The sequence below is a fragment of the Caldovatus aquaticus genome (genome assembly GCF_019458025.1).
Classification (GTDB): Bacteria; Pseudomonadota; Alphaproteobacteria; order Acetobacterales; family Acetobacteraceae; genus Caldovatus; species Caldovatus aquaticus.
On sequence record NZ_JAHZUY010000011.1, the window covers coordinates 1 to 54,729 of the forward strand.

52 protein-coding genes and 1 pseudogene (1 of these 53 only partly in view) are annotated in these 54,729 nt (G+C 76.3%); 21 read left to right on the forward strand and 32 right to left on the reverse strand.

What is annotated here, in order from left to right; translation table 11 throughout:
- A partial coding sequence (locus K1J50_RS06415; RefSeq protein ID WP_456304552.1) for a hypothetical protein occupies positions 1 to 254 on the forward strand: 254 nt, incomplete at its 5' end.
- Positions 251 to 592, forward strand: coding sequence for an RNA-binding S4 domain-containing protein (locus K1J50_RS06420; RefSeq protein ID WP_220116864.1), 342 nt, complete (start codon positions 251 to 253; stop codon positions 590 to 592). The genes K1J50_RS06415 and K1J50_RS06420, both read left to right, overlap by 4 nt.
- 400 nt (positions 593 to 992) lie before the next feature.
- On the opposite strand, the gene K1J50_RS06425 is transcribed toward K1J50_RS06420, so the two are convergent.
- The 5 genes from K1J50_RS06425 to K1J50_RS06445 form a co-directional block, all read right to left on the reverse strand.
- Positions 993 to 1,535, reverse strand: a complete 543-nt coding sequence (locus K1J50_RS06425; protein ID WP_220116866.1) for an NADH-quinone oxidoreductase subunit B family protein — start codon at positions 1,533 to 1,535, stop codon at positions 993 to 995.
- Between the two features lie 17 nt (positions 1,536 to 1,552).
- Complete coding sequence (locus K1J50_RS06430; protein ID WP_220116870.1) at positions 1,553 to 3,187, reverse strand: NADH-quinone oxidoreductase subunit D-related protein; 1,635 nt, start codon at positions 3,185 to 3,187, stop codon at positions 1,553 to 1,555.
- 79 nt (positions 3,188 to 3,266) lie between these two features.
- Complete coding sequence (locus tag K1J50_RS06435) at positions 3,267 to 4,670, reverse strand: hypothetical protein (protein ID WP_220116872.1); 1,404 nt, start codon at positions 4,668 to 4,670, stop codon at positions 3,267 to 3,269.
- 52 nt (positions 4,671 to 4,722) lie between these two features.
- Positions 4,723 to 5,715, reverse strand: coding sequence for an NADH-quinone oxidoreductase subunit H (locus K1J50_RS06440; protein WP_220116874.1), 993 nt, complete (start codon positions 5,713 to 5,715; stop codon positions 4,723 to 4,725).
- Between the two features lie 267 nt (positions 5,716 to 5,982).
- On the reverse strand, positions 5,983 to 8,064 hold the full coding sequence (locus tag K1J50_RS06445) for a proton-conducting transporter transmembrane domain-containing protein (RefSeq protein ID WP_220116876.1): 2,082 nt from the start codon (positions 8,062 to 8,064) through the stop codon (positions 5,983 to 5,985).
- Between the two features lie 278 nt (positions 8,065 to 8,342).
- Here K1J50_RS06445 and K1J50_RS06450 point away from each other — a divergent pair, with 278 nt between their 5' ends.
- Positions 8,343 to 8,894, forward strand: a complete 552-nt coding sequence (locus tag K1J50_RS06450) for a TRAP transporter small permease subunit (RefSeq protein WP_220116878.1) — start codon at positions 8,343 to 8,345, stop codon at positions 8,892 to 8,894.
- A gap of 33 nt (positions 8,895 to 8,927) precedes the next feature.
- Positions 8,928 to 10,346 (forward strand): TRAP transporter large permease, encoded by a 1,419-nt coding sequence (locus tag K1J50_RS06455; protein ID WP_220116880.1) that lies wholly within the window; start codon positions 8,928 to 8,930, stop codon positions 10,344 to 10,346.
- 60 nt (positions 10,347 to 10,406) lie between these two features.
- Here the strand turns inward: K1J50_RS06455 and K1J50_RS06460 are convergent, their stop codons facing one another.
- Positions 10,407 to 11,243: an aldo/keto reductase gene (locus tag K1J50_RS06460; protein ID WP_220116882.1), complete on the reverse strand. Its 837-nt coding sequence runs from the start codon at positions 11,241 to 11,243 to the stop codon at positions 10,407 to 10,409.
- Between the two features lie 35 nt (positions 11,244 to 11,278).
- On the opposite strand from K1J50_RS06460, the gene K1J50_RS06465 reads away from it, so the two are divergent.
- Positions 11,279 to 11,932, forward strand: a complete 654-nt coding sequence (locus K1J50_RS06465; RefSeq protein ID WP_220116884.1) for a hypothetical protein — start codon at positions 11,279 to 11,281, stop codon at positions 11,930 to 11,932.
- Positions 11,933 to 12,036: 104 nt separating this feature from the next.
- Here the strand turns inward: K1J50_RS06465 and K1J50_RS06470 are convergent, their stop codons facing one another.
- The gene (locus K1J50_RS06470; protein ID WP_220116886.1) at positions 12,037 to 12,963 is read right to left on the reverse strand and encodes a BKACE family enzyme; all 927 of its coding nucleotides are present in this window, start codon (positions 12,961 to 12,963) and stop codon (positions 12,037 to 12,039) included.
- A gap of 179 nt (positions 12,964 to 13,142) precedes the next feature.
- Between K1J50_RS06470 and K1J50_RS06475 the strand changes: the two genes are divergently transcribed.
- Positions 13,143 to 13,976: an EamA family transporter gene (locus K1J50_RS06475; protein ID WP_220116888.1), complete on the forward strand. Its 834-nt coding sequence runs from the start codon at positions 13,143 to 13,145 to the stop codon at positions 13,974 to 13,976.
- Positions 13,977 to 14,082: 106 nt separating this feature from the next.
- On the opposite strand, the gene K1J50_RS06480 is transcribed toward K1J50_RS06475, so the two are convergent.
- From K1J50_RS06480 to K1J50_RS06495, 4 genes are read right to left on the reverse strand one after another with little or no spacing between them, the layout of a single operon-like run.
- Positions 14,083 to 15,546 carry an AMP-binding protein gene (locus K1J50_RS06480; protein ID WP_220116890.1) on the reverse strand — a complete coding sequence of 488 codons (1,464 nt, stop codon included), beginning with the start codon at positions 15,544 to 15,546 and terminating at the stop codon, positions 14,083 to 14,085.
- Positions 15,543 to 16,811, reverse strand: a complete 1,269-nt coding sequence (locus K1J50_RS06485) for an acyl-CoA dehydrogenase family protein (protein ID WP_220116893.1) — start codon at positions 16,809 to 16,811, stop codon at positions 15,543 to 15,545. Before K1J50_RS06485 ends, K1J50_RS06480 begins: the two co-directional genes overlap by 4 nt.
- Before the next feature lie 4 nt (positions 16,812 to 16,815).
- Positions 16,816 to 17,586, reverse strand: a complete 771-nt coding sequence (locus tag K1J50_RS06490; protein ID WP_220116895.1) for an alpha/beta fold hydrolase — start codon at positions 17,584 to 17,586, stop codon at positions 16,816 to 16,818.
- Positions 17,583 to 18,623 (reverse strand): M29 family metallopeptidase, encoded by a 1,041-nt coding sequence (locus K1J50_RS06495; protein WP_220116896.1) that lies wholly within the window; start codon positions 18,621 to 18,623, stop codon positions 17,583 to 17,585. Before K1J50_RS06495 ends, K1J50_RS06490 begins: the two co-directional genes overlap by 4 nt.
- A gap of 104 nt (positions 18,624 to 18,727) precedes the next feature.
- Here K1J50_RS06495 and K1J50_RS06500 point away from each other — a divergent pair, with 104 nt between their 5' ends.
- A complete protein-coding gene (locus K1J50_RS06500) occupies positions 18,728 to 19,252 on the forward strand; it encodes a MarR family winged helix-turn-helix transcriptional regulator (protein WP_220116897.1) in 525 nt (174 codons plus the stop codon).
- A gap of 191 nt (positions 19,253 to 19,443) precedes the next feature.
- On the forward strand, positions 19,444 to 20,349 hold the full coding sequence (gene ltnD / locus K1J50_RS06505) for an L-threonate dehydrogenase (protein ID WP_220116898.1): 906 nt from the start codon (positions 19,444 to 19,446) through the stop codon (positions 20,347 to 20,349).
- A gap of 9 nt (positions 20,350 to 20,358) precedes the next feature.
- Here the strand turns inward: ltnD and K1J50_RS06510 are convergent, their stop codons facing one another.
- On the reverse strand, positions 20,359 to 21,261 hold the full coding sequence (locus tag K1J50_RS06510) for an MBL fold metallo-hydrolase (RefSeq protein ID WP_220116899.1): 903 nt from the start codon (positions 21,259 to 21,261) through the stop codon (positions 20,359 to 20,361).
- A 212-nt stretch (positions 21,262 to 21,473) separates the two neighbouring features.
- On the reverse strand, positions 21,474 to 22,850 hold the full coding sequence (locus K1J50_RS06515) for an amidase (protein WP_220116900.1): 1,377 nt from the start codon (positions 22,848 to 22,850) through the stop codon (positions 21,474 to 21,476).
- A 134-nt stretch (positions 22,851 to 22,984) separates the two neighbouring features.
- Between K1J50_RS06515 and K1J50_RS06520 the strand changes: the two genes are divergently transcribed.
- From K1J50_RS06520 to K1J50_RS19035, 6 genes and pseudogenes are all read left to right on the forward strand, one after another.
- Positions 22,985 to 23,782 carry an NUDIX hydrolase gene (locus K1J50_RS06520; protein WP_220116901.1) on the forward strand — a complete coding sequence of 266 codons (798 nt, stop codon included), beginning with the start codon at positions 22,985 to 22,987 and terminating at the stop codon, positions 23,780 to 23,782.
- A 53-nt stretch (positions 23,783 to 23,835) separates the two neighbouring features.
- Positions 23,836 to 24,543 carry an SDR family oxidoreductase gene (locus K1J50_RS06525; RefSeq protein ID WP_220116902.1) on the forward strand — a complete coding sequence of 236 codons (708 nt, stop codon included), beginning with the start codon at positions 23,836 to 23,838 and terminating at the stop codon, positions 24,541 to 24,543.
- An 85-nt stretch (positions 24,544 to 24,628) separates the two neighbouring features.
- Positions 24,629 to 24,937 carry a hypothetical protein gene (locus tag K1J50_RS19025; protein ID WP_255575002.1) on the forward strand — a complete coding sequence of 103 codons (309 nt, stop codon included), beginning with the start codon at positions 24,629 to 24,631 and terminating at the stop codon, positions 24,935 to 24,937.
- Positions 24,934 to 25,956 carry a CobW family GTP-binding protein gene (locus K1J50_RS06530; RefSeq protein WP_369413532.1) on the forward strand — a complete coding sequence of 341 codons (1,023 nt, stop codon included), beginning with the start codon at positions 24,934 to 24,936 and terminating at the stop codon, positions 25,954 to 25,956. Before K1J50_RS19025 ends, K1J50_RS06530 begins: the two co-directional genes overlap by 4 nt.
- A pseudogene (locus K1J50_RS19030) lies at positions 25,953 to 26,495 on the forward strand (asparaginase); the annotation flags it as partial. The gene K1J50_RS06530 and the pseudogene K1J50_RS19030, both read left to right, overlap by 4 nt.
- Positions 26,496 to 26,614: 119 nt before the next feature.
- Complete coding sequence (locus K1J50_RS19035; protein ID WP_369413533.1) at positions 26,615 to 26,950, forward strand: hypothetical protein; 336 nt, start codon at positions 26,615 to 26,617, stop codon at positions 26,948 to 26,950.
- Positions 26,951 to 26,977: 27 nt separating this feature from the next.
- Here K1J50_RS19035 and K1J50_RS06540 read toward each other — a convergent pair whose 3' ends face one another.
- Positions 26,978 to 27,751, reverse strand: coding sequence for an SDR family NAD(P)-dependent oxidoreductase (locus K1J50_RS06540; RefSeq protein WP_220116904.1), 774 nt, complete (start codon positions 27,749 to 27,751; stop codon positions 26,978 to 26,980).
- A gap of 155 nt (positions 27,752 to 27,906) precedes the next feature.
- On the opposite strand from K1J50_RS06540, the gene K1J50_RS06545 reads away from it, so the two are divergent.
- Positions 27,907 to 28,689 (forward strand): enoyl-CoA hydratase, encoded by a 783-nt coding sequence (locus tag K1J50_RS06545; protein WP_220116905.1) that lies wholly within the window; start codon positions 27,907 to 27,909, stop codon positions 28,687 to 28,689.
- A gap of 127 nt (positions 28,690 to 28,816) precedes the next feature.
- Here the strand turns inward: K1J50_RS06545 and K1J50_RS06550 are convergent, their stop codons facing one another.
- The 7 genes from K1J50_RS06550 to K1J50_RS06580 all read right to left on the reverse strand — a co-directional run bounded on the left by K1J50_RS06550 (position 28,817) and on the right by K1J50_RS06580 (position 34,104).
- Positions 28,817 to 29,188 (reverse strand): gamma-butyrobetaine hydroxylase-like domain-containing protein, encoded by a 372-nt coding sequence (locus tag K1J50_RS06550; protein WP_220116906.1) that lies wholly within the window; start codon positions 29,186 to 29,188, stop codon positions 28,817 to 28,819.
- Positions 29,188 to 29,400: a Trm112 family protein gene (locus K1J50_RS06555; protein ID WP_220116907.1), complete on the reverse strand. Its 213-nt coding sequence runs from the start codon at positions 29,398 to 29,400 to the stop codon at positions 29,188 to 29,190. The genes K1J50_RS06550 and K1J50_RS06555 overlap by 1 nt, the downstream gene beginning before the upstream one ends.
- A gap of 30 nt (positions 29,401 to 29,430) precedes the next feature.
- The gene (locus K1J50_RS06560; RefSeq protein ID WP_220116960.1) at positions 29,431 to 30,096 is read right to left on the reverse strand and encodes an LON peptidase substrate-binding domain-containing protein; all 666 of its coding nucleotides are present in this window, start codon (positions 30,094 to 30,096) and stop codon (positions 29,431 to 29,433) included.
- Positions 30,097 to 30,120: 24 nt separating this feature from the next.
- Positions 30,121 to 31,068 (reverse strand): thioredoxin family protein, encoded by a 948-nt coding sequence (locus K1J50_RS06565; RefSeq protein ID WP_220116908.1) that lies wholly within the window; start codon positions 31,066 to 31,068, stop codon positions 30,121 to 30,123.
- Positions 31,069 to 31,135: 67 nt separating this feature from the next.
- Positions 31,136 to 31,675, reverse strand: coding sequence for a prolyl-tRNA synthetase associated domain-containing protein (locus tag K1J50_RS06570; protein ID WP_220116909.1), 540 nt, complete (start codon positions 31,673 to 31,675; stop codon positions 31,136 to 31,138).
- Entirely contained in the window at positions 31,675 to 32,859 is a 1,185-nt protein-coding gene (locus K1J50_RS06575) for a mandelate racemase/muconate lactonizing enzyme family protein (protein WP_220116910.1), read from the reverse strand. The genes K1J50_RS06570 and K1J50_RS06575 overlap by 1 nt, the downstream gene beginning before the upstream one ends.
- A gap of 66 nt (positions 32,860 to 32,925) precedes the next feature.
- Complete coding sequence (locus K1J50_RS06580) at positions 32,926 to 34,104, reverse strand: CaiB/BaiF CoA transferase family protein (protein WP_369413534.1); 1,179 nt, start codon at positions 34,102 to 34,104, stop codon at positions 32,926 to 32,928.
- A 105-nt stretch (positions 34,105 to 34,209) separates the two neighbouring features.
- On the opposite strand from K1J50_RS06580, the gene K1J50_RS06585 reads away from it, so the two are divergent.
- The 4 genes from K1J50_RS06585 (at position 34,210) to K1J50_RS06600 (ending at position 38,331) form a co-directional block, all read left to right on the forward strand.
- Positions 34,210 to 34,986, forward strand: coding sequence for an enoyl-CoA hydratase (locus K1J50_RS06585; RefSeq protein WP_220116911.1), 777 nt, complete (start codon positions 34,210 to 34,212; stop codon positions 34,984 to 34,986).
- A 17-nt stretch (positions 34,987 to 35,003) separates the two neighbouring features.
- Positions 35,004 to 35,981 carry a Bug family tripartite tricarboxylate transporter substrate binding protein gene (locus tag K1J50_RS06590; RefSeq protein ID WP_220116912.1) on the forward strand — a complete coding sequence of 326 codons (978 nt, stop codon included), beginning with the start codon at positions 35,004 to 35,006 and terminating at the stop codon, positions 35,979 to 35,981.
- Between the two features lie 81 nt (positions 35,982 to 36,062).
- Positions 36,063 to 37,028, forward strand: coding sequence for a tripartite tricarboxylate transporter substrate-binding protein (locus K1J50_RS06595; protein ID WP_220116913.1), 966 nt, complete (start codon positions 36,063 to 36,065; stop codon positions 37,026 to 37,028).
- A 4-nt stretch (positions 37,029 to 37,032) separates the two neighbouring features.
- Entirely contained in the window at positions 37,033 to 38,331 is a 1,299-nt protein-coding gene (locus K1J50_RS06600) for a DUF4010 domain-containing protein (RefSeq protein ID WP_220116914.1), read from the forward strand.
- Between the two features lie 142 nt (positions 38,332 to 38,473).
- On the opposite strand, the gene K1J50_RS06605 is transcribed toward K1J50_RS06600, so the two are convergent.
- The 11 genes from K1J50_RS06605 to K1J50_RS06655 form a co-directional block, all read right to left on the reverse strand.
- Positions 38,474 to 39,844, reverse strand: a complete 1,371-nt coding sequence (locus K1J50_RS06605; protein WP_220116915.1) for an MmgE/PrpD family protein — start codon at positions 39,842 to 39,844, stop codon at positions 38,474 to 38,476.
- Between the two features lie 10 nt (positions 39,845 to 39,854).
- Positions 39,855 to 40,829, reverse strand: a complete 975-nt coding sequence (locus tag K1J50_RS06610) for a hydroxyacid dehydrogenase (protein ID WP_220116916.1) — start codon at positions 40,827 to 40,829, stop codon at positions 39,855 to 39,857.
- Positions 40,830 to 40,848: 19 nt separating this feature from the next.
- Positions 40,849 to 41,055 carry a hypothetical protein gene (locus tag K1J50_RS06615; RefSeq protein WP_220116917.1) on the reverse strand — a complete coding sequence of 69 codons (207 nt, stop codon included), beginning with the start codon at positions 41,053 to 41,055 and terminating at the stop codon, positions 40,849 to 40,851.
- 12 nt (positions 41,056 to 41,067) lie between these two features.
- A complete protein-coding gene (locus K1J50_RS06620) occupies positions 41,068 to 41,670 on the reverse strand; it encodes a thiamine pyrophosphate-dependent enzyme (RefSeq protein WP_220116918.1) in 603 nt (200 codons plus the stop codon).
- A 6-nt stretch (positions 41,671 to 41,676) separates the two neighbouring features.
- On the reverse strand, positions 41,677 to 42,228 hold the full coding sequence (locus K1J50_RS06625; RefSeq protein ID WP_220116919.1) for a phosphonopyruvate decarboxylase: 552 nt from the start codon (positions 42,226 to 42,228) through the stop codon (positions 41,677 to 41,679).
- A 78-nt stretch (positions 42,229 to 42,306) separates the two neighbouring features.
- Complete coding sequence (locus K1J50_RS06630; protein ID WP_220116920.1) at positions 42,307 to 43,059, reverse strand: SDR family NAD(P)-dependent oxidoreductase; 753 nt, start codon at positions 43,057 to 43,059, stop codon at positions 42,307 to 42,309.
- A gap of 73 nt (positions 43,060 to 43,132) precedes the next feature.
- Entirely contained in the window at positions 43,133 to 43,801 is a 669-nt protein-coding gene (gene fzlA, locus K1J50_RS06635) for an FtsZ-binding protein FzlA (protein WP_220116921.1), read from the reverse strand.
- Positions 43,802 to 43,872: 71 nt separating this feature from the next.
- Entirely contained in the window at positions 43,873 to 48,411 is a 4,539-nt protein-coding gene (gltB, locus tag K1J50_RS06640) for a glutamate synthase large subunit (protein WP_220116922.1), read from the reverse strand.
- 11 nt (positions 48,412 to 48,422) lie between these two features.
- Positions 48,423 to 49,874, reverse strand: coding sequence for an NAD(P)-dependent oxidoreductase (locus K1J50_RS06645; protein ID WP_220116923.1), 1,452 nt, complete (start codon positions 49,872 to 49,874; stop codon positions 48,423 to 48,425).
- Between the two features lie 213 nt (positions 49,875 to 50,087).
- Positions 50,088 to 51,056, reverse strand: a complete 969-nt coding sequence (locus tag K1J50_RS06650; protein ID WP_220116924.1) for a complex I NDUFA9 subunit family protein — start codon at positions 51,054 to 51,056, stop codon at positions 50,088 to 50,090.
- 93 nt (positions 51,057 to 51,149) lie between these two features.
- Positions 51,150 to 53,489, reverse strand: coding sequence for a xanthine dehydrogenase family protein molybdopterin-binding subunit (locus K1J50_RS06655; protein WP_220116925.1), 2,340 nt, complete (start codon positions 53,487 to 53,489; stop codon positions 51,150 to 51,152).
- Positions 53,490 to 53,802: 313 nt separating this feature from the next.
- On the opposite strand from K1J50_RS06655, the gene K1J50_RS06660 reads away from it, so the two are divergent.
- Together K1J50_RS06660 and K1J50_RS06665 are read left to right on the forward strand one after the other, a co-directional pair.
- Positions 53,803 to 54,132 (forward strand): carboxymuconolactone decarboxylase family protein, encoded by a 330-nt coding sequence (locus tag K1J50_RS06660; RefSeq protein ID WP_220116926.1) that lies wholly within the window; start codon positions 53,803 to 53,805, stop codon positions 54,130 to 54,132.
- 12 nt (positions 54,133 to 54,144) lie between these two features.
- Positions 54,145 to 54,729: the 5' portion of an NAD(P)-dependent oxidoreductase gene (locus tag K1J50_RS06665; RefSeq protein WP_220116927.1), read on the forward strand. Its footprint extends 348 nt past the window's final position; only the first 585 of its 933 coding nucleotides appear in the window; it begins with the start codon at positions 54,145 to 54,147; the stop codon falls past the right edge of the window.

Genomic DNA, 54,729 nt, shown 5'->3' on the forward strand with positions numbered 1-54,729 from the left:
CGGCGCAGGCCCCGGCCGAAACGCGGCCGGCCCCGGGCGGCGAGGCGGCGCGTCCGCCGCGCCCGCAGGACCGGCAGGGCCCGCGGCCGCCGCAGCGCGACCCGCGCGAACACCGTGGCGGCAAGGGCGGACCGCAGCGCGCGCCGCGGCCCGAGCGCCGGGGCGAGCCGGTGCCGGTGCCGCTGGTCGCGGCGCCGAAGCCCGAGTCGCCCTTCGCCATCCTCGCCACCCTGAAGCTGCGCAAGGCGCAGTGAGCGGCGGCCGCGACGCGGGCGAGCGGGAAGACCGCGACTGGCAGCGGCTGGACACGTGGCTCTGGTGCGCGCGGGTGGCGAAGACCCGCGCGCTCTGCGCCCGGCTCGTCGCGCAGGGCGGCGTGCGCATCAACCGCCAGCCGACGGACAAGCCGCACGCCCGGCTGCGCCCCGGCGACGTGCTGACCTTCGCGCCCGGGCCACGGGCGCCGGTGCGGATCTGGCGCGTCCTCGCCCTGGCGGAACGGCGCGGACCGGCAACGGAAGCGCGCGCGCTCTACGAGGACCTCACGGAGCCGGCCCCCGGCGGGCGGCCGCCGGGCGCATCCGGCAGCTGAGGCCGAGAGGGCACGCGGCGCGGCCGGCCCCGCCGCCTTCCTGCGCTTCCTGCCGCCCTCCGGATCCGGCAGGATCACGGGCGACGATGGCGCAGCACCGCCCCCCACCCGGCCGCACCGGCGCGAGCACCGGACGGCGAGAGCCACCCCCCGGCGGAAAGGCCGGCGGGATCCGGCCCGGCCGGCGGCATGCCGCGGGCAGGGGGCTGCTCGCCGCCGCAGCCCTTGCCGCGCTTGCGGCCTGCGCCGGGGCGAACGGCGGGCCGGAGCGGACTCCGGAGGAGGAGGGGCGGCCGAGCTGGCTGCCGCCGCCGCGCGGCCGCTATCCTGGTTATCGCCTCCCGGACGACGGGTTCCTCGACAACCTGGCGGCGCGGCCCGGCGACGGCGCCGTCACGGCTCACACCCCCGGTGAGGCCCTCCGTCCCCGGGGCGGCACGTCCTGGGCCTCGATCAGGGCCAGCAGGCCCTCCAGCAGCTGCGCCGGGGACGGCGGGCAGCCGCGGATCACCAGGTCCACCGGCAGGACGGCCTGCGCCCCCCCGGGCTCCACCGCGTAGCTGCCCTTGAACACGCCGCCGTCGAGCGCGCAGTCGCCGACGGCGACCACCCAGCGCGGCGCGGCCATCGCGCCGAAGGCGAACTCCGCCGCCTCGCGCAGGTTGCGGCAGACGGGGCCGGTGACGAGCAGCACGTCGGCCTGCCGCGGGCTCTCGACGAAGCAGAGGCCGAAGCGCTCGAGGTCGTGCACCGTCCCTTCCAGCGCGGCGATCTCCAGCTCGCATCCGCCGCAGGAGCCCGTGTCCACGACGCGCAGCGCGAGGCTGCGGCCGAGCCGCGCGCGCCCCGCCGCCTCCAGCCGCTGCGCGAGCGCCGCGACGGCCTCCGCCGGCACCGGCGGCGCCGCCTCGGACGGGGCCGGCGGGAGGAGGGCGCGCAGCATCCGGCCGATCCGGTCCCTCACAGGTCCACCCCGCTGGCGGAGCAGGAGAAGGAGCGCTCGCAGAGCGCGATGTCGGCGACGTCGCCCCGGGCGATCGCGGCCTCCAGCAGCGGCCAGTGCAGCCAGGAGGGATCGCGCAGGAAGGCGGCCGTGATCAGGCCGCCGTCGTCGAGGCGCAGCCAGTGCAGGCACGCGCCGCGGCAGCCCTCGACGAGACCGATGCCCTCGCCCGCGCGGCCGTCGCTGCCCTGCGGCAAGGGGCGCAGCAGCGTCTCGCCGCGGCCGGCGGCGGGCAGGTCCGCGAGCAGGGCGCGCGCGAGCCGGGCGGCGCCGGCCAGCTCCTCGATCCGCACCGCGAGCCGCGCCGCCGCATCGCCCGCCGCGCGGAGCGCAAGCGGCGGCAGGTCCAGCGCGTCGTAGGGCGCCGCCCGGGCCGCATGGCGCGCGTCGAAGCCGCGGCCGCTGGCGCGCCCGACCACGCCGCAGGCGGCGAAGCGGGCGGCGAGGGCCGGGTCCACGCGGCCGAGGCCGCCGAGCCGCGCGCCCAGCCCGCCGTGATCGCGGGCGAGCCGCATCAGCCCCGGCTGCTCCGCCTCCACCGCCGCGAGCGCGGCCTGGAGGGCGGCGGGCCCCGAGGGGGCGATGTCGATCGCCACGCCCCCGGGCACCACGTGGTCCATCATCAGCCGGTGCCCGAAAGCCCGCTCGGCGGCGCGCAGCACGCCTTCGCGCAGGGCGAGGCAGCGGGTGCGGGGACGGTCGAGCCCGGCCGCGGCGAACAGCGCCGCGGCATCGCGCAGGTGATTGTGGAGGCGCTCGAGCTCCAGCATGAGCGCGCGCAGGTGCCGCGCGCGCGGCGGCGGCTCGATGCCGGCCGCGGCCTCGGCGGCGGCGGCGAAGGCCGAGGCGTGGGCGACGGTGGAATCGCCCGCGAGACGCGCGGCGAAGCGGGCGGCGGCGCGCGGGCTCTTGCCCAGGATCAGCGACAGCGTGCCCTTGTGGGTGTAGCCGAGGCGGTGCTCGGCGCGCAGGACGGCCTCCCCCTGCACGTGCAGGCGCAGCTCGGCCGCCTGGGCGATGCGGCCGCGGATCGGGCCGAGCGGGATCTGCCGCACGCCCGCGCCGGACGCGGGAAGGAATTGCGGCTGCGGCGGCGGACCGGGCGGACGCGGGACCGCGCGCGGCGCGGCGAGCGGGGCGAGGACCGGCCATCGCCCGTGGTCCAGCCAGGGACGCGGATCGGTGCCGCCCTCGGCCTCCAGGCCCCAGAGGTCGCGCACCAGGCGCTCGAACCGCGCGGCGCCGGGACGGACGGGGGAGAGGGCGGGGTAGCGGGCGGCACCGTCGGCCGCGCCCGGCGGCGCACCGCGCGCCGCGGCCGAAGCGAGCATCAGCGCGCCGCCCGGGACGGCCCCCTCCGCGCCGGCGGCGCCGCGCCGGTCGAGAAACGCCGCATGCACCTGGCCCGGCTCGGCCCAGAGGGCGAGGAGCTCGAGCTCCGGCTCGGCCGCCAGCGCCGCGGGCAGGCGCGCCCAGGCCTCGGCGGGGAGGAGGTACCGCTCGGCCGGCAGGACGGGCGTGCCGCCGCGCAGGCCCTGCGGCGCGCCGCCGCGGATCAGCCGGCTGGCCGGCCGGTCGTCGGCGCCGGTCATGGCGGCGGGCAGCGGGCGCCGTCGCGGCGCGCCGCGCGAAGCAGGGGCTTGGGTGCGGTCCGGGGCGGGGGATGCGCCGTCATCCGATCAGCCTCGCGGCCTCTTCCAGGAACCGCGCCACGCCGACCGGCATCGCCATGCCGAGGAGCAGCGCGGCGAGAAGATGCAGGGCGAGCATCGCGCCGGCGGCGCGGCGCGCGACCGGGCCGGCGGCCGGGGCGCCGCCGCCCGGCGCCGGAAGACCCGCCGGGAAGCGGCGCAGCGCGGCGGCGAGCAGCGCCGCCAGCGCGACCATCATCGCCCCGCCGAGCATGGGCGCAAGCCAGGGAGCGCGCGCGGCGATCTCCGCCACCAGCGCGAGCTGGCCGGCGAACAGCACGCCCGGGGGCAGGCCGGCGAGAAGGGCGAGGCCCAGCGCCTCGCCGGCCGCGCGGGTGCGGTCGTCGCGCTCCCCCGCCCCGGCCGCCCCCGCGCCCAGGCGGAGCCCGCTGCGCACCAGGCCCTGCCCGACCAGCAGCAGCAATCCGGCGAGGTTCGCCGCGACGCCGCCCAGGCCGAAGGCAAGGGCGGCCGCCCCGCTCTGCGCCACGCCCGCCCAGGCGACGACCCGGGCGGGCGCCGGCCGCCGCGCCGGGCGGCCCAGGCGCCACAGCGCCCGCGCCGCCAGCAGCGCCGCCGCGATGCCGAGCGCGCCGAGGACGACCGCCGGCATCACGCTCTCCGGATGGGCGGCGACCACCGCCTTGGCGCGCAGCACGCCATGCAGCGCGGCCAGGGGCAGCACCCCGGCGAGCAGCGCCGCGACCGGCGGCGGCGCGGCCTCCTCCGCCTCGCCCGGCACGGCCGGGAGAACGAGGCCGGCCAGCACGCCCTGGCCGAGCGCCAGGCAGAGGAAGGCGAGATCGAGCAGGCGCGGATCGCCCTGCGCCGCCACGAGGCGCAGCGCGGCCCAGGAGAGGCCGGCATCGCCCGCGGTGGCGCGGTGCAGCAGGACAAGGCCGAACAGCGCCAGCGCCAGGCCGAGGCCGCCCGCGAGCAGCAGCCGCCATGCCGCCAGGGCGGCGGGCGGCGCCGCGGCGCCCAGCCCGACCATCGCCACGGCCGCCAGGGTGGCGACCGTCAGGCCGAGCCAGGCGAGGGCGAGGTGGTCGGCCAGCAGCGCCAGCGCGACCCCGGCGAAGAAGACCTGCCAGGCCCCCTCCGCCACCCGCTGCCCCGGCGCGCGCCGCCCATGCCCGGGCGCGGGGAGCGCGGCGGCGGTGGCGCCGATCGCGCCGGCGAGCGCCAGCAGCGTCAGGTTCAGCGCGTCCGGCCGCAGCGCGCCGCCGCCCTCCCGCGGCGGCAGCAGGCAGAGTGCGAGCGCGAGCGCGAGCCACAGCGCCGCGGCGCCGAGCCGCGCGAGGCGGCCCACGCGCCGCCCGGGCAGCATCGCGAGCGGCGCCGCAGCCAGGGGAACCAGCACCGGCAGCCAGGCGAGGGTCATCGCCGCCTCCCTCCGGCGGACGCGCGCCGGCAGGCCCGGACCGGCCCGCGGTTCACAGCCGCACCGCCGAGCCGAACGCGAGCACCACGCCGAGCAGCGCGACGAGCAGCGCCGCGGCGAGGAACTCGGGCAGGCGGGCCGGCGGCAGCCGGGCGCACGCGGCCGCCGCGGCAGCCATCGCGAGGCCGAGCGCGAGGAGCTTGGCGGCCCAGGCCAGCAGCCCCGCTGCCCAGGCGAGCGGCCCGGCGCCCGCCGGCGCCAGCCCGACGGGCAGCGCCAGCGCGGCGATCAGGCTCAGCCAGACGAGCAGCCGCAGCGCCGCCTGGAACTCCCACAGCGCCAGATGCCGGCCCGATGCGTCGCGCGGCGCGGCCGCCCGGTCGCCCGCCAGCTCCCGCTCCGCCTCCGGCGGCAGCGCCGGCGCGCCGGCGCCCCCGAGCGGAAGCCGCGCGTTCTCCGCGAGCGCCAGCCCGGCCAGGGCCAGCACCGCGGAAGCGGGAAGCGCCAGGCGGGCCACGCCGCCGCCGGCGCCCCCTTCCCGGACCGCGGCGATGATGCCTTCGAGCCCCGTGGTCCCGGCCAGCATCGCCAGCCCCATCGCGGCGATCACCAGCGCCGGCTCGGCGAGCACGAGCCGGACCAGGCCGCGTGCGGCGTCGAGCCCGCCCAGCGCGCCGGCCTCCATCGCCGCCAGTTCCCGCGCCAGCCGCGCCAGGAGGAGCAGCCCCGCCACCAGCAGCAGATCGGCGAGCGGGCCGAGGAGCATGCCGAGCGAGAAGGAGGGGACCAGCGCGGCCGCCAGCACGGTGGCGACCACCGCGGCGCAGGGCGCGACGCGGGCGACGGGCGAGGCGCCCTCGGCCGCCACGGTCTGCTTGCGCAGCAGCTTCCGCAGGTCGCGCCAGGGCTGCAGCGGGTGGGGCCCGCGCCGCCCGGCGAGGCGCGCCGCCGCGGTGCGCAGGAGCCCCGCAAGCAGCGGCGCCGCGGCGAGCATCACCGCCAGGTGCAGGACCTGGACCAGGAGCGCCCCGAGCCAGCCGGACACGCCGCTCATCCCCGCGCCGCGGCCGGGCGGGCACGGAGGGAGGCGGTCCCCGTGTGCGGCGCCGCTCCGCCGCCGCGCCCCGCTGCGCACCGCCGCGCCGAGGCTCCGCCCCGCAGCCCGGCCCACCCGCGCCTCGCGCCGCCGTGCCGCCGCCCCCGCGGCGCGGGGAGGCGGCAGGCGGCGCGATCGGCGGGCGGAACCCGCCCCCCGCCGCGAGGGGCCGGCCTCGGGAACGATCGGACCCGGCAGGCCACGGTCCCTCCCTCGTCAGCCGGTCGCCGCCAGGGCGAGCAGCGCCGCCAGCAGGCCGAGCAGGATCGCGAACAGGCGGCCGACCACGCGCCGCACCGGCAGGCGCCGGGTCTCGACACGCAGCCGCCCCGGCATGGCAAGGCCGTTCGCCGCCCGCAGGGCGCGGCGCGCCCAGCGCAGCGGCCGGACCCACGAGGCGGCGGCCGCCTGCGGCACGGCCGGGCGAGGATCGTCCGGCGCCCGCCGGAGCGGCCGCGCCGCGGCGCACCCCTGCAGGCCAAGCGCCGCCCGGCGCAGCGGTTGCGCCATCCCGGCGGCGCTCGGCTGGATCGCCGGATCGCCGAAGGGCAGGTGCGGCGGCGGCGCCATCGCGCCCCCGGTCCAGGCGGGAGCCTCCGCCAGCCCCGGCGTGGCCCACCGGCGCAGCGCCAGGGCCAGGGCCAGCGCGACAAGGGCCAGGAGCAGCGCCACCGCCGGCGGGACGAGACGCGCCACCGCCTCCGGCGCGTCCACGCCGGGCGCCGCGATGCCGAGCAGGCCGGCCCGCGGCGCGACGCTCGCGCCCGCCAGCCGCTGCAGGGCCGGATCGGCGAAGGCGAGCAGCGCCCCCGGCACCAGGCCGACCAGCACGCAGAAGCCCGCCGGCAGGGCGAGGGCGGCGATCCGGGTGCGGGGGAGCGTCTCCGCGGCGCCGGCCGCGCGCGGCGTGCGCGGCGGCCCGAGGAAGGCGAGGCCGTAGAAGCGCACCAGGGCCGCCGCGGCCAGGGCCGCGGCGAGCGCGGCGAGCAGGGCGGCGCCGAGGGCGGCGAACTGGAATCCGGCGTCGCCCACCCGCCAGGCGGCGAACAGCCCCTGCAACAGCAGCCAGTGCGCGGCGAAGCCGGAGAGCGGCGGCAGCGCCGCCAGCGACGCGGCAGCCAGCAGCGCGCCGCCGGCGGTCCACGGCATCGTCCGGACGAGCCCGCCCAGCCGGTCGAGCCGGCGGCTGCCCGCGCCGCGCCGCACCCCCTCCGCGACCAGCATCAGCAGCGTCACCGCCGCGGCCTGGTGCAGCGCCTGCAGCAGCCCCGCCCCGGCGGCGAGCGCTGCGAGCGGGCCGAGATCGGCGGCGCGGAATCCGGCCGCGAGCCCCAGCGCGGCCAGAGCGAGTCCGCTCTGGCCGACGGCGAGGGCGGCGACGACCGAATCGGCGTCGCGCTCGGCCGTCGCCGCGCGCGCCGCGCCGGCGCAGGCCAGCGCGGCCCCGGCGAGCAGCGGCGGCACGCCCCACCAGGGCGGCTGGGCCGGGCCGCCGAGATCGAGCAGCAGCCGCGCCGCCGCGTAGGGCGCGAGCACGGGCAGCGCGCCGAGCAGCAGCGCGGCCGCCGGCCCCGCTCCTCCCGCCGCCGTCGCGGCCGCCGCGAGCGGCGGCGGGCGGCGCCCCGGCAGCAGGCCGGCCAGCCACGCGATCCCGGCGAGCGCGAGCAGGTGGAACGCGGCGGCCCGCCAGCCCTCCGGCGGATGGGCGCGGAGCGCCGCGAAATCCGGCGCGGACTCGCCGCTCCCTCCGGCGGCGGCCAGCCCGAACGCGGCGGCGAGGCACAGCGCGCCACCGCCGGAGGCCAGCAACAGGCCCCGCACCGCCCGCCGGGACGCCGCCGGGCCGGCCTCGCGCGCCGCCAGCCCCGCCGCCACCACCGCCACGAGGCCGAAGCCGAGCAGGAGGCCGAAGCCGTCGGCGGCGAGCACGGCGAGCCCGAGGCCCGCGAGCAGCAGCGGCGGCGCGGCGAGCCGCCGCGGCGGCACCGGCCCGGGCACCGCGCGAGGGCCCGCGAGCGCGGCGGCGGCCGCGCAGAGGCCGAGCGGGAGCAGAAACCAGGCCGACAGCCCGTCGAGCGCGAGGCGCAGAGGCCCCCAGGGCGAGGCGAGCGGCAGGGCGAGCGGCGGCGCCGCGACGCCCAGCGCGAGAGCGCCCGCCCCCAGCGACGCCAGGACCCCGGCGGCGGCGCCGCAGGCGGCCTGCAGCGCGGCCTCCCCCCCGGCGCGGCGCGCCAGGAGCGGCGCCGCGGCGCCGAGCAGGAGCAGGGCGAGGAGCACCAGGGCGAGGGCCGTCAGCACGTCGGCGAGCGCGGCTGGCCGGGGGCGGAGGAGCGGAGGGGCGCGAAGGCGGGCACGAGGCGACGATAGCAGCTCGCCGGACGGCGCCGGGAGGGGCGGCGCGCGAGGGGCGGTGCCGCCGGGCGCGGCCGGCAAATCATGGCTTCCCTTCCCAGGCCAGGGGCGGTATCCGCGCAAGGCATGCGGGGCACGGGCCGTGCCCCGCCAACAGCGAGGCTTCGCCATGTCCGGCCGCACCCCAATGCCGGCCAGCGACGCTTGAGCGCGCCGCGGCCGCGATGCGTCTGCTGCTCCGATTCAGCCGGGCGATGGACCGGCTCAGCACCGCCTTCGGCTCGGTCGCCGACTGGATGGTGCTGCTCTCCTGCGCGATCAGCGCCGCCAACGCCTTCCTGCGCTACGGGATCAGCTACTCCTCCAACGCGTGGCTCGAGGCGCAGTGGTACCTGTTCGCCGGCATGGTGATGCTCGGCGCCTCCTACACGCTGCTGCGCAACGAGCACGTGCGGGTGGACCTCGTCTACGGCGCGCTGGGCGAGCGGGCGAAGCTCTGGGTGGACGTGATCGGCACCCTCGTCTTCCTGCTGCCGGGGATGGCGCTGCTCGCCTGGATGACCTGGCCCGTCTTCCTCGACAGCTTCCTGCGCGACGAGGGCAGCCCGAATCCCGGCGGGCTCCTGCGCTGGCCGGTGAAGGTGCTGATGCCGGTCGGCTTCGCGCTGATGACGCTGCAGGGGCTTTCCGAGCTCATCAAGCGCGTCGCCCTGCTGCGCGGCGTCCCGCTCGGCGGCGCCGAGCTGCACGCCGAGTACCACCGCCCCGAGCAATAGCCCCGACGCCGCCCCGGACGCCCGCACACCGCCATGCCGCTCCCTCCACTCGAGATGATGCCGCCGCTGATGTTCGGCGGGCTCGTCCTGTTCCTGCTCGTCGGCTACCCGGTGGCGTTCTCGCTCGCCGCGGTCGGCCTGTTCTTCGGCTTCCTCTCGATCGAGGCCGGCTACTTCACCGAGGCCTACCTGCACAACCTGCCGCTGCGCATCTTCGGCATCCTCTCCAACGACCTGCTGCTGGCGATCCCGTTCTTCACCCTGATGGGGGCGATCCTGGAGCGCTGCGGCCTCGCCGAGGACCTGCTGGAGGGCACGGGGCAGCTCTTCGGCAAGGTCCCGGGCGGGCTCGCCTACGCGGTGATCATCGTCGGCGCGATCCTCGGCGCGATCACCGGGACGGTCGCGGCGAGCGTGATCGCGATGGGCATGATCTCGCTGCCGGTGATGATGCGCTACGGCTACGACATGCGCATCGCCACCGGCGTGATCGCGGCGAGCGGCACGATCACGCAGGTGATCCCGCCCTCGCTGGTGCTGATCGTGCTCGGCGACGTGCTCGGCAAGAGCGTGGGCGACATGTACGCCGGGGCGATCGGCCCCTCCTTCCTGCAGACCTTCCTGTTCCTCGCCTACATCGCGCTGGTCAGCATCGTCGCCCCGCACCGGGTGCCGCCGCTGCCGCCGGAGGCGCTGGTGCCGCGCGGCTGGTCGCTGTGGTGGCGGGTGCTGCGCGGCATGGTGCCCTCGATCGTGCTGATCTTCATGGTGCTCGGCACGATCTTCCTCGGCCTCGCCACGCCGACCGAGGCCGGGGCGATGGGCGTGGTGGGGGCGGTGGCGCTCGCGATCATGAACCGCCGCTTCACCTGGATCCTGATGCGCCAGGCGATGGGCAACACCATGCGCATCACCGCCATGGTGCTGTTCATCCTGGTCGGCGCGACGGTGTTCAGCCTGGTCTTCCAGGGCGTGGACGGCGGGCTCTGGATCGAGCACCTGCTCTCCCACCTGCCCGGCGGGGCGACCGGGTTCCTGATCTTCACCCAGGTCTTCATCTTCCTGCTGGCGTTCTTCCTCGACTTCTTCGAGATCGCCTTCATCGTGCTGCCGCTGCTCGCGCCGGTCGCGGCGAAGCTCGGGATAGACCTGGTGTGGTTCGGGGTGCTGATCTGCGTGAACATGCAGACCAGCTTCATGCACCCCCCCTTCGGCTTCGCGCTGTTCTACCTGCGCGGCATCGCGCCCCGCGAGGTGAGGAGCGCCGACATCTACTGGGGCGCGATCCCGTGGGTGGTCCTGCAGCTCCTGCTCGTCGCCATCGTCATCTTCTGGCCGGAGAGCGTGACCTACTGGATCGACAAGGGCACCGGCGTGGACCCGAGCACGGTGCGGATCGAGGTGCCGCTGCCGGACGCAGCCGACGAGCCGCCGATGCCGACCTTCCGGTAGAGGGAGCCGACCGCGGCGGGCCCGGCCGGGCGAGCGCGGCGCCGGAGCCGCCGCGCCGCCTCAGAGCATCGCCAGCGGCCGCTTGCGCTTCGGCGGGGGGAAGGCGGCGTCGAGCTCCGCCAGGTCCTGCGGCGTGAGCACGATCGCGGCGGCCGCCGCGTTCTCGCGCACATGCGCGGGATCGGCGGCCTTCGGGATGGCGATCACCCCGCCCGGCGCGCGCAGCGCCCAGGCGAGCGCGATCTGCGCCGGCGTCGCGCCGTGCCGCGCGGCGACCGCGGCGAGGGCGCGGTCGCGCAGCATCCGCCCGCCCTGGCCGAGCGGCGAATAGGCCATCACCGGCATGCCGCGCGCGCGGCAGAAGGGCAGCAGGTCGAACTCGATGCCGCGCGCCGAGAGGTTGTAGAGCACCTGGTCGGTCGCGCAGCGCGCCAGCGCCGCGCCGAGCTCCTCGAGATCGGCGACGTCGAGGTTGCTCACCCCCCAGCGGCGGATCTTGCCCTGGCGCTTCAGCGCCTCGAAGGCCGCGACGGTCTCGGCGAGGGGGGCGGCGCCGCGCCAGTGCAGCAGGTAGAGGTCGAGGGTCTCGACGCGCAGGCGGCGCAGGCTGCGCTCGCAGGCGGCGGGCATGGCCCGGCGCGTGGCGTTGTGCGGATAGACCTTGGAGACGAGGAAGACGCTCTCGCGCGGCCGGCCGGCGATCGCCTCGCCCACCACCTCCTCGGCGCCGCCCTCGCCGTACATCTCGGCGGTGTCTATCAGGGTCAGGCCGAGATCGAGGCCGAGGCGCAGCGCGTCCGCCTCGGCACGGCGGTCGGCGCGGCGCTCGCCCATGTGCCAGGTGCCCTGGCCGAGCGCGGGGACCTCGGTCCCGTCGGGCAGTCGCACGGTCTTCATGGCGCGGCTCCTCGGTTCTGCGTATTTTCGCCCCCATGCGCCGGACCGCAACCGCCGCCTGCGCCCGCGCGGCCCTGCTGTTGCTGCTGCTGCTGCCGCCGCTGCCGGCGGCGGCGCAGCCGGCGCCGCCGCAGGTGGAGGAGGAGATCGGCACCTGGCGCCTGCGCTGCGCGGTGGACCGCATGACCGACCGCGCCGAGTGCGTGCTGCGCCACCGCGACTGGATCGAGCCGCCCGCCCCCGGCCAGGCGGGCCTGGCGCTCGAGGTGCAGAACCGCGGCGGGCGGCTGGTGCCGGTGGTGACGGCGCGCGACATCCCCCTCGAGGGGGCGGCGCGTGGCCTGCTCGCCCTGACCGGCACCGCCCAGCTCCGCTTCCCGCCGCACCGCCTGCTGGAGATGCCCTGCGGGCTGGAGGGGCGGTCCCTGGTCTGCGCCCCCCGCCCGGGCCCGGACCTCCTGCGCGCGGCGGAGGAACTGCCGGAGGCGACACGGGCGCTGGTGCGCATGGTGGGGCTCGGCACCGGCGGCGGCCCGCTGAGCGAACCGACCGAGCTGCCGCTCTCCGGCACGCGCGAGGCGCTGGCGCGCTTCCGGCAGATCGCGCCCGAGCCGCCGCCGCTGCCCCTGCCGCCGGGCGCCGAGGTGCGCGAGCTGCTCGAGCGGCTGCGCCGCCTGTTCGGCCCGTAGGGCGGACCGCGGACGGCCGTTCCCGGCCGGGCGCGCCCGCGCCGCGGCGGCCATGGGGCCGAGCGGGTGGCGGCGCCTGCGGCCGCCCGGCGCGGCGGCCGCGCTCAGAAGCCGACCTGGTCGCCGCCCTTGAGCTTGAGGATCGCGCGCGCTTCCGCCGGCGTTGCGATCTCGAGGCTCAGCTCCTCGAGGATGCGGCGGATCTTCGCCACCTGCTCGGCGTTCGAGGTCGCCTGCCGGCCCTTGCCGATCCACAGGCTGTCCTCGAGCCCGACGCGGACATTGCCGCCCATCATGCCGGCCATGGTGCAGAAGGGCATCTGGTGCCGCCCCGCCGCCAGCACCGACCAGACGTAGTCCTTGCCGAACAGCCTGTCGGCGGTCTCCTTCATGAACAGCAGGTTGCGCGGCTCGGCGCCGATGCCGCCGAGGATGCCGAAGATCGTCTGCACGAACAGCGGCGGCTCCACCACCTTGCGGTCGAGCATGTGGGCGAGGTTGTAGAGGTGGCCGACGTCGTAGCACTCGAACTCGAAGCGCGTGCCGTGCGCCTTGCCGAGCCGCTCGACGATCTGCTCGATGTCCTGGAAGGTGTTGCGGAAGATGAAGTTGGTGGTGCCTTCGAGGTAGGGCTTCTCCCAGGCGTGCTTCCACGTCTTCACCCGCGCCGCGCTGGGGGCGATGTTGAAGTTCATCGAGCCCATGTTGAGCGAGCACATCTCCGGCTTCGCCAGCAGCGGGGCGGCGAGGCGCTCGTCGAGGCTCATGCCGAGGCCGCCGCCGGTGGTGATGTTGATCACCGCGTCGGTGGACTGCTTGATGACCGGCAGGAACTGCATGAACACCGCGGGGTCCGGAGTCGGGCGGCCGTCCCGGGGGTCGCGCGCGTGCAGGTGGATGATGGCCGCGCCCGCCTCGGCGGCGGCGATGGACTGTTCGGCGATCTGCTGCGGCGTGATCGGCAGGTAGTCGCTCATCGAGGGCGTGTGGATCGCCCCGGTGACGGCGCAGGTGATGATGACCTTGGACATGGCGGGCGCGCTCCCTCCGGCTGAGGGGGCGATCCTGCCGCGCGCGCCGCGCCCGCGCCAGGGGTGGGCCGCCAGGCCCGGCCGGAGTGCCGCGCGCGCGGGCCGGGCGAGGGAGGGCGGAACCGCGCGCGCCGCGGCCGGGCTTGCCGGGCGCGCGCGGCGCGGCGAGGCTCGCGCCCATGCTCACCGGCCCGGTCTTCCTGCTCGTGCTCGCCGGCGCGGCGCTGCACGCGGCCTGGAACGTCGCGGTGCGCGGCGCGCGCGACCGGCGGCGCGAGGCGGCGCTGGTGGTGGCCGGCGGCGCGCTGCTCGCGGCGCCGGCCCTGCCCTTCCTGCCGCTGCCGCGGAGCGCGGCCTGGCCCTGGCTCGCGGGCTCGGTGGCGCTGCACGTGGCGTATTTCGCCCTCCTCGCCGAGGCCTATGCGCGCGGCGCGGTCGCCCTCGCCTATCCCCTGATGCGCGGCACGGCGCCGGCGCTCGCCGCGCTGCTCGCCTGGCCGCTGTTCGGCGAGGCGCTGCCGCCGCCGGGCTGGCTCGGCGTCGGCGCGGTGTGCGGCGGGGTGCTGCTGCTCGCGCTCGGCCGGCGGGCCGCGGATCCGGCGGCCGCGGCGGTCGCCTGCGCGCTCGCCAACGCCGCGGTGATCGCCGCCTACACGCTGGTGGACGCGGCGGGGGCGCGCGCCGCGGGCGATCCCGTGGCCTACACGCTGTGGCTGTTCGTGCTGATGGCGTTCCCCACCGTCCCGGTGCTGCTGCGCTTCCGGCTTGCCGTCCCGGGCCGCGCCGAGGCGGCGCGCGCGCTCGGCGGCGGGGCGGCGAGCGTCGCCGCCTATGCGCTGGCCCTGTGGGCGATGGCGCAGGCGCCGGTGGCGGCGGTGGCGGCGCTGCGCGAGACCGCCACCCTGTTCGGGCTGGTGCTGGCGCGGCTCCTGCTCGGCGAACGGCCGGGCGCCGCCGGCTGGGCCGGGGCGGGGGCGATCGCGGCGGGCGCGGCGCTGCTGCGGCTGGCCTGAGGCGCCGCCAGCGCCGGCGATCCCGTTCGCGCCGCCGGCGCCCGCCCGCTCCGCACCCTCGGCTCGGCCGCCGGCCGCGGCTGGCCTGCCCCGGCGCCCGCCGCCCTCACGCCCCGCCCGCGCCGCGCGCGGCCAGCGCCCGCAGCGCGCCGAGCTCCACCTTGCCGAGCGCGGTGCGCGGCAGCGCCTCCGCCACCACCACGTCGCGCGGATGCTTGAAGCGCGCGATCCGCCCCTCGAAGTGCGCCAGCACGGCCGCGCGCGAGAAGCCCTCGCCGGGGACGACGACGGCGACCGGCACCTCGCCCCAGCGCGGGTCGGGGCGGCCGCAGACCGCGCCCTCGCGCACGCCGGGGGCGGTGCGCAGCACGCGCTCGACCTCGGCCGGGTAGATGTTCTCGCCGCCGGAGATGATCACGTGCTTGAGGCGATCGGTGAACCACCAGCGGCCGGCGGCGTCCACATGGCCGACATCGCCGGTGGCGAACCAGCCCTCCGCCGTCGTCGCGCGCTGCCCGGGCCAGTAGGCGCGCAGCACCGCGGGGCCGCGCACCTGGATCTCGCCCCGCGCCCCGGGCGGCAGCGGACGGCCCGCCTCGTCCACGATCCGGCATTCGGCGTGCAGCGCGGGCCGGCCGATCGAGCCGGGCGCGGCGAGCGCCTCCGCCCGCGTCTGGCAGATCGCGATCGGGCCGGTCTCGGTCGCGCCGTAGATCTGCTGGACCGGGATGCCGCGGGCATGGAAGGCCTCGATCAGCGGCAGCGGCACCTCGGAGGAGCCGGCGCCGACGGCGCGCAGCGAGGAGAGGTCGGCCGCGGCCCAGCCGGGATGCGCGACCAGCGCCTGCATCACCGCCGGCACCAGCAGCGAGAGGGTGGGCCGGTCGCGCGCGCACGCCGCGAAGAAGGCGGCGGGGTCGAAGCGCGGGTGCAGCACCACCTCGGCGCCGCAGTAGAGGGCGGGCAGGGTCTGGATGTTGAGGCCGCCGACATGGAACAGCGGCAGCACGGTCAGCACCCGGTCGGCGGGCGTGAGCGCGTGCAGGTGCAGGCCGTTGAGCGCGTTGAACAGCAGCGCGCGCTGGTCGAGCACCGCGCCCTTGGGGCGGCCGGTGGTGCCGGAGGTGTAGACGAGCAGGACCGGATCGTCCTCGCCGCCGGCGGGGGGCGGCGCCGGACCGTCGCCGCGCTCGGCCTCGGCGGCGAACAGGGCGCAGCCGGCCGGCGCCACCGCGCGCGCGGCCGCGGCGTGGTCGGCCGTGGCGGCGAGCAGGCGGGCGCCGCAATCCTCGAGGATGAAGCGCAGCTCGGGCGGGGCGAGGCGCCAGTTGAGCGGCACCTGGATCGCGCCGAGCCGGGCGCAGGCGAACAGCAGCACGATCTGGGCCGGGTGGTTGAGGCCGAGGAAGGCCACGCGGTCGCCGCGCCGCACGCCGCGCGCGGCGAGGGCGGCGGCGGCGCGGGCGACGTCGCGGGCGAGGGCGGCGTAGGAGAGGACGCGCCCCGCGAAGCGCAGGGCGGGGGCGTCGGGCGCGTGGTCGGCGTGGCGTTCGATCCAGCGCCAGATCATCCGTCGGTCTCGCCCTTCTCGTAGAGGCACTCGCGCCCGAGCCGGTCGAGGCACAGCTCCGCCGTCCAGGGCAGCATCAGCGAGCCGCAGCGCGCGTCGCGGTAGAGGCGCTCGAGCGGCAGCGACTTCAGCATGGACTGGCCGCCGCAGGTGCGTATGGCGAGCGCGGCCAGCGCCTGCGCGTTCTCCATCACCGTGTACTGCGCCGCCCAGGCGCGCAGCACCTGGTCCTTGGAAGGGTCGGGGCCGGCCTCGGCGACGGCCTGGAACCAGAGCGCCTTGGTCTGCTCCAGCATCACCTTCATCTGCGCGACCGCGATCTGCTTGGTCGGGTACATGCGGCGCTTCACCGGCGGCATGCCCGGCCACTCGCCGCGCAGATAGGCCACGGTGAAGTCGAACGCGGCCTGGGCGAGACCGAGATAGGTGGGCGAGAGGGTGAGGAACATGTGCGGCCAGCGCGTCGCCGCCTGGAAGTAGCAGCCGGGCGGCATCAGCGCCGCGTCCTCCTCGACGAAGACGTCGCGGAACAGGAGGTCGCGCGAGACCGTGCCGCGCATCCCGAGCGGGTCCCACTCGCCGGCCACCGACACCCCCGGCGCCGTGGCCGGGACGGCGAGGTAGAGCGTGTCGCGCCGCGACGGCGCCTCGCCCTCGCGCGTCTCGGTGCACAGCACGCCGTAGTAGTCGGCATGGCCGGCGAGGCTGGCGAAGATCTTCCGGCCGTTGACCACGAAGCCGCCGGGGACGCGCCGCGCCGTGGTGCCGAAGGCCCCCGCGCCGGCCGCCGCGGCGCCGCCCTCCGAGAAGGGCTGGGCGTAGATCGCGCCGTCCTCGAGGATGCGGCGGTAGTGGATCGCGCGGCGGCGGCGGTGCGCGGCGCGCGTCGCCGCCCCCATCTCCAGGTCCTCGGTCAGCGCCCCGGTCCAGAGGGTGGAGCAGACGTGCATGTTCCAGGTGAGCGCGGTGGCGCCGCAGTAGCGGCCCATCTCCGCCGCCACCAGGCAGTAGGCGCGGAAATCGGCGCCGGCGCCGCCCTCCTCGCGCGGGATGCAGAGGGCGAGGAAGCCCTCGCGGTGCATGTCGCGGTAGTTCTCGGTCGGGAAGGAGGCCTCGCGGTCGTGCCGCGCGGCGCGCGGGGCGAGCGCGCGGCGGCCGAGGTCGCGCGCCCTCGCCGTCCACTCGGCCTCGAACGCGGTCAGGCGCCAGGCGGCGGGGTCGAACATCGGCGCGTCGGCGGCGGTCGCGGCGAGCGGCGCGTGCATCGGCTCAGCCCTCCGCCGCCGCCCGGCGGCCGGGCGCCGCCGCGACCGGCGCGTCCAGGAACGCCCGCACGGCGGCGTTGAAGGCCTCCGGGCATTCGAGATGCGCGAGATGCCCCGCGCCGGGCAGCACGACCAGGCGCGCATCGGCGATCGCCTGCGCCATCCGCTCCATGGTGCGCGGCGGGGCGAGCGGGTCGCGCTCGCCGGCGAGCAGCAGCGTCGGCGCGGCGATGCGGCCGAGCGCGGCGCGGCGGTCGAAGGTGGCGAGGCAGCGCACGGCGGCGCGGTAGGCGGCCTCCGGCACCGCCGCCATCGCGGCGATGGCGGCCTCGGCCGCCCCGGGCGGCGCCGCGGGGCCGAGCATCGGCGGCAGGGTCTCGGCGGCGAGCGCCGCCATGTCCTTGCCGGCGTCGAGCGGCGCCAGGCGCTCCGCCAGGAACTGCTCGGCGAAGGACGGATCGCGCCCGCCGAAGGCCGGCGTGGTGGCGTAGAGCACGAGGCGGCGGACGCGCTCCGGGAAGGCGAGCGCGAATTCCTGCGCCAGCATGCCGCCGATCGAGTGGCCGAGGATGTCGGCGCGGGCGATGCCCTCCGCCTCCAGCCGCGCGGCGAGCGCCGCCGCCCAGGCGGGGAAGCTGGTCTCGGGCAGCAGCGGCGTGCCGCCGTAGCCCGGCAGCGGCCAGTCCAGCACCGGCCGCGGCGCGAGCGCGCGCAGGGTCGGCCCCCAGGCGGCGCCGCCGATGCCGTGCAGCAGGACGACGGGAACCTCGCTCACGCCACCAGCCTCCCCTCCGCCACCACCGGCACGCCGTCGAGGGCGATGGTGGCGCCGAACACCGGGATGTCGAAATGGCCCTCGGTGAAGCGGCCCGCGAACTCGTTGGCGCCGGTCGAGAACAGGAAGTTGCCGGCCACGCAGCGCAGCTCGGTGCCGTTGGTGTCGCGCCTGTCGTACATCGCCAGCGCCTCGTAGCGCGCCCGCTCGTTGAGGCCCCAGCCGACATGCGAGACGGCGTAGGCGGCGCGGTCGCCCCAGACGGCGAGGTGGCGGCGCATCAGCGCGGCGTCCGTTCCCTCGCCCGCGATCGCGACGATGTGGTCGTCCTCGAGCGTGAGGCGCACCGGCCCCTCGAGGTAGCGCTTGAAGGTGAGGTTGACGTCGCCGGGCGCGAGCACGAGGGTGCCCGCGACGCTGTGCGCGCGCGGGAAGCTGACGACGACGCCGCCCGGCCAGTGCGCGACCGTGCCCGGCCGGTCGCACCAGCCCCAGACGCCGGCGGTGACCGCCCCTTCGAGCGCGACGCGGAGATCGGTGCCGGCGGCGGAGGTGACGGTCATGACCCTGGCCGCGCGCAGGAGCTTCACCGCCTCCTTCACCCGCGGCTCGAGCCCCGCCTCGGGCACCAGGCGCTCGAGCGCCTCCGGGTGCTCGTCGCTCACCATCAGCACGCGCGCGCCGGCGGCGAGGATCTCCCGCAGTTCGGGCGCGTGCAGCAGCCCCTCGACGGTGAGGTCCACGACCAGGCCCGAGGCGCGGAGCGCGGCGAGCGCGGCGGGATGGCCGCGCAGCGCGCGCGAGGCGCCGGTCGAGCGCAGCGGGGCCGGCGCGGTCTGCGGCGGGGAGGGCAGCACGCAGCGGAAGGGGCGGCAGCCGAGCCGGAGCGCGGCGAGCTCGGCAAGGGCGACGTTCAGCGCGCGGCTCTGGCTCTCGGCGAGCAGGCAGACCGGCTCGTCGCGGCCCGCCTTGCAGAGGCGCAGCACGGCCTCGAACGCCTCGATCCACGGCGCCTCGATGCGGTCCTCGGTCAGCACGGCAAGGTCCTCCGGACGGGGACAGCCTGCCACGGGACGGGCCAACATGAAACGGCATATTTTCCCGACTCCCGGCGGGGCGCGGCTGCCGCTATCGTCGCGCGGTGCCCGCCCCGCCGCGCCCGCAGCCGCTGCGCTCGGCTGCCCTCAGCCCGCCCCAGCCCGCCGCCGCGGCGAAGCCGGCGCGGCGGTTCGTGGACGACTACCTGCTGGCGCTGCTGGCCCGCGCCTCGCACGCCGTCTCGGAGGAATTCCACGCGCGGCTCCGCGCCCGCGGCGTCGGCGTGCCGGTCTGGCGCGTGCTCGCCACCCTCTCCGGCCTGCCGAAGGGGCAGGGCGAGACGGTGACGGGGCTCGCCCGGGCCTGCCTGCTGCAGCAGCCGACCATGACCAAGGTGCTGGACCGGATGGAGCGGGACGGGCTGGTGCGCCGCCACCCCGACCTGCAGGACCGCCGCGTGGTGCGCCTGACCCTGACGCCGCGCGGCGAGGCGACGGTCGCCGAGCTGCTGGTCGCGGCGCGGGCGCACGAGGCGGAGGTGCTGGCGCGGCACCCGCCGGCGGAGGTCGAGGCGATCAAGGCGCTGCTGCGCGAGCTGATCGCGCGGCAGGACCGGCCGCGACGCTGAGCGGGTGCGGGCGTGACGCTGCCGCCGCCGCACCGCCTCGCCCGCGTCGCACTGGTCCTCGCCGTTCTGGCGGCGCTGGTGCGCCTCGCCGTCGCGGCGTTCGGGGGCTGAGCGCCGCCCCCGCCCCCTTGCGCCCGGCGCCGCGGCGGCGGAGCCTGCGCGCGGACGAGCGGGATGCGGGAGCGCGACGCATGAGGGTCGGCGTCATCGGCCTGGGCAGCATGGGGATGGGCGCGGCGCTGAGCTGCCTCCGGGCCGGGCTCGCGGTGACCGGCTGCGATCCGCGCGCGGCGGCGCGGGCCGAGTTCGCCGCGGCGGGCGGGGCGGCGGTGGCGAGCGCGGCGGAGCTGCCGGCGGGCACGCAGGCGGTGGTGGTGCTGGTGGTCAATGCCGCGCAGGCCGAGGCGGCGCTGTTCGGCGCCGAGGGCTGCGCGCCGCGGCTCGCCCCCGGCGCGGTGGTGGTCTGCTCGGCCACCATGGCGCCCGAGGATGCGCGGCGGCTCGCCGGCCTGGCGGCGGCGCGGGGGCTGCTCTACCTCGACGCGCCGGTCTCCGGCGGCGCGGCGAAGGCGCGCGAGGGGGCGCTGACGGTGATGGCCTCCGGTCCCGAGGCGGCCTTCGCCGCGGCGCGCCCGGTGCTCGACGCGATCGCGGCCAAGGTGTGGCGGCTCGGCGAGGCGGCGGGGATCGGCGCGACGGTGAAGGTGGTGCACCAGCTCCTCGCCGGGGTGCACATCGCGGTGGCGGCGGAGGCGATGGCGCTCGCGATCCGCGCCGGGGCCGATCCGCGCCTGCTCTACGAGGTGGTGACGAGCGCCGCCGGCAATTCCTGGATGTTCCAGGACCGCATGGCGCGGGTGCTGGCGGGCGACGATGCGCCGCGCAGCGCGGTGGACATCTTCGTCAAGGACCTCGGCCTCGTGGCGGAGATGGCGCGCGCGCTCGATTTCCCCGTCCCCCTGGCGGCGCAGGCGCAGCAGATCTTCACCGCGGCGCGGGCGCTCGGCCAGGGCGGCAAGGACGACGGGTTCGTGATCCGGGTCTGGCAGGCGCTGACCGGGATCAAGCTGCCGGGCGAGGAGCGGCCGCCGCCCTGAGGCGCGGCGCTAGATCCCGTTGTTCCAGAAGCCGCAGAACCGCTCGACATTGCCGGGCAGCCGCGCCTCGTACATCGTCCAGCGCTCGTAGCGCGGCAGGCGCACCTCGTGCATCGCCTGGTCGAAGCACTTGCCCTCCTGCGCCATGCGCCGCGCCGCCTCGGAGACGTCGAGCAGGCACTGCTTGAAGTTCCGCACGTCCTCCCTGGTACCGAGGCGGCCGCCGGCGTTCGGATGGCCGGGCAGCAGGTGGTCCCACTCCATCGCCAGCACGCGGTCCAGGCCCTCGAGCCAGTCCGGCAGGCAGCTGTCGGGCATGTTGCGGAAGCCCACGGACTCGATCGGGATCCGGTCCACGGCGAAGATCAGCCGGTGCTGCGGCAGCCGCATCACCAGCGAGTTGTCGGAATGGTTGCGCCCCACGTAGTGCAGCTCCAGCCGCGTGCCGCCGAGCTCGATGGCGCGGCCGCCGTCGGGCACCGCCTCGTCCACCGGCACGACGCCGGGGTTGCCGAGCCGGGCGAGGCGGTCGCGCGCGCGGTGGTGCGCCACGACGGTGGCGCCGGCGTCCTTGAACGGCTTGCCGCCGGCGATGTGGTCGAAGCGGTGGTGGCTGTAGGCCAGGTAGCGGATCGGCGCCGGGGAGACCTTGCGGATCTCTTCGATGTAGGTCGTGACCGCCTGCGGCCGGCGCAGCCCGATCGGGTCGGTGGCGATGACGCCTTCGGGCGTGGCGACGAACATCGCCTGATGGCCCTGGCAGCGGAAGACGTACAGGCCCGGCGCGATCTCGCGCGTGGCGAAGGGCGGCGCCTGCTGCGCCGCGGCGGGATCGTCGGCGAGGAGGCCGCCGGCGGCGCAGGCGCAGGCCGCGGACAGGGTGAAGGAGCGGCGGGATATCGTCGTCGCCATGGCGCGTTCGCCCTCCCATCGCGCGCCCTCGCCGGCCGGCGGCGCGCCGGAGGACGACGCTAGCGCGGCCCGCCGCCCGGCGGCACGGCGGCGGCGCGCGATCGCGTCACCGCGACCGGGGCTCCGCACCGCCGCCCTGCGACGGCGGGCGCGGGGCGAGGCGGACCGCCCCGCGCACCGGGACCGGTCCGGGCGGCGCGGCCAGGGGCCGCTCAGCGCGCCGCCAGCGCCGCCTCCACCGCCGCGGCGACGGCGAGCAGCCGCGCATCGCCCGTCCGCTCGCCCATCAGCATCAGCCCGACGGGCGGCTCGCCCGGCTCGTGGCAGGGCAGGCTGATGGCGCAGCGGTCGAGGAAGTTTGCGACCGCGGTGTTGCGCAACAGCAGCAGGTTGATGCGGTTGTACTCCGCCTCGTCCTCCACCTCGGAGAGCGCGGGCGGGATCAGCGGGCAGGTCGGCGTGACCACGGCATCGAACGGCGCGGTGCGCGGCGCGACGGCGGCGATGAGGCGCGCGCGCGCCTCGCGCAGCGCCAGGTAGTCGGCGGCGGTGAAGCGCTCGCCGCGGCGGATGCGGGCGAGGATGCGCGGGTCGTAGCGGTCGCCGCGCTCGGCGATCAGGCGCCGGTGCCAGGCCCAGGCCTCGCTCGCGGCGAAGCCGCCGGTGGCGTTGACGGCGGGGATCTCGGCCAGTTCCGGCAGGTCGAGCAGCTCGAGTCGCACGCCGGCGACGGAGAGGCGCGCCAGCGCCCGCTCGAACGCCCGTGCCACCGCGGCATCCAGCCCCTCGGTCATGAAGGTTCCGCGCGGGATGGCGAGGCGCAGGCCGGCGAGCGGCGCCGGGCGGAGCGGCGCGGGCTCCTCCTCCCCGGCCATCAGCGCATCGAGCAGCGCGCAGTCGGCGACGCTGTTGGCGAGCGGCCCGACCGAATCGAGCGACGGCGCGAGCGGCAGCACGCCGGCGATCGGCACCCGCGCCGCCGTCGGCTTGAAGCCGACCACGCCGCACAGCGCCGCCGGGATGCGGCAGGAGCCGCCGGTGTCGGTGCCGAGGCCGGCAAGGCCCATCCCGTCCGCCACCGCGACCGCGGTGCCGGAGGAGGAGCCGCCCGGCAGGCGGCCGGTGGCGCGGTCCCAGGGGCTCCGCGGCGTGCCGTAGTGGGGGTTCACGCCGAGGCCGGAGAAGGCGAACTCCGTCATATTGGTGCGGCCGAGCGGGACGAAGCCCATGCGCAGCAGCCGCATCAGCGCGGGCGCCGTGGCCGCGGCCGGCGGCGCGTCGGCGAGCGCCACGCTGCCCGCGCGCGTCGTCTCCCCGGCGATGTCGAACAGGTCCTTCACGCCGATCGGGACGCCGGCCCAGGAGCTCGGCGCGCGGCCGGCGGCGCGCAGCGCGTCCAGCGCCCGCGCCTGGGCGCGCGCCGCCTCGCCGGCGACGGCGATGTAGGCGCGCGCCCCTTCGCCCGCGGGGTCGGCGATGCGCGCGAGCGCCGCCTCGACCAGCGCCGCGGCGGTGACGCGGCCGGCGGCGAGCGCGGCGGCGGCCTCGCCGATCGTCCTGATCTGCGTCGCGGCGTCCTCGGCGGCCATGCGTGCGGTCCTCCTCCGGCTGGGGCGGAGGCGATGCTGGCCGCGCGGCGCGGCCCAGGCAAGCGGGCGCCGACGGGCGCCCCGGCCCGCCGCTCTTGCCGGCCGCGCGCGGGCGGTCTCCTATGCGGCCCATCATGTCCCGCACCGACACCGCCCCCGTCCCGCCACGACCCGCCGCCACCGTGCTGCTGCTGCGCGACGGCGCGGAGGGGCTCGAGGTCTTCATGGTGGTGCGCCACCGCGCGATCGCGTTCGCCTCCGGCGCGCTCGTCTTCCCCGGCGGCGGCGTGGAGCCCGGCGACCGCGCGATCGCCGCGGCGCTGCCCGGCCTCGGGCCGCCCGAGGCGGCCGCGCTGCGCATCGCCGCCATCCGCGAGACCTTCGAGGAGTGCGGGGTGCTGCTGGCCCGGCCGCGCGGCGCCGCGGCGCTGCTCGACGCCGCGCGCCTCGCCCGGATCGCGGCCGCGCACCGCGCGGCGCTGCTCGGCGGCGAGCGCCCCTTCGCCGAGATCCTGGTCGCCGAGGCGCTGGAGCCGGCCGCCGACCGGCTGGTTCCCTTCGCGCACTGGATCACGCCGGCCTCGCGCCCGAAGCGCTTCGACACGCATTTCTTCCTCGCCGCCGCGCCGCCCGGCCAGATCGCGGCGCATGACGGCGGCGAATCGGTCGAGTCGGTCTGGATCCGCCCGGCCAAGGCCCTGGCGGAGACGGAGCGGGGGCGGCGCAAGCTGGTCTTCGCCACGCGCCTGAACCTGATGAAGCTCGCGCGGTATGCGACGGTGGGCGAGGCCCTGGCCGCCGCGGCGGCGGAGCCGGTGGTGACGGTGCAGCCGGAAAGCGTGGAGACGCCGGCGGGGCCGATGCTGCGCATCCCCGTCGCCGCCGGCTACGGGGGGGAGCTGTTCCCGGCGCTCGACCCGCCGGCGATGTGAGCCCCGCCCGCGGACGCCGCCGGCGCGCGGGGCGCGCGATGGGGAGGCACGGCATGGAGCGGAAGGTCGCCCTGGTGACGGGCGCGGCGCGCGGCATCGGTCTCGGCATCGCCCGGCGCCTCGCGCGCGAGGGCTGGCACGTGGTGATGGCCGACCTCGACGCGCCGCAGGCCCGCCCGCCCGGCAGCACGCGCGCGGCGCGCGCCGACGTCGCCGATCCGGCCGCGGTGGAGGCGCTGCTCGCCGGGGTGCGCGCGGAGGAGGGACGGCTCGACGCCCTGGTCTCCAACGCCGGCATCATGATCCGCAAGCCGATCCGCGACCTCGGCTTCGCGGAATGGTCGCGGGTGCTGGCGACCAATCTCGGCGCCGCCTTCCTGCTGGTGCGCGCGGCCGAGGACCTGCTGCGCGCCGCGCGCGGCGCCGTGGTCACCATCGCCTCCACCCGCGCGCACCAGTCGGAGCCGCACACCGAGGCCTACGCCGCCTCCAAGGGCGGGCTCGTCGCGCTGACCCATGCGCTGGCGATCAGCCTCGGGCCCGAGGTGCGGGTGAACTGCATCAGCCCGGGCTGGATCCACACCACGGGCGAGCCGCTGCGCCCGGAGGACCACGCGCAGCACCCCGTGGGCCGCGTCGGACAGGTGGAGGACGTGGCCGCGCTCGTCTCCTGGCTGGTCGGGCCGGAGAGCGGCTTCGTCACCGGCGCGGAATTCATCGTGGACGGCGGCATGACGCGCCGGATGATCTACGTGGAATAGGCCGGCCACGGACGGGTTGGCGGCGGCGCCCCGCCGGCCTAGCCTCGCCCGGCCCGATCCGCCGCGCCGCCGGAGGAGATGCGCCGTGAGCGCCGCGCCGCCGCTTCCGCTGCTCGCCGAGAGCCTGCGCGCCTGGCGCATCGCGGGCGAGGTGCGCGCCGCGGCGGACGGCGCGGTGCTGGTGCGCGCCGGCGGCCAGCGGCTGCGCATCCAGCCGGCGCCGCCCGGCCTGCCCTTCCGCTGGATGGTGGCGAGCGGCACGCGCCGCCGCGGCGCGACCTCCGTCTCCTCCCTGCTGCGCGTCGTGCGCGCGATGCTCGACCCGGACCACGCGGGCAGCCGGCTGCGCATCGCCGCGCCGCTGCCGCCCGCGGACGCGGAGGGCGCGCCGTGATCCCGGTCTGCGTCCTCACCGGCTTCCTCGGCAGCGGCAAGACGACGCTGCTCGCGCATCTGCTGCGCCAGCCCGGCTTCGCGCGCACCGCGGTGGTGATCAACGAGTTCGGCGAGGTCGGCCTCGACCACGAGCTGGTGGAGACCAGCGACGAGAGCTTCGTCACGCTGCAGACCGGCTGCCTCTGCTGCGCCGTCCGCGGCGACCTGGTGCGCACCCTCGACGGCCTGCTGCGCCGGCGCGACGCCGGCGCGGTGCCGCCCTTCGAGCGGGTGGTGGTCGAGACCACCGGCCTCGCCGATCCGGCGCCGGTGCTGCAGGCGCTGATGACCGATGCCGCCGTCGCCGGACGCATGGCGCTGGCAGGCGTGGTGACGACGGTGGACGCGGTGAACGGCGCCGGCACGCTGGAGCGCCACCCGGAATCGGCGAAGCAGTTGGCGGTCGCCGACCGCCTGGTGCTGACCAAGACCGACCTGCCCGGGGCGGCGCCGGAGGCGCTGCGCGCCCGCCTCGCCGCGCTGAACCCCGCCGCGCCGGTGCTGCAAGCCGATCACGGGCGGATCGCGCCGGAGCGGCTGTTCGACGCCGGCCTCCCCGATCCCGCGGGCCGGATGCCGGACGTGGCGCGCTGGCTGGCGGCGGAGGCGCACGCCGCCGGCCCGCGCGGGCGCGGCGACCGCCACGACGCCGGGATCACGACCTTCTGCCTGACGCGCGAGAAGCCGATCCGCGCCGTGGCGCTGGCGCTGTTCCTGGAGGCGCTGGCCGAGCATCGCGGCGCCGACCTGCTGCGCGTCAAGGGCCTGCTCAACATCGCCGAGAGCCCGGAGCGGCCGGCGGTGATCCACGGCGTGCAGCACGTCTTCCACCCGCCCGCCTGGCTCGCGCGCTGGCCGTCGGAGGACCGCCGCTCGCGCCTCGTCTTCATCACCCGCGGCATCCCGAGGCGCTGGGTCGAGCTGCTGCTCGAGGCGCTGGACGAGGAGGTCGCGCTCGCAGAGGACCCGCGGCCATGACCAAGCCCCGCCTCGCCTTCATCGGCACCGGCGGCACGATCGCCTCGCTCGGCTGCGGGCCGCTCGATCTCGTGGACTACACGGCGAACGGGGTGCTGCTGGACGCCGCCGGCCTGCTCGCGCGCTTCCCGGAGGTGCGGGAGGTGGCGGAGGTGGTGCCGGTGCCCTACCGCGCCGTGCCCTCGACGCGCCTCGGCTTCGCCGACTGGAAGGCGCTCCTGCTGCTGTGCGAGCGGCTGGCGGCGGAGGACCCCGCCCTCGCCGGCATCGTCATCGGCCACGGCACCGCCTCGCTCGAGGAGACCGCCTACTTCCTCTCGCTCACGCTGAAGGCCGCGCTGCCGGTGGTGCTGGTGGGGGCGCAGCGGCCGGCCTCGGCGCTCTCGAGCGACGCCGGGCTCAACCTGGTCAACGCGCTGCGCGTCGCCGCCTGCGAACAGGCGCGGGGGCTCGGCGTGCTGGTGGTGCTGAACGACGAGATCCACGCCGCGCGCGAGGTGACCAAGACCTCCACCGGCCGGCTGCAGACCTTCCGCTCGCCGGACTTCGGCGCGCTCGGCCACGCCGACGGGGACCGCATCACCTTCTACCGCCGCCCCCTGCGCCGCACGGCGCCGGACACGGAGTTCACGCGCGCGCCCTCGCCGCGCTGCCGCGGGTGGACATCGCCTACAGCCACGCCGACGCCGACGGCACGGCGGCGCGCGCCTTCGTCGCCGCCGGGGCGCGCGGCCTGGTCGCGGCCGGCTTCGCCCCGGGCTTCGTCGCCGCCGGGGAGGAGGAGGCGCTGCGCGAAGCGGTGGCGCAGGGCGTGACCGTGGTGCTGGCGAGCCGGGCCGGCTCCGGCCGCGTCTTCCCGACCACGCGGCTGCGCGAGGCGGGCTTCCTCTCCGCCGACAACCTCAATCCGCAGAAGGCGCGCATCCTGCTCGCGCTCGCGCTGACCCGCACGACCGGCCCGGCCGGGATCGAGCGGATCTTCGCCACCTACTAAGCCGGCGGGCGCCGCGCCCGCGGCGCCCTACGCGGCCATGTGCGAGCCGCCGTCCACCAGCATGTTCTGGCCGGTGATGAAGGAGGCGGCGTCGGAGAGCAGGAAGCAGACCAGCGGCGCCACCTCCTGCGGCGTGCTCCAGCGGCCGAGCGGGATGCGCGCCAGCGTCTGCTCGCGGAAGCGGTCGCTGCGGATGGTCTCGGTCATCGGCGTCTCCACCGTGCCGAAGCCGACGCTGTTGACGCGGATGTTGTAGCGCGCCCATTCGCGCGCGCCGGTCATGGTCACGCCGAACAGCCCGGCCTTCGCCGCCGAGTAGTTGACCTGCCCGATCGAGCCGCGCTTGCCGGCGGTGGAGGAGATGTTGACGATCGCGCCGGGGTTCTTCTCGCCCGCCTTGAAGCGCTGGATCATGTGCCGGCCGACCGCCTGCTGCATCAGGTAGCAGCCGGTGAGGTTGACGTCGATCACCTCCTGCCACTGCTGCAGGGTCATCTTCTCGAACATCGCCGGGCGGATGATGCCGGCGTTGTTGACCAGGCCGTGCACGGCGCCGAAGCGCGCGACGGCGCGGGCCACGCAGTCGGCGGCGAAGGACTCCTCGGCGACGTTGCCGAGGAGGGGAAGGGCGCGCTCCTCCCCGAGCGCCGCGGCGGTCTCGGCCAGCGTCTCGGGGTTGCGCTCGACCAGCACCACGTTGCCGTCGAGGTCGCGCACCAGTTCCGCGATCGCGCGGCCGATGCCGCGGCCCGCGCCGGTGACGATGACGGTGCGGCCGGTGAGGGCCATGGGGTTGCGCATGGGCTGACCTTCCCTCGCGGTTGGCATGGGGCGGCGCCAGTCTGGCGAAAGCCCGCGCCCGCGCCAAGCCGGGGCCGCGCGCATTGCGGCCGGCGCGCGGCGGACGCATCCTGCCGCCCCCGTTCCTTCGCACCCGACCGGAGACCCGTCCCGCCATGGCCGACCTCGAGGAGACGCGCGACGGCGCGATCGTGACCCTGACGCTGAACCGGCCGGAGCGGCTCAACGCCCTCTCGGAGGAGATGACGCGGCTGCTGATGGAGGCGATCGAGCGTCTCGGCGGCGATGCCGAGGTCGGCGCGATCGTCCTCACCGGCGCCGGCCGCGGCTTCTGCGCCGGCGGCGACGTGCGCGGCATGGCGGCGCGCGGCGAGCTGTCGTTCGAGCAGCGGCTGGAGCGGCTGCGCGCGCGCATGCGCCTGCCGCTCCTCCTCAAGCAGTGCCCGAAGCCGGTCGTCGCCGCGATCAACGGGCCGGCCTACGGCGCCGGGCTCTGCCTCGCGCTCGCCTGCGACATCCGCATCGCCGCGGCTTCGGCGAAGTTCGGCACCGCCTTCGTGAAGATCGGCTACTCCGGCGACTACGGCGGCTCCTACAGCCTGACCCGGCTGGTCGGCCCGGCGAAGGCGCGCGAGCTCTACCTCACCGGCGACAGCTTCACCGCCGAGGAGGCGCTGGCCTGGGGGATGCTGACCCGCGTGGTGCCGGACGGGTCGCTGCAGGCCGAGGCGCGCGCCTTCGCCGAGCGCTTCGCCAGGGGGCCGCGCGTCGCCTACGGCTACATCAAGCGCAACCTGCTCGCCGCCGAGACCGAGCCGCTCACCGCGGTGCTGGAGATCGAGGCCGTGCATCAGGTGCGCTGCGCGCAGACCGAGGACCACAAGGAGGCGGTGCGCGCCTTCGCCGAGAAGCGCGAACCGGTGTTCCGCGGCCGCTAGGGCCGGTCGCGGGCGGCCGGAAACGGCCGGGCGCGCGGATCGCGCGAACGACCACGCGCCGGATCCGTCGCGGCGGGCATGGGCGAGCGGCAACCGACAGAGGGGCCGCCGGCCGGGCGGCGCGGCGCTACGCCTTGCCGCGCGCCGGCGGATCGCGCGAGAGGCCGCGCGCGGCGAGCTCGGCCTGGTAGCGCGCCCAGCGCTCCGCGTGCTCGACGCCGAGCCGGTAGAGGTAGTCCCAGGAGTAGATGCCGGTGTCGTGCAGGTCGTCGAAGCGGATGCGGATCGCGTAGTTGCCGACCGGCTCGACGCCGAGGATGCCGACGTGCCGGCGCCCGGCGACGATCGCCTTCTGCCCCGGCCCGTGGCCCTGCACCTCCGCCGAGGGGCTCTCGACGCGCAGATACTCGGCCGGCAGGGCGAAGCGCGCGCCGTCGTCGAAGGCGACCTCCAGCACCTTCTCCGCGCGGCGGAGGCGGATCTCGATCGGCGTCGGCATCAGTCGAGCTTGCGCGCCTCCTCGGGCAGCATGATCGGGATGCCGTCGCGGATCGGGTAGGCGAGGCCGGCGCGCTCGCTGATCAGCTCGCCGCGCTCGCGGTCATAGCGCAGCGGGCCCTTGGTGACGGGGCAGACCAGGATCTCCAGCAGCCTGGGATCCACCGCGCCGCCTTGCGGGGCGTCCTTGGGCTTTCTCGCTTCGTCGCTCATCGGCTCGGCTCCGTCGTCATCCTGTGGTCCTCAACTCGGCCGCCCCCGCGGCGCGGCGGCGGGATCGTGCGTGCCGATGCGCAGCAGCGCGATCAGCATCCGCGCGCGCGCGCAGGCGTCGGGCGCCTCCAGCAGCGCCTGCTTCTCGCGCGGGTCGAAGGGGCAGACCATGCAGAGCGTGGTCACCAGCATCGCATCCGCCGCCCGCTCGATCGCCTCCCAGTTCGCCTCGATGCCGCGGGCGCGGAAATAGGGCCGCAGCGCGCAGAGCAGCGCCGCGCGGTCCAGCGGTGGCGGCGGCGCCTCCGCATCGAGGTCGGCGCGCCAGGGCGCGTAGTCGGCCCGCACCCGGCGATAGCCGCGGTGCGGCGGCAGCTCCGCGGCGACGCTGAAGCGGATCACCCCGGTCAGGGTGACGAGGAAGCGGCCGTCCTCGGTCTCGGCGAAGGAGGAGATCCGGCCCAGGCAGCCGACCGCGTAGAGCGCCGGGCCGGCCGGCCCGGCGGGCGCGTCCGCCCGCGGCTGGATCATGCCGAACATCCGCCCGGCGCCGAGCGCATCCGTCACCATCGCCAGGTAGCGCGGCTCGAAGATGTGGAGCGGCAGGCGGCCCTGCGGCAGCAGCAGCGCGCCGGGCAGCGGGAAGACCGGGATCTCCGGAGGCAGGGCTTCGAAGCTCGGGTGGAAGGCCGGCATCGCCGCCACCCCCTCGCGCCTCCCCTAGCGGAAGAGGAGGGAGGAGAGCTTGCGCCGCGCCGCAACGGTCGCCGGGTCGTCGAAGCCCCAGGCCTCGAAGAACTTCAGCAGCTGCTTGCGCGCCGCCTCCTCGTTCCAGCTCCGGTCGCGCCGGATCGACTCGAGCAGCGCCTCGGCCGCGCGGGCGCGCTCGCCCATCGCGTTCAGCGCCACGGCGAGCTCGATGCGCGCGGCGTGGTCGTTCGGGTCGGCGGCCAGGCGCTGCTCGAGCTCGGCGAGCTTCGCCCGCGCCTTGCGGCCCTCGGCGGCGAGCTCGAGCGCGCTGCGGGCGCCGACGATCTCGGCATGGTCGCGCAGCTTGGCGGGCACGCCCTCGAGCACCTGCCGCGCGCGGTCCTCCTCGCCGAGGTGCATCAGGACGCGGGCGAGGCCGGCCAGGGCCTCGGCGTTCTCCGGCTCCTGCTGGGCGAGGGCGGCGAACAGCTCGAGCGCGGTGCGGTAGTCGCCCCGCTCGGCCGCGGCCTTGGCCTCGGCGAGGAGATCCGCGCCCGGCATCTGCCCGCCGGCGAGCTTGAGCAGGCCCTCGACGAAGCGCCGCACCTCGCTCTCGGGCAGCGCCCCCTGGAACAGGTCGGCGATCTGGCCCTGCCAGAAGGCCGCGACCGTCGGCACCGACTGCAGCGGCAGGCCGAGCTGGGCGAGCTGCGCCACGAGCTGGCGGTTCTTGTCGATGTCGATCTTGACCAGCCGCACCCGGCCGCCGGCGGAGCGCACCACCTTCTCCAGTACCGGCGTGAGCTGCTTGCAGGGGCCGCACCAGGTCGCCCAGAAGTCCACCAGGACCGGCACCTGGCGGCTGGCCTGGATCACGTCCTGCATGAAGGTCCGCTGGTCGCCCTCCTTGATCGCGTCGGCGCCGGGCGAGGCGCCGCCGGGGGCGGGCGGGCGGTTGGGGTCGAAGATCACGTCCATGGCGGGCTGGCCTGCATGCGGTTCCTCGGCGATAGATGCGCCCTTCCGGGCCAGAGACAAGCGCCCTCTACGCGGCCCCGGCCGCGGGCGGGGGGTCGAACACCTCCGGCGCGTGGCCGAGGTGGCGCAGGAAGCCGAGCAGGTCGGCCGGGCGGAGGCCGGTGGAGGCCGCGTTGGTCAGCGGATGCACCCAGACCAGTTCCGGTCCCTCCACCAGGGCGCGCTCGATCGCGAAGCGCACCGAACCGGGCCGCGCATTGACCAGGGCGAGCGGCGTGACCGAGCCCGGCGGGACGCCGAGGGCCGCCAGGAGCTGCGCGGCGCTGCCCATGACCAGGCGCGGGGCCCCGAGAGCCCGGGCGAGGGCGTTGATGGACACCCGCCGCTCCTCCTCCAGCGTGACGAGGAGGAAGGGGCCCTCCCCCCTGGCCGGGGCGAGGAACAGGTTCTTGGTGTGCGCGCCGGGCAGCGCGCCGCGCAGCGCCCGGCTCTCGGCGACGGTGAAGACGGGGGCGTGGCGGACCGTCCGCGCCGCGATGCCGAGGGCGGCGAGGCGGGCGAGCAGCCCCTCCGGCGTCTCCGGCGCGGCGGGGGCGTCCTTCGGCATCAGCCGAATTCCCGCTTCAGCACGGCATGGAGCGCGCGCTTCGCCTCGAAGCCGATGCCCGGCAGGTCGGGCATGCGGATGCGCCCCTCCGCCACCGGCGTGTCGTCGGCGAAGCCGCCGAAGGGCGCGAACACCTCCGGGTAGCTCTCGTTGCCGCCGAGGCCGAGGCCCACCGCGATGTTGAGCGCGAACTGGTGGCCGCCGTGGGGGACGCAGCGGCGCGGGCTCCAGCCGTGGGCGCGCAGCATCTCCAGCGTGCGCAGGTACTCGACCAGGCCGTAGGAGAGGGCGGGGTCGAACTGCAGCACGTCGCGGTCCGGCCGGAGCCCGCCGTGGCGGATCAGGTTGCGCGCGTCCTGCATCGAGAACAGGTTCTCGCCGGTGGCGAGCGGCGGCGCGTAGTGCTCGGCGAGCGCCGCGTGCGCGGCGTAGTCGAGCGGATCGAGCGGCTCCTCGTACCAGCGCAGGCCGAAGGGTTGCAGGGCGGAGGCGTAGGCGAGCGCGGTCAGAAGGTCGAACCGCCCGTTGGCGTCCACGGCGAGGCGCGTCCCGTCGCCGCCGAGCAGCGTCAGCACCGCCTCGATGCGCCGGAGGTCCTCGGCCAGCGCCTCCTTCGGCGGCGTGCCGGGGGCGCCGCCGATCTTCATCTTCACGGTGGTGTAGCCGAGGTCGAGGTAGCGCCTCATCTCCTCGACGAGCTGCGCCACGCCCTTGCCGGGGTAGTAGTAGCCGCCCGCCGCATAGACCCAGGCCGAGGGGTCGGCGCGGCCGCCGTTGTAGCGGTCGGCCAGCAGCTTCCACAGCGGCACGCCGGCGAGCTTCGCCGCCGCGTCCCACAGCGCCATGTCGAGCACGCCGACCGCGACGCTGCGCTCGCCGTGCCCGCCCGGCTTCTCGTTCCGCATCATCGCCGCCCAGGCGCCGGCCGGCTCCAGCCCGCCGTCGGGATGGACCAGGGCGGCCTCCGGCGTCTGCAGCAGGCGCGGGATGAAGCGTTCGCGCAGCAGGCCGGGCTGGGCGTAGCGGCCGTTGCTGTTGAAGCCGTAGCCGGTGACGCGGCGGCCGCCCGCGGCCTCGACCTCCACCGCGACCACGCTTGCGGTCATCTGCGAGAAGTCGATGAAGGCGTTGGCGATGGCCGAGGCGATCGGCACCACCGCGTCGCGGACCGAGACGATGCGCATCAGGGGCGGGCTCCGGCGGGCTGCTCGGCGTCCTCCCTAGCCCCGGCGGCGGCGCCGCGCCAGCCGTCAGACCGCGCCCTTCGCCCGCAGCGCCGCCAGCTCCTCGGCGGAGAAGCCGAACTCGCGGAACACCTCCTCGGTGTGCTCGCCGCGCTCGGGGGTGGGGCGGCGCGGCGGCTCGACGCCCGCGATCTGCATCGGCGGGCGCACCAGGGTGATCTCGCCGAGCAGCGGGTGCTGCACCGGCATGGCGAGCTTCAGGTGCCTGACCTGCGGATCGGCGAAGACCTGGTCCATGGTGTAGACCGGGCCGCAGGGGACGCCGGCCTCGTTGAAGCGCCGGATCCAGTTCTCGGCGGTGTCCTTCATCAACGCCTCCTGGATGATGGCGTTGACCTTGGCGCGGTTCCTGCTGCGCAGCGCGTCGGTGGCGATGTCCGGGTCCTTCGCCTGCTCCTCGATGCCGAGGGTGGCGACGATGCGCCGCCACATCTCCTGCCCGCCGCCGGCGAGGTTGATCAGCCCGTCGGCGGTGTTGAAGAGCCCGGTCGGGATCGTGGTCGGGTGGTCGTTGCCGGCCTGCTTCGGCACCTCGCCCGCCATGGTCCAGCGGGTGGCCTGGAAGTCCATCATGCCGACCATCGCCTCGAGCAGCGAGCAGTGCACCCAGCGGCCCTTGCCGGTCTGCTCGCGCTCGAGCAGGGCGATCAGGATGGCGATCGCGGTGTAGAGCCCGGCCGAGAGGTCGGCGACCGGGATCCCGGCGCGCACCGGGCCCTGGCCGGGCAGGCCGGTGACGCTCATCAGCCCCCCCATGCCCTGGGCGATCTGGTCGAAGCCGGGCCGCCGGGCGTAGGGCCCGTCCTGGCCGAAGCCGGAGATCGAGGCTAGGATGATGCGGGGGTTGACCGCGGCGAGGTCCTCGTAGGCGATGCCGAGGCGGTGCTTCACGTCCGGCCGGTAGTTCTCCACCACCACGTCGGCCTGCGCCACCATGCGCTTGAAGGCGGCGAGCCCGTCCGGGTGCTTGAGGTTCAGCGTGATGCCGCGCTTGTTGCGGTGGACGTGCTGGAAGTCCGGGCCGTGGCGCTCGCCGCCCAGGCCCTTGCCGGTGTCCACCTCCTCCGGCGCCTCGATCTTGATGACGTTGGCGCCCCAGTCGGCGAGCTGGCGCACCGCGGTCGGCCCGGCGCGGACCCGGGTGAGGTCGAGCACGGTGAAGCGGGCGAGCGGCAGCATGGGCATCGGTCCTCCTCCCGTCTCCTGTTGGCACCGGCCGGGGCGGCCGGCAAGCCTTGACGGGGCGGGGCCGCACGGCCACCACTCCCGGGCCAGGCGGGGAGGAAGCGCATGGACGAACTGCTCTACGAGGTCAGCGACGGCATCGCCACGGCGACGCTCAACCGGCCGCAGGCGCGCAACGCCCTCACCTTCCCGATGTACGAGCGCCTCGCGGAGATCGCGCAGCGGATCGCCGACGACCCGGCGGTGCGGGTGCTGATCGTCACCGGCGCCGGCGGCAAGGCCTTCGCCGCCGGCACCGACATCGGCGAGTTCCGCGCCTTCCGCACCGCCGAGGACGCCCTCGCCTACGAGGCGCGGGTGGACCGGGTGCTGACGGCGCTGGAGCGCTGCCCGAAGCCGACCATCGCCGCGCTCGCCGGCGCCTGCACCGGCGGCGGGGCGGCGATCGCCGCCGTGTGCGACCTGCGCCTCGCCGCCGCCAACCTGCGCTTCGGCTTCCCGATCGCGAAGACGCTCGGCAACTGCCTCTCGATGGCGAACTACGCGCGCCTCGCCGCCCTGATCGGCCCCGCGCGCGTGCTCGACCTGATCTACACCGCCCGCCTCGTCGAGGCCGAGGAGGCGAAGGCGATCGGCCTCGTCTCCGAGGTCCTGCCCACGCCCGAGGCGCTGGCCGAGCGCGCGCGCGCGCTCGCCCGCACCGTCGCCTCCCACGCACCGCTGACGCTGCGCGCGACCAAGGAGGCGATGCGCCGGCTGCGCGAGGCGGCGCGCAACGTCCCCGGCGACGACCTGGTGACGATGTGCTTCACCAGCGCCGACTTCCGGGAAGGCGTCGAATCCTTCCTCGCCCGCCGCCCGGCCGTCTGGCAGGGCCGCTGAGACCGCACGGAGCCGCCATGTCCCTGCCCCGCCTCTCCCGCCGCGCCGCCCTCGGCGCCGCGCTGCTGCCCCTCGCCGCGCAGGCGCAGCCGGAGCGCTATCCGAGCCGCCCGATCACCCTGCTGGTCGGCTTCGCCCCCGGCGGCGGCACCGACATCATCTCGCGCTTCCTCGCCCCGGTCCTGCAGGAGGAGTTCGGCCAGCCGGTCACGGTGGAGAACCGGCCCGGCGCGAGCGGCACCATCGCCGCGACGGCGATCACCCGCGCGCGGCCGGACGGCTACACCATGCTGATGACGACGGTGAGCGCCTCCGCCGTGGTGCCGCCGCAGATGCGCCCGCCGCCCTTCGACATCTACCGCGACCAGACGCCGGTCGTGCTCGCCGGCACCGTGCCGCTGGTCGCGGTGGTGCCCCCGAGTTCGCCGGCGCGCGACCTGCCCGGGCTGCTGGAGATCGCGCGCGCCCATCCCGGCAAGCTCAACTACTCCTCCTCCGGGGTCGCGACCCAGCAGCACCTCGCCGCCGAGCTGCTCTCGGCGGCGGCGGGCGTGCGCATGACCCACATCCCCTTCCGCGGCACCGGCCAGGCGGTGAACGAGGTGCTCGCCGGGCGGATCGACATCGCGATCGACACGCTGCCGACCTACCTGCCGCACATCCGCGCCGGGCGGGTGCGCGCGCTGGCGGTGACGCTGCCCGCGCGGGTGGAGTGGCTGCCCGAGGTGCCGACCGTGGCCGAACTCGGCTTCCCCGGCTTCAGCGCCTCCGTCTGGTACATGGTGATGGGCCCGCCGGGCCTGCCGGAGCCGATCGTCGCGCGCTGGGTCGAGGCGGTGAACAAGGCCCTGGCCGTGCCGGAGATCCGCGCCCGCGTGCGGGAGGCGGGGTTCATCCCCGGCGGCGGCACCGCCGCCGACGCCGCCGCGCTGCTGCGCCGCGACGCCGAGCGCTACGCCGCGGCCATCCGTGACGCCGGCATCCGCCTGGATTAGCCTCCCCCGGCGCGCCGGACGCGCCGCGGCCAGCCGGGGCGCGCGACCGGCCGGCGCGGCGCGGCGACCGGAGGAGGACGGATGCGACGGCGGCACCTGATCGTTGCGACGGGTCTCGCGGCCCGGGCGGCGCGCCGCGCGCCCGCGCGGGCGCAACCGGCGCGCTTTCCGTCCCGCCCGCTGCGCCTCGTCGTGCCCTTCGCCGCCGGCGGCATCGTCGACGTGGTCGCGTGCATCCTCGCCGATCCGCTCGCGCCCCGGCCCGGCCAGCCGGTGGCGGTGGAGAACCTGCCCGGCGCGGGCAGCACCATCGGCGCGCGGGCCGTCGCCCGCGCCGCGGCGGACGGCCACACCCTGCTGCTGAACGGCGCGGCGCACGCGGTGATCCCCGCGCTCTATCCGGAGGCCGGCTTCGACGCGCTGGGCGACGTCACGCCGATCGCCCTGCGCGGCGACCAGAGCTTCCTCGTCTGCGTGCATCCGGGCGTGCCGGCGCGGGACGTCGCCTCCCTGCTCGCCTGGCTGCGCACGCGGCGCGGCGAGGCGACCTTCGCCACCGCCGGTGTCGGCCCCGCCTCGCACCTCGCGGGCGAGCTGCTGAAGCGGCTCGCCGGGGTGGAGTTCACCGTCGTGCCCTATCGCGGCACCCCGGCGGCGGTGACCGACCTCCTCGCCGGCCGCGTGGACCTCATGATCGACAGCCAGACCCTGCTCGCGCCGCTCGCGCGCGAGGGCCGGGTGCGCGCGCTCGCCGTCACCACCGCGCGCCGCTCGCGCCTGCTGCCGGAGCTGCCGACGCTGGAGGAGGCGGGGGTCGCCGGCTACCGCGCCTCCTCCTGGCAGGCGCTCTACGGCCCGGCCGGGCTGCCGGCGGAGATCGTCGGCACCCTCTCGCGCGCCGTCCTGCAGGCGCTCGAGGAGCCGGAGGCGCAGCGCCGCTTCGCGGAGGCCGGCGTGGACCCGCTGCCGGGCGATCCCGCCCACCTGCGCGCGGAGACGGGGAAGTCGACGCCGATCCTGCGCGCCACGGGGGCGCGCCCGGGCTGAGCCGGTGCCGGCCGACCACGAGCTGCTCTACCGGCTCGCCCTCGCGCTCGGCATCGGCCTGCTGGTCGGGGTCGAGCGCCATTGGCGCGAGCGCGAGGCGGAGGCGGGCCGGCGCACCGCCGGCCTGCGCACCTTCGGCCTGATCGGCCTGCTCGGCGGCCTCGCCGCGGCGCTGGCGCAGGCGGCCCGCGGCGGCGCCGAGGGAGTGCCGGCGGCGCTGCTGCTCGGCCTCCCTTTCCTCGGCCTTTCCGCGGCGCTGATCGTGTTCAAGCTGCGCGAGGCGATCGCCGAGCAGAGCTTCAGCGTCACCGGCGTCGTCGCCGCCCAGGCGGTGTTCGCCCTCGGCGCCCTCGCCGTGCTCGGCGATGCCGGCACCGCCGCCGCGGCGGCGGTGGCGACGACCGCGCTGCTCGCCAGCCGCGAGGTGCTGCACGCCTTCGTCCGGCGCCTGAGCTGGCCCGAGCTGCGCTCCGCCCTGCTGCTGCTGACGATGACGCTGGTCGCGCTGCCGCTGCTGCCCGACCGGCGCATCGCCGCCCTCTGGGGCCTCAACCCGGCGCGGGTGTGGCTGCTCGCGGTGATCCTCGCCGCCGTCTCCTTCCTCGGCTACGTGGCGGTGCGGCTGCTCGGCGCCGCCGCCGGGCGCCTGCTCGCCGGCGCCGCCGCCGGACTCGTCTCCTCGACCGCGGCGACGGTGACGAACGCCCGCCTCGCGCGCGGCGGGGAGCCGGCGGGGCCGCTGGTCGCGGGCGCGCTGGCGGCCGGCGCGGTGGCCTATGCGCGCACCGCCGCGCTCGCCCTCCTCGCCTCGCCGGCGATGGCGCGGCCGCTGCTCCCGGCCCTCGCCGCGGGGGCGCTGGTGCAGGCGGCGGCGGCGCTGCTCGCCGGGTGGCGGCGGGAGGAGCGCGCGGCGGCGGAAACGGGGCGCGGAGGGCTCGGCAACCCGTTCGAGTTCGGGGCGGTGCTGCGCCTCGCCGCCCTGCTCGCCGGCGTCGGCCTGCTCAGCGAATACGCCGCGGCGCGGTTCGGCGGCGTCGGCGCGGCGGCGGTGGCCGCGCTCTCCGGCCTCGCCGACGTGGACGCGGTGACGCTTTCCATGGCGGCGCTGACGGCGGCCGAGGCGCTGCCCGCCTCGCTCGCCGCGCTGGCGGTGGCGGTGGCGGTGGCGACCAACACCGTGGCGAAGATCGCCTATGCGCTGGCGCTCGGCGGGGCGGGCTTCGGCGGGCGCTTCGCCCTCGGCACCCTGGCCGGCCTCGCCGCCGGCGCGGCGGCGCTGTGGCTGCGGCCAGCCGGCGGGTGAGGCGGCACGCCCGGGCGGCCCCCCTGCAGCCGGCGACACGGAGAGCCGCGCCGCCGTCCCTCCCCCGCGCCGCCGGCGCCCGGCCGGCCGCGCGACGATGGCGCGGGACCTGCGCCCGCCGCGCCGCCGCCCGCGCCCGGCCCTACCCGGCCGCCGCCGGCGCCGCGCCGCGCAGCGGCACCGGGCCGGGCAGCGCGGCCCCGTGCCAGAGCTGCGCGAGCAGCGCCCGCGCCGGCTGCTCGCCGACCGCCGGCACCGAGAGCTCGAGGAACTTCTCGCTCAGATCCTCGTCCGAGAGCGGCGCGTCCGGATCGCCCTTGCGCGTCGGCTGGTGGTGGCGCAGCACGCGCCCGTCCTTGAGCCGGATCTCCACCCTGGCCGAGCGCCGCGCCGGGAAGGCGGCCTCGCACTCCGGGTCCACCTCGACGCGGATGCGCGGCATCAGCGCCCGCACCGCCGGGTCCCGGATCCGCGCCGGCTCGTAGGCGGCGAGGCGCACGCCGCCGTGCACCAGCATCGTCGCCGCGGTGAACTGCACCGAGAAGCGGCATTCCTGCTCCGTCGCCGCCTCCGGCCGGTCGCAGATCTCCTTGGTGGCGCGGTAGCCGCCGACCAGCACGCCGTCCACCTCCTCCGCCGCGAAGCCGTGCGCGCGCTGCAGCGCGCGGATCGCGTCGAGCGCGGCGAAGATGTGGCCGCAGCAGCCGTGGTTCTTGAAGGTCATGTCGGCGATGGCGAAGGGCTGGCCGATGCCGGCGAGCGCCTGCTCCCACTTGCCGGTGTCCTCGCTGGTCGCGGCGGCGAAGCCGGCCGGGCCGTGCAGCACGTCGAGCGCGCCGGTGACGCCCTGCGCCGCCGCCAGCGCGGCGAGCGCGCCGGCCTCCGCGGCGTGGCCGGGGTGGAAGGGCTTGCTCATGCCCTCGCCGCGGAAGGCCTGCTGCAGCCCGCTCGCCATGGTCGCGGCGGTGGCGAGGGCGTGCGCCGTGCGCTCCGCGTCGCAACCGAGCAGCACCGCGACCGCGGCCGCGGCGCCGAAGGTCCCGACCGTGCCGGTGGTGTGCCAGAAGCGGTAGTGGCTCGGCTGCACGGCCCGGCCGATGCGGCAGGAGACCTCGTAGCCGGCGACCATCGCGCGCAGCAGCGCCGCCATGTCCGCGCCCCGCGCCTGCGCCGCGGCGAGCGCCGCGCCGATGGTCGGGCAGCCCGGATGATAGACGGCGTAGCGGTAGATGTCGTCGAACTCGACGATGTGGCTCGCGAGGCCGTTCATCAGCGCCGCGTGGCGCAGCGGCACGCGCCGGCCGGTGACGTAGCAGACCGCGCCGCCGCCGCCGCGCGTCTCGTCGGCGAGCGCCGCGGCGAGCAGCGTCGCCGGCGGGCGCGAGGCGCCGGCGAGCAGGGCGGCGAACCAGTCCACCAGCGCCCGGCGCGCGTGGCGCTCGAGATCGGGGGGCAGCGGCCGCGTGCGCCACCCGGCGGCATGGCCGGCGAGGACGAGGAGCGGGTTCTCCATCGCGGACCTGCTACGCGTTGCCGCGCAGCACCTCTTTGTTGACGACCACATCGGGATCGAGCCGCCCCTGGAAGAAGCTGATGATGCTCTCGGCGCAGGAGAGGCCCATGCGGCGCAGCCCCTCCTCCGTCGCCGCGGCGGAGTGCGGCGTCATGACCACGTTGGGCGCCTCGAGCAGCGGGCTCGAGGCGACCAGCGGCTCCTCCCGGAACACGTCGAGGCCGGCGCCGGCGACGTGGCCCGAGCGCAGCGCCGCGGCCAGCGCCGTCTCGTCCACCAGCGTGCCGCGCGCGGTGTTGACGAACACCGCGCCCGGCTTCATGGCGGCGAGGAAGGCCTTGTCCACCATGCCGCGCGTCTCGGCGTTGCTCGGGCAGTGGATGGTGACGATGTCGGCCTGGCCGAGCGCCTCGACGAGGTCGCGCACCGGCGTGAACCCCGCGCCCTTGATGGTGTTGGCGGGCACGTAGGGGTCGCGCACCAGCACCGTCATGCCGAAGGCGGCGCAGAGCCGCGCCACGCGCGCGCCGATGCGGCCGAAGCCGACCACCAGCGCCGTCCGGCCGGCAAGGTCGAAGCAGGGCAGCGCGTCGGTGGTGCCCCAGTCCAGCGCCCGGGTCTTGGCGTCGTAGGCCAGGGTGCGCCGGGCGAGGGTGAGCATCAGCATCAGCGCGTGCTCGGCCACCGAGACCGCGTTGGCGTCCGGCGTGACGGTGAGCGGGATGCCCCGCTCGGTCAGCGCCGCGACGTCCACCGCGTCGTAGCCCACGCCGTGGCGGGCGCAGAGGCGCAGCATCGGGGCCCGGGCAAGGAAGGCGCGGTCTATGCGCGTGGCGCGCACGATGATCGCCTCCGCCGTCGGCATCGCCTCGGCGAGCGTGGCATCGTTCACCTCGGCGAGCATGGTGACGCGGTAGCCGGGCTCGCCCTGCAGGCGGGCCATCGCCTCGGGGTGCAGCGGTCGCAGGCAGACAACGTGGGGCATGACGGGTCCTTCGCCAGGCTCAGTCCGGGGCGGCGCCGGCGACGCGCACCAGCTCGCCCCATTTCGGGATCTCGGTCTCGATGAAGCGGGCGAACTCCTCCGGCGGCGGCGATGGCGCCGCCCGCCCCCGGCCGGCTGCCGCGCGGCATCGCGGCGCGCGCGACAGCGGCGAGCAGGCGGCGGTCCATGCGTCTCCTCCCTCCTTCCTGCGCAGGGGGCGCTGCACGCCGCCCGCGCGCTAGAGCTGGTGGTGCGCCGCCGGGCCCAGCACCGCCTCGCGGAAGCGCGCCTGCAGATAGGCCCCCTCGCGCGGCGGCAGAACGAGCGGCAGGCTCGCCGCGTCCACCTTCGCCACGGCGAAGAGCGGGCCCTCGCCCGCATGGACCGCCGCGCGCAGCGCCGGCACCTCCTCCGGCCGCGTCACCAGCATGGTGCGCGGGAAGCCCGCCGCCCGCGCCATGCCGACGAGGTCGACGCCGTACTTGGTGTGCGTCTCCTGCATCCCGGTCTCGCCGTAGTGCTCGTTGTCCTGCACCACGATCGAGAGGTTGGGCGGCCGGCGCACCGCGATGGTGGCGAGGGCGCCGAGGCCCATCAGCATCTCGCCGTCGCCGGTGATGACCAGCACCTTGCGCGCCGGCTGGGCGAGGGCGAGGCCGAGGCCGATCATCGCCGCGCCGCCCATGCCGCCCCAGAGCGGGAAGTTCTCCGCGCAATCGCCGACCGCGGTGATGTCCCACGCCGGCGCGCCGAGCCCCGCGACCACCAGAAGGCCGCCGCGGTCGGCGAGGAGCGCGCGGCAGAGTTCGCGCCGGTCGAGCTTGCCCGAAGCCGCGAGCATCGCGTCTCAGTCCTTTCCGAAGGTCTTGGCGCCGATCACGCGCTGGCCGATCAGCGTCGCGGCCGGACGGAAGGTGTTGAAGGCGAGGCGGATCGTCGCGTCCGCGGTCGGCACCACGTCCTCCGGCCGGTCGGCGCGGCGCACCAGCGCGCCGATCGCCTCGAGCACCGCCTGGGTGGCGCTGCCCATCGGCACCTGGGCCGGGTTGAACTCGCCGAAGTCGCCGCGCATGGTGACGAGCATCGGCATCGGCGTGCGATGCGTGATGCCGAGCGAGAGCATGTTGATGCAGTTGCCCACGCCGGAGCTCTGCATCAGCAGCACGCCCTTCTCGCCGCCGAGCCAGGCGCCCTGGAGCAGGGCGATCCCCTCCTCCTCGGTGGTGAGTGGGACGACCTTCATCTCGGCGTCGGCGAGGCAGCGGCGGATCAGGCGCGCGTGGCCCGCATCCGGCACCACCGCCACCTGGCGGATGCCGTGCGTCCTCAGCAGGTCGTAGAGCCGGTCGGGCCAGTCGGCGGCCGCCTCCGGCCGGGATTCGGGGGGATGTCGGTCCATGCCTCTCCTCGCGTCTCGCGCGCAGCATCGGGCGGGACGCGGGTCCTGGCAAGGAGGGACGCGCCGCGCGGCCGCGCCTCAGGCGGAGAGCAGCTGCCCGCCGTCCACGACGATGGTCTGCCCCGTGACCCAGCGCGCGAGCGGCGAGGCGAGGAACATCACCACCTCCGCCACCTCCTCCGGCGTGCCGAGCCGGCCGAAGGGGATGGAGCGCAGGATGCGGTCGTAGAGCTGCGGGTCGGCGGCCTTCCGCCGTTCCCACACCCCGCCCGGGAACTCGATCGAGCCCGGCGCGACGGCGTTGACGCGGATGCCTTCGCGCGCGAGCGCCGCCGCCTGGCTCGTGGTGTAGTTGATCACCAGCGCCTTGACCGCCGCATAGGCCGGCGTGCGCACCGAGGGCCGCAGGCCGGAGATCGAGGCGATGTTGACGATGCATCCCCTCGACGCCCTGAGATGCGGCAGGGCGGCGCGGCTCGCCCGCACCGTCGCCATCACGTCCACGGCGAGGCCGGCGGCCCAGCCCGCCTCGTCGTCGCCCATGCCGAAGCCGCTGGCGTTGTTGACCAGCACGTCGATGCCGCCGAGCGCGGCCGCCGCCTGCTCCACCCAGCGGGCGATCGCCGCCGCATCGGCGAGGTCGCACACCGCGGCGTGCGCCGGCCGCCCGGCGGCGGCGATCTCCGCGCGCGCCGCCTCCAGCGCCTCCGCCCCGCGGGCGCAGATCGAGACGCCGGCGCCCGCGCGCGCGAAGCCCAACGCGATGGCGCGGCCGATGCCGCGGCTGCCGCCGGCGACGAGGACGCGCTGTCCGGTGAAGTCGAGGCCCATGCCCTGCCCTCTCCTGCTGCGCGCCCAGTCTGGCGCGCGGGCCGGCGCCGGGCCAGGCCCTTCCCGGCGCGGCTCAGAAGTCGAGATCGGCGTAGTGCGGCGGCGGCGTCACGCCGCTGACGCGGTCGGCGAGCAGCGGGCGGAAGCAGGGGCGGGACTTGACGCGCGCGTACCAGTCCTTCGCCGCCTCGTTCAGCGACCAGTCCACGTCGCCGATGAAGTCGAGCGCCGAGAGATGGGCCGCGGCGCAGAGGTCGGCGAGCGTCAGCGAGGCGCCGGCGAGCCACACCCGCGACTCGGCGAGCCAGCCGAGGTAGTCGAGGTGCGGCCGGAGGTTCGCGTGCCCGGCGCGGATCGCCGCCGCGTCCGGCGTGCCGCGGCCCATCAGGCGCTTCATCTGCTTCTCGTAGAGCAGGTTGCGCGTGACCTCGGCGTTGAACTTGCCGTCGAACCAGGCGACCAGGCGGCGGACCTCGGCGCGCTCCGCGAGCGTGCGGCCGAGCAGCGGCAGGTCGGGATAGGCCTCGTCGAGGTACTCGCAGATCGCGTAGGAATCGGCGACGACGAGGCCGTTGTCCTCGCGCAGCACCGGCACGGTGCCGGCGGGGTTCATCTCGAGGAACTCCTCGCGCCGTTCCCAGACGCGCTCGACGCGCAGGTCGAACGGGATCCGCTTCTCGGCGAGGGCCAGGCGGACCTTGCGGGAGAAGGGCGAGAGCGGCAGGTGGTAGAGGATTCGCATCGTCGGCCCGGCTTATGCCACCCGCCGGGCGGGCAGGGAAGCCGGGCCGGCGCGCTTCTTCCGCGCCGCCGCTATTCGGCCGCGACGGCGGCGGCGACCGCCTCCTCCATCGGCACCGGCAGGTACCTCGCGTACTCCTTCGGCACGATGTGCCAGAAGCGGGCACGCTCGGTCTCCCACTCGTTCAGCAGGCGCGCCGCGAACCGGCTGCCCGTCTCCCGCACGTGGCGGGCGATCAGGTCGCGAAGCACCCCCTCCCAGTGCGGGTGCCCGAGGCGGCGCCAGAGCAGCGAATCGGGGTTGACCCGGCGCTCGAAGGTGCCGTCGGCGTCGTAGACGAAGGCCATGCCGCCGGTGAAGCCGGCGCCGAAATTGTCGCCCACCGGCCCGAGGATCACGACCGTCCCGCCGGTCATGTACTCGCAGCCGTTGGCGCCGCACCCCTCCACCACCGCGATGGCGCCGGAGTTGCGCACCGCGAAGCGCTCCCCGGCCTGGCCCGCGGCGAACAGCTCGCCGGAGGTGGCGCCGTAGAGCACGGTGTTGCCGACGATGGTGTTCTCGTTCCACACCAGGGTCGAGGAGGGGGCCGGCCGCACCACGATGGTGGCGCCGGAGAGGCCCTTGCCCACGTAGTCGTTGGCGTCGCCGAACACCTCGAGCTTCAGCCCGCGCACGCCGAAGGCGCCGAGCGACTGGCCGGCCGAGCCGCGCAGCCGCACCGTGAGGTGGCCGGGCTGCAGCCCGTCCATGCCGAACTGCCGCACGATCTTGGAGGAGACCTTGGTGCCGATCGCGCGCTGGGTGTTGCGGATGTTGTACTGGAGCTGCATCTTCTCGCCGCGGCGGAACAGCGCCTCGGCGTCGCGGATCATCTCCGCGTCCAGCGTCTCCGGCACCTCGTTGCGGCCCTCGAGCGTGCAGTAGGGCTTGTAGGGGCCAGGGTCGGCCTTCACCAGCAGCGGGTTGAGGTCGAGGTCGTCGAGGTCCTCCGAGCCGCGGCTGACCTGCTTGAGCAGGTCGGTCCGCCCGATCACCTCCTCGAGCCGGCGGAAGCCGAGCTGGCTCAGGATCTCCCGCACCTCCTCTGCGATGAAGGAGAACAGGTTGATGACCTTCTCCGGGGTGCCGGCGAACTTGGCGCGCAGCTTCTCGTCCTGCGTGCACACCCCGACCGGGCAGGTGTTGGAGTGGCACTGGCGGACCATGATGCAGCCCATGGCGACCAGGCTCGCCGTGCCGATGCCGAACTCCTCCGCCCCGAGCATCGCCGCGATCACCACGTCGCGCCCGGTCTTGATGCCGCCGTCGGTGCGCAGCCGGACGCGATGGCGCAGGCGGTTGAGCAGCAGCACCTGGTGCGCCTCGGACAGCCCCATCTCCCACGGCAGGCCGGCGTACTTGATCGAGGACTGCGGCGAGGCGCCGGTGCCGCCCGAGTGGCCGGAGATCAGGATCGCGTCCGCCTTCGCCTTCGCCACCCCCGCGGCGATGGTGCCGATGCCGGAGCGCGCCACCAGCTTTACGCAGACCGTCGCCTCCGGGTTGATCTGCTTGAGGTCGTAGATGAGCTGGGCGAGGTCCTCGATCGAGTAGATGTCGTGGTGCGGCGGCGGCGAGATCAGCGTCACGCCGGGGGTGGAGTGCCGCAGCTTCGCGATCAGCTCGGTCACCTTGAAGCCCGGGAGCTGGCCGCCCTCGCCGGGCTTCGCCCCCTGCGCGATCTTGATCTCGATCTCGCGGCAGTTGTTGAGGTACTCGGCGGTGACGCCGAAGCGCCCGCTCGCGATCTGCTTGATCGCGGAGTTGGCGTTGTCGCCGTTCGGCCGCGGCTTCGCGCGCGCCGGGTCCTCGCCGCCCTCGCCCGAGTCGCTGCGCGCGCCGATGCGGTTCATGGCGATGGAGAGCGTCTCGTGCGCCTCCGGGCTCAGCGCGCCGAGGGAGATGCCGGGCGCGACCAGGCGCTTGCGGATCTCGGTGATGCTCTCGACCTCCTCGATCGGCACCGGCGCGCGGCCCTCGGTGCGGAAGTCGAGCAGGTCGCGCAGCGCCACGGGCGGCAGGCGGCGCACCGCCTCGGAGTACTTCTTGAAGGTCTGGTAGCTGTCGGTCTCCACCGCCCGCTGCAGGGTGTGGATCAGCGCGCCGTCGAAGGCGTGGGTCTCGCCGCTGCGGCGCATCTTGTAGAGCCCGCCCACCGGCAGGGTCACCGCGTCCGAGTCCCAGGCCTTGCGGTGCAGCGCGAGCACGCGGCGCGCGATGCCGGAGAGGCCGATGCCGGAGATGCGGCTCGGCGTGCCGGGGAAGAACTCCGCGACCAGCGAGCGCGAGAGGCCGATCGCCTCGAAGTTCATCCCGCCGCGGTAGCTGCTCAGCACGCCGATGCCCATCTTGGACATGACCTTGAGCAGCCCCTTGTCCACCGCCTTCTTGTAGCGGGCGACGCACTCCTCGAGGGTGAGCCTGCCGAACAGGCCGCGCCGGTGGCGGTCGGCGATGCTCTCCTGCGCGAGGTAGGCGTTGACGGTGGTGGCGCCGGCGCCGATCAGCACCGCGAAGTAGTGCACGTCCAGCGCCTCGGCGACGCGGACGTTGAGGCTGGTGAAGGTGCGCAGGCTGTTGCGCACCAGGTGTGTGTGCACCCCGCCGACCGCGAGGATCATCGGGATCGCGGCGCGCTCCGGCCCCTGGTTCTCGTCGGTCAGGATCACGTGGGCGCAGCCGGAGCGCACGCCCTCCTCCGCCTCGCGGCGGATGCGGTCGATGGCGCGGCGCAGGCCCTGCTCGCCCTCGGCGACGGGGAAGGTGCAGTCCACGACGCAGGCGGTCTCGCCCATGTAGGCGCGCATCGCCGCGAACTCGGCGCTCGACAGGACGGGGCTGTCGAGCATCAGCATGTCGCACTGCGTCGGGTCCTCGTCGAGGATGTTGCCGAGGTTGCCGAGGCGCGTGCGCAGCGTCATCACCCGCGTCTCGCGCAGGGAATCGATCGGCGGGTTGGTGACCTGGCTGAAGCTCTGGCGGAAGAAGTGGTGCAGGCCGCGGTACTGGTTGGAGAGCACGGCGATCGGCGTGTCGTCGCCCATGCTGCCGACCGGCTCGTTGGCGTCCTCCACCATCGGGTGCAGGATCGTCTCCAGCTCCTCCAGCGTGTAGCCGACGGCGAGCTGGCGGCGGCGCAGCTCCTCGCCCTGGAACAGCACCGGCTCGCGCGCGTCCTGGCGCACGATCTCGTCGATCCGCGTGGTGCGCTTGACCCACTCGCCGAAGGGCTTGCGCGCGGCGAGCATGTCCTTGAGCTCGCCGTCGCGGTAGAAGCGCGCGGCGTCGAGGTCGACGCCGATGCACTGGCCGGGGCCGACCCGGCCCTTGGCCACGATCGCGTCCTCCGGCAGCTTCACCATGCCGGTCTCGGAGCCGACGATCAGCAGCCCGTCGCGCGTGACGGTGTAGCGCATCGGCCGCAGGCCGTTGCGGTCCATGCCGGCGATCACCCAGCGCCCGTCGGTGGCGCAGATCGCCGCCGGGCCGTCCCACGGCTCCATCACCGCGTTGCAGTAGAGGAAGAGGTCGCGGTGCGCCTCCGGCATGGTGGCGCTGTTGCCGATGCTCTCGGGGATCAGCATCGCCTTCGCCATCGGCGCGTCGCGCCCGCCGCGCACCAGCAGCTCGAAGACGTTGTCGAGCGTCGCCGTGTCCGACCCGCCGGCCTGGATGACCGGCTTGATGTCGTCCATGTAGGGGTCGAGCAGGGGATGGGAGAGCCGGGTCTCGTGGCTCTTCATCCAGTTGATGTTGCCCGCCAGCGTGTTGATCTCGCCGTTGTGCGCGACCATGCGGAAGGGCTGGGCCAGCCGCCAGGTCGGGAAGGTGTTGGTCGAGTAGCGCTGGTGGTAGATCGCGAAGCGGCTGACGAAGCACGGATCGAGCAGGTCCGGGTAGAACTCCGTCAGGTGCTCGGCGAGGAACATCCCCTTGTAGATCACCGAGCGGCAGGAGAGGGAGCAGAGGTAGAGCTCCGGGATCTGCGCCGCGATCGCCTGCTTTTCGATGCGCCGGCGGATCACGTAGAGGTCGCGCTCGACGATCGCCTCCTCGCGCCGCTCCGGGTCCCAGATCAGGATCTGCTCGATCTCGGGGCGGGTGGCGTTGGCCTTCTCGCCGATGCAGGCGACGTTGATCGGCACCTGGCGCCAGCCGTAGATCGCGTAGCCCGCGGAGAGGATCTCGGTCTCGACGATCTGGCGGCAGCGCTCCTGCGCGCCGAGGTCGGTCTTGGGCAGGAACACCATGCCGACCGCGATGCGCCCCGGCCGCAGCCGGTCGCCGCCGCGCTCCACCGCCTCGGCGAAGAAGTCCTGCGGGATCTCGACGTGGATGCCCGCGCCGTCGCCGGTCTTGCCGTCGGCGTCCACCGCGCCGCGGTGCCACACGGCCTTCAGCGCATCGATGCCGGCCTGCACCACCTCGCGCCGCGGCCTGCCGTCGAGCGCGGCAACCAGGCCGACGCCGCAGGCGTCGTGCCCGGCGAGGTCGAGATGCGCCTGCTCGGCGAGGCGGCGGGCGTTCCGGACGAAGCTCCGGACGAAGGCCGGTCCGCTCTCCTGCATGTATTCCTCCCTCACTCCGCCGCGATCGCCATCGGCGCCGCCTCGGCGGCGGCCTTCGCCCTCACCCAGCGGTCGATCTGCTCCGCCGCGTCGCGCCCGTCGCGGATCGCCCACACCACGAGCGAGGCGCCGCGCACGATGTCGCCCGCGGCGAACACGCCGGGCAGCGAGGTCATCATGGTGCGGTGGTTGATCTTCAGCGTGCCCCAGCGCGTCACCTCGAGCCCCGGCTCGCCGAACAGCGCCGGCAGGTCCTCGGGGTCGAAGCCGAGCGCCTTGATGACGAGATCGGCCGGCTGGACGAAGTGGCTGCCCGGGATCGGCTCCACCTGCTGGCGCCCGGTCGCGTCCGGCAGGCCGAGATGCATGCGCAGGGCGCGCACGCCGCTCACCCGCCCCTCGCCGAGGAACGCCTCCGGCGCGGCGAGCCAGACGAAGCGCACGCCCTCCTCCTCGGCGTTCGCCACCTCGCGCATCGAGCCCGGCATGTTGGCGCGGTCGCGGCGGTAGAGGCAGGTGACCGACCGCGCCCCCTGGCGCACCGCGGTGCGCACGCAGTCCATCGCCGTGTCGCCGCCGCCCACCACCACCACGTCCTTGTCCCGCGCATCGAGCGCGCCGGAGTCGAACTCCGGCACCGCATCGCCGAGCCCCTTGCGGTTCGAGGCGATGAGGTAGTCGAGCGCCGCCACGACGCCGGGCAGCCCGGCGCCCGGGCAGGCGATGTCGCGCGCCTTGTAGACGCCGGTGGCGATCAGCACCGCGTCGTGGCGCGCGCGCAGCTCGGCCAGCGACACGTCGCGCCCGACCGCGCAGTCGAGGTGGAAGACGATGCCGCCCGCCGCGTACTGGGCGTGGCGGCGCAGCACGACGTCCTTCTCCAGCTTGAAGTTGGGGATGCCGTAGATCATCAGGCCGCCGGCGCGGTCGTAGCGGTCGTAGAGGTGGACCTGATACCCCTTCACGCGCAGCCGCTCGGCCGCCGCCATCCCCGCCGGCCCGGCGCCGACGATGCCGACGGAGTGCGGGAGCTCCCGCCGCGGCCGCGGCGGCCTGACCCAGCCGCGCTCCCAGGCGGTGTCGGTGATGTACTTCTCGACCGCGCCGATGGTGACCGAGGCGAAGCCCTTCTCGATCACGCAATTGCCCTCGCACAGCCGGTCCTGCGGGCAGACGCGGCCGCAGATCTCGGGGAAGCTGTTGGTCGAGGCGGCGACCTCGTAGGCCTCCTCGAGCCGCCCCTCGGCGGTGAGCTTGAGCCAGTCCGGGATGTTGTTGTGCAGCGGGCAGTGCACCTGGCAGAAGGGCACGCCGCACTGGCTGCAGCGGCTCGCCTGCTCGGCCGCGGCCTCGGGGTCGAAGGGGCGATAGACCTCGGCCCAGTCGTGGCGGCGCGCCGCCGCGTCCCGCTTCTCCGGCGGGCGCTGGGGCAGGCGCACGAACTGCAGCATCCTCTCGGCCATGACAGGCGGTCCCTCGCGCATCCGGCGGGTCGCAGAGGGCCGCAGCCCCCCAGGCGCCCACCCGTGTTGCCGCGCAACATAACGGAGCCGCCGCCGGAAAGGCGAGTCCCTTTTCCTCAATTGGGACAGATTTTCTGTCCTGACTGGGCGAGGAACGGCCGCCGCCGCCCAGGCCCAGGGGGCACCACCCCCGGAGAAAGGTCCGGATCGGACCTACAACACGGCGGCCAGGTCGGCGCGCCGGCTGCCGCCAGGCCGGAACCGCGCCAGATAGTCCGGCACCACCGCCTCCACCGCCTTCGGCGCCGCGGTTCCGAGTTCCCGCAGCCCCGGCATGCCCTCGCTCACCACATTGTCCCGCCCGAGCAGCAGAAGCTGGTCCCGGGTCAGCGGCGGGTTCGGCAGCCACTCCCCGAACCGCGCCATCAGCCGCGCCAGGGCGTCCGGCACCTCGACGAGCGGGCGGCGGCGGCGCGTCGCCTCCAGCACGAAGCGCAGCATCTCGCGCATGGTCATCACCCGTGGCCCGCCCAGCTCGAAGGTCCGGCCGGCCGCGTCCTCGCGTTCCGCCGCCGCCGCCACCGCGTCCGCGACGTCGCCGACATACACCGGCTGGAAGCGCGTCCCGCCCCGGATCACGGGCATCACCGGCAGCCATTGCGCCAGCGCGGCGAAGCGGTTGAACAGCCGGTCCTCCGGCCCGAACACCAGCGAGGGGCGCAGCAGCGTCGCCCCGGGGAACGCGGCGCGCACCGCCGCCTCCCCCTCGCCCTTGGTCCGGGCGTAGAGGCTCTCGCTCCGCGGGTCCGCGCCGATGGCGGAGATATGCACCAGCCGCGCCACCCCGGCGGCGGCGGCGAGCCGCGCCACGCGGCCCGCGGCCTCGACATGGAGGCGGGCGAAGTCGCCGGGGCGCCGCTCGAACAGGATGCCGACCAGGTTCACCACCAGGTCGGCCTCGGCCACGGCGCGCGCCACCGCCCCCTCGTCGCGGATGTCCGCGGCCAGCGGCACGATCTGCCCGACCCGCCCCTGGGTGCAGAGGAAGCGCGCCCCCGCCGGATCGCGCGTCCCCACCCGCACCACGTAGTCCCGCCGGGCGAGCCGCTGGACGACATACCGCCCGATGAACCCCGCCCCCCCGAACACGGTCGCGACCTTGCGCTCCCCGGGTCCCCGCATCGCGTCCATCCCTTGGCAGAAACGGCGCGGACCATATGGGCGGGGGCGCCTCCCGCCAAGCGCCGGGCGTCCGGCCGGCCGCCCGCGCCCGCCTCAGCCGCCCCGCGCCGCGCGGATCGCGCGCCAGACCCGCTCCGGCGTCGCCGGCATGTCGAGCCGGGTCACGCCGAGCGGCGCCAGGGCGTCGAGGACCGCGGCCATCACCGTCGGCGGCGCCGCGATCGCCCCCGCCTGGCCGCAGCCCTTCACGCCGAGCGGGTTCGCCGCCGTCGGCGCGCCCTCGTCGAGCACGACCTCGAAGGGCGGCAGGTCGGCCGCCCGCGGCAGGGCATAGTCCAGCGGCGAGCCGGTCAGGAGCTGCCCGCTCTCCGCCTCGTAGGCGATCGCCTCGCAGAGCGCCTGGCCGATCCCCTGGGCGAGCCCGCCTTGCACCTGGCCGCGCACCAGCAGCGGGTTGACCAGCCGCCCGTAGTCGTCCACGGCGAGGTAGCGCAGCAGCGTCACCACCCCGGTTTCCGGGTCCACCTCCACCTCCGCCGCATGGCAGCCGTTGGGGAAGGTGACGCGGTCGGAGCGATGCATCGCCTCGGCCGCGAGCCCCGGCGCGAGGCCGTCGGGCAGGCCGGCCGGGTCGGCCGCGGCGCGCGCCAGCGCGCGCAGCGCCACCTCGCGCCCGCTGCCGGGCACGACGAAGCGGCCGGCGGCGAAGGCGAGCTCCGCCGGATCGGCCTGCAGCAGGTGCGCGGCCAGCACGCGCGCCTTGGCGAGCACCGCCCCGATCGCCTCGACGAGCGCGGCGCCGCCGAGGTGCAGGGAGCGCGCGCCGCCATGCCCGTTGCCGTAGCGCACCGCGTCGGTGTCCGCCTGCACCAGCCGGAAGGCCTCGACCGGCAGGCCGAGCCGGTCGGCCGCCACCTGCGCGAAGCTCGTCTCGTGCCCCTGGCCGTTCGACTGGGTGCCGACGGCGAGCTCGACGCCGCCATCGGGGGCGAAGCGCACCGCCGCCCACTCGTTCGGCGCGCCGCGCGCGGTCTCGAGGAAGCAGGCGAGGCCGAGGCCGCGCAGCCGGCCGCGCCGGGCCGAATCCGCGCGGCGCGCGGCGAAGCCGGCGCGGTCGGCGCGCCGCTCCGCCGCCTCCAGGTTCGCCGCGAACCGCCCGCCGTCCACCGTCGTGCCGAGCGCGGTGCGGTGCGGGAAGCCGCCGGCGCCCGCCGCGGCGCCGATCATGTTGCGCCGGCGCAGCGCGAGCGGGTCCATGCCGAGGCGGCGCGCCGCCTCCTCGACCGCGCGCTCGATCGCGTAGTTGATCTCCGGCTTGCCGGCGCCGCGATAGGCCTCGATCGGCGCGGTGTTGGTGAAGGCGCCGCGCGCGCGCAGGACGCCGGTCGGGATGGCATAGACGCCGCCGAACGCTGCCGCGGCCGCGTTGGTCGTGCTGCCCGGCCCGCCGGCGGAGAGATAGGCGCCCATGCCGGCGGTGAAGGCGACCTCGAGCGCGAGGAAGCGCCCCTCCGCGTCCAGCGCGAGGCGCACCGCCGCATGGGCGTCGCGGGCGTGCACCGCGGCCGCGAACTCCTCGCTCGGCTCGGCGAGCCAGCGCACCGGCCGGCCGAGGCGGCGCGCCGCCCAGAGCGCCAGCACGTATTCCGGGAACAGCGGGTTCTTCAGCCCGAACCCGCCGCCGACATCCGGCGCGACGAGGTGGAACCGCTCCTCCGGCAGGCCGAACACCGCGGCGAGCTGGGCGCGGATGGCGTGCAGGCCCTGGCCGGACAGCAGCAGGCGGAAGCGGCCGCTCGCCGCATCGAAGCAGGCCAGCGCGCCGCGCGGCTCGAGCGGGGCGGCGTGCACGCGCTGGTTCGCCACCTCCAGTGCGACGACGTGGGCGGCGGCGGCGATCGCCGCCTCGGTCGCGGCGCGGTCGCCCTTCTCGAAGGCGAAGGCGAGGTTGCCCGGCGCCTCCTCGTGCAGCGGCGGCGCGCCGGGGGCGAGCGCGGCGCGGGCGTCCACCACGGCGGGCAGCGGCTCGTAGGCGACCGCGACCCGCTCGGCGGCGTCGCGCGCGGCGGCGGGGCTGTCGGCCAGCACGACCGCGACCGGCTCGCCGACATGGCGCACGCGGTCGCGCGCCAGGGCGTGGCGCGGCGGCACGACCAGCCGCGCCGCCTCCGGCAGCGCGACCGCGCAGGGCAGCGGCGCGAGGCCGTCCGCCGCGAGGTCGGCGCCGGTGAGCACGGCGGCCACGCCGGGCGCGGCGCGCGCCGCCCCGGCGGCGATGTCGCGGATGCGCGCATGGGCATGGGGCGAGCGCACCAGATGCGCATGCAGGCAGCCCGGCGGGACCTCCGCATCGGCGAGGAAGCGCGCGCGCCCGGCGAGGAAGCGCGCATCCTCGCGCCGGCGCGGGGAGCGCTGCGGGGGCGGCTGAGCCACGGCGGAACCTCCTCCGGCCTGTCCGGGCGCGGGCAGCGGCGCCGGCGCGCCGCGGCTTAGCGCCCTCCCGGCCCGCGCGCGAGGCCCGCCGCGACCGCGCGCCAGCCGATGGCGATCGCCATCGCGATCCGCGCCCCGGCCGCAAGCGCCCGCGCGCGGAGACAGGGCGGCGCCGGCGCCCCGCACGACCGCCCCTTCGCGGCGGGCCGGGCATGAGGCGCCTTGCCGCCACGCCGTGGCTGGTCAAGGATCGTCCCGAAGCCGGCGCGGGCGCGGCGCGCCGCGACGCCCGATCCACTCCGGGAGGAAACCCATGGCAGCCCCACCCTCGGCACGGCGCGACCGCCTGCGGCCCGTCTTCCCCAAGCTCGTGCAGATGACCCACGACTACGTCTACGGCGACGTGTGGGAGCGCAAGGAGCTGTCGAAGCGCGACCGCAGCATGGTCACCGTCGCGGCGCTGGTCGCGCTCGGCTGGCAGGAGCAGCTCGCCACCCACATCGGCCGCGCGCTCGACAACGGCGTGACGCGCGAGGAGGTCGCCGAGATCATCACCCATCTCGCGCTCTACTCGGGCTGGCCCTCGGCGATGACCGCGGCGCACGTCGCCTGCGACGTGTTCGAGGCGCGCGACAGGAAGTAGGGGACGTCCGTCATGAGGATCGGCTTCATCGGCCTCGGCACCATGGGCGGCCACATGGCCGCCAACCTGCAGAAGGCCGGCCATACGCTGGTGGTGCACGACGTGAACCGCGCGGCCGCCGAGCGGCACCTCGCCGCCGGCGCCGAATGGGCCGACACGCCGCGCGCCGTGGCGGAGCGCGCGGACGTGGTGTTCACCTCGCTCCCCGGCCCGCCCGAGGTCGAGGCGGTGGTGTTCGGCAGGGACGGGCTGCTCGAGGGCGTGCGCGAGGGCCTCGCCTATTTCGACCTCTCGACCAACAGCCAGGCGCTGATGCGCCGCGTGCACGAGGCGTTCAAGGCCAAGGGCGCCGACGCCTGCGACGCGCCGGTGAGCGGCGGGCCGGAAGGCGCGCGCGCCGGCCGGCTCGCCATCTGGGTCGGCGGCGAGGAGGCGGTCTATCGCCGCCACAAGCCGGTGCTGGACGCGATCGGCGACCAGGCGCGCTACATCGGGCCGATCGGCAGCGCCACCGTGGCGAAGCTCGTGCACAACATGGCCGGCTACGCCATCAACCAGGTGATGGCGGAGGTGTTCTCGATGGGCGTGAAGGCCGGG

Bases quoted from the DNA above. Each gene is read 5' to 3' on its own strand.
- K1J50_RS06645 (WP_220116923.1), bottom strand. From the start codon at position 49,874: ATGGCCGAGAGGATGCTGCAGTTCGTGCGCCTGCCCCAGCGCCCGCCG.
- K1J50_RS06465 (WP_220116884.1), top strand. From the start codon at position 11,279: ATGCGCCGGACCGCAACCGCCGCCTGCGCCCGCGCGGCCCTGCTGTTG.
- K1J50_RS06460 (WP_220116882.1), bottom strand. From the start codon at position 11,243: ATGAAGACCGTGCGACTGCCCGACGGGACCGAGGTCCCCGCGCTCGGC.
- K1J50_RS06630 (WP_220116920.1), bottom strand. From the start codon at position 43,059: ATGGGCCTCGACTTCACCGGACAGCGCGTCCTCGTCGCCGGCGGCAGC.
- K1J50_RS06510 (WP_220116899.1), bottom strand. From the start codon at position 21,261: ATGGCGACGACGATATCCCGCCGCTCCTTCACCCTGTCCGCGGCCTGC.
- K1J50_RS06470 (WP_220116886.1), bottom strand. From the start codon at position 12,963: ATGTCCAAGGTCATCATCACCTGCGCCGTCACCGGGGCGATCCACACG.
- K1J50_RS06570 (WP_220116909.1), bottom strand. From the start codon at position 31,675: ATGCCGAAGGACGCCCCCGCCGCGCCGGAGACGCCGGAGGGGCTGCTC.
- K1J50_RS06610 (WP_220116916.1), bottom strand. From the start codon at position 40,829: ATGCCCCACGTTGTCTGCCTGCGACCGCTGCACCCCGAGGCGATGGCC.
- fzlA (WP_220116921.1), bottom strand. From the start codon at position 43,801: ATGCGAATCCTCTACCACCTGCCGCTCTCGCCCTTCTCCCGCAAGGTC.
- K1J50_RS06650 (WP_220116924.1), bottom strand. From the start codon at position 51,056: ATGCGGGGACCCGGGGAGCGCAAGGTCGCGACCGTGTTCGGGGGGGCG.
- K1J50_RS06620 (WP_220116918.1), bottom strand. From the start codon at position 41,670: ATGCTCGCGGCTTCGGGCAAGCTCGACCGGCGCGAACTCTGCCGCGCG.
- K1J50_RS06475 (WP_220116888.1), top strand. From the start codon at position 13,143: ATGCTCACCGGCCCGGTCTTCCTGCTCGTGCTCGCCGGCGCGGCGCTG.
- K1J50_RS06660 (WP_220116926.1), top strand. From the start codon at position 53,803: ATGGCAGCCCCACCCTCGGCACGGCGCGACCGCCTGCGGCCCGTCTTC.
- K1J50_RS06480 (WP_220116890.1), bottom strand. From the start codon at position 15,546: ATGATCTGGCGCTGGATCGAACGCCACGCCGACCACGCGCCCGACGCC.
- K1J50_RS06540 (WP_220116904.1), bottom strand. From the start codon at position 27,751: ATGCGCAACCCCATGGCCCTCACCGGCCGCACCGTCATCGTCACCGGC.
- K1J50_RS06605 (WP_220116915.1), bottom strand. From the start codon at position 39,844: ATGGAGAACCCGCTCCTCGTCCTCGCCGGCCATGCCGCCGGGTGGCGC.
- K1J50_RS06625 (WP_220116919.1), bottom strand. From the start codon at position 42,228: ATGGACCGACATCCCCCCGAATCCCGGCCGGAGGCGGCCGCCGACTGG.
- K1J50_RS06580 (WP_369413534.1), bottom strand. From the start codon at position 34,104: ATGCCCATGCTGCCGCTCGCCCGCTTCACCGTGCTCGACCTCACCCGG.
- gltB (WP_220116922.1), bottom strand. From the start codon at position 48,411: ATGCAGGAGAGCGGACCGGCCTTCGTCCGGAGCTTCGTCCGGAACGCC.
- K1J50_RS06525 (WP_220116902.1), top strand. From the start codon at position 23,836: ATGGAGCGGAAGGTCGCCCTGGTGACGGGCGCGGCGCGCGGCATCGGT.
- ltnD (WP_220116898.1), top strand. From the start codon at position 19,444: ATGAGGGTCGGCGTCATCGGCCTGGGCAGCATGGGGATGGGCGCGGCG.
- K1J50_RS06565 (WP_220116908.1), bottom strand. From the start codon at position 31,068: ATGGACGTGATCTTCGACCCCAACCGCCCGCCCGCCCCCGGCGGCGCC.
- K1J50_RS06520 (WP_220116901.1), top strand. From the start codon at position 22,985: ATGTCCCGCACCGACACCGCCCCCGTCCCGCCACGACCCGCCGCCACC.
- K1J50_RS06435 (WP_220116872.1), bottom strand. From the start codon at position 4,670: ATGACCCTCGCCTGGCTGCCGGTGCTGGTTCCCCTGGCTGCGGCGCCG.
- K1J50_RS06585 (WP_220116911.1), top strand. From the start codon at position 34,210: ATGGACGAACTGCTCTACGAGGTCAGCGACGGCATCGCCACGGCGACG.
- K1J50_RS06450 (WP_220116878.1), top strand. From the start codon at position 8,343: ATGCGTCTGCTGCTCCGATTCAGCCGGGCGATGGACCGGCTCAGCACC.
- K1J50_RS06425 (WP_220116866.1), bottom strand. From the start codon at position 1,535: ATGCTGCGCGCCCTCCTCCCGCCGGCCCCGTCCGAGGCGGCGCCGCCG.
- K1J50_RS06485 (WP_220116893.1), bottom strand. From the start codon at position 16,811: ATGCACGCGCCGCTCGCCGCGACCGCCGCCGACGCGCCGATGTTCGAC.
- K1J50_RS06550 (WP_220116906.1), bottom strand. From the start codon at position 29,188: ATGCCGACGCCGATCGAGATCCGCCTCCGCCGCGCGGAGAAGGTGCTG.
- K1J50_RS06595 (WP_220116913.1), top strand. From the start codon at position 36,063: ATGCGACGGCGGCACCTGATCGTTGCGACGGGTCTCGCGGCCCGGGCG.
- K1J50_RS06560 (WP_220116960.1), bottom strand. From the start codon at position 30,096: ATGCCGGCCTTCCACCCGAGCTTCGAAGCCCTGCCTCCGGAGATCCCG.
- K1J50_RS06575 (WP_220116910.1), bottom strand. From the start codon at position 32,859: ATGCGCATCGTCTCGGTCCGCGACGCGGTGGTGCCGATCGCCTCGGCC.
- K1J50_RS06455 (WP_220116880.1), top strand. From the start codon at position 8,928: ATGCCGCTCCCTCCACTCGAGATGATGCCGCCGCTGATGTTCGGCGGG.
- K1J50_RS06590 (WP_220116912.1), top strand. From the start codon at position 35,004: ATGTCCCTGCCCCGCCTCTCCCGCCGCGCCGCCCTCGGCGCCGCGCTG.
- K1J50_RS06515 (WP_220116900.1), bottom strand. From the start codon at position 22,850: ATGGCCGCCGAGGACGCCGCGACGCAGATCAGGACGATCGGCGAGGCC.
- K1J50_RS06430 (WP_220116870.1), bottom strand. From the start codon at position 3,187: ATGACCGGCGCCGACGACCGGCCGGCCAGCCGGCTGATCCGCGGCGGC.
- K1J50_RS06555 (WP_220116907.1), bottom strand. From the start codon at position 29,400: ATGAGCGACGAAGCGAGAAAGCCCAAGGACGCCCCGCAAGGCGGCGCG.
- K1J50_RS06545 (WP_220116905.1), top strand. From the start codon at position 27,907: ATGGCCGACCTCGAGGAGACGCGCGACGGCGCGATCGTGACCCTGACG.